The sequence below is a fragment of the Ectothiorhodospira sp. PHS-1 genome (genome assembly GCF_000225005.1).
In the GTDB taxonomy this organism is placed as follows: domain Bacteria; phylum Pseudomonadota; class Gammaproteobacteria; order Ectothiorhodospirales; family Ectothiorhodospiraceae; genus Ectothiorhodospira.
The window spans coordinates 55,508-111,040 of sequence record NZ_AGBG01000006.1; the positions used below are offsets into that span (position 1 = coordinate 55,508).

General features: G+C 64.7%; 57 protein-coding genes and 2 tRNA genes (1 of these 59 running past the window's edge). 34 read left to right on the top strand and 25 right to left on the bottom strand.

Going from position 1 to position 55,533, the window contains the following annotated elements; all coding sequences use genetic code 11:
- Positions 1-13: 13 nt before the first annotated feature.
- Entirely contained in the window at positions 14-2,395 is a 2,382-nt protein-coding gene (ppsA, locus tag ECTPHS_RS03965) for a phosphoenolpyruvate synthase (protein WP_008931396.1), read from the bottom strand.
- A 133-nt stretch (positions 2,396-2,528) separates the two neighbouring features.
- Between ppsA and ECTPHS_RS03970 the strand changes: the two genes are divergently transcribed.
- The 5 genes from ECTPHS_RS03970 (at position 2,529) to fnr (ending at position 7,686) form a co-directional block, all read left to right on the top strand.
- Entirely contained in the window at positions 2,529-3,491 is a 963-nt protein-coding gene (locus ECTPHS_RS03970) for a LysR family transcriptional regulator (protein WP_008931397.1), read from the top strand.
- A gap of 36 nt (positions 3,492-3,527) precedes the next feature.
- On the top strand, positions 3,528-4,142 hold the full coding sequence (locus ECTPHS_RS03975) for a RimK/LysX family protein (protein WP_008931398.1): 615 nt from the start codon (positions 3,528-3,530) through the stop codon (positions 4,140-4,142).
- 36 nt (positions 4,143-4,178) lie between these two features.
- Complete coding sequence (locus tag ECTPHS_RS03980; protein WP_040405104.1) at positions 4,179-5,708, top strand: inactive transglutaminase family protein; 1,530 nt, start codon at positions 4,179-4,181, stop codon at positions 5,706-5,708.
- Entirely contained in the window at positions 5,705-6,688 is a 984-nt protein-coding gene (locus tag ECTPHS_RS03985; protein WP_008931400.1) for an alpha-L-glutamate ligase-like protein, read from the top strand. Before ECTPHS_RS03980 ends, ECTPHS_RS03985 begins: the two co-directional genes overlap by 4 nt.
- 230 nt (positions 6,689-6,918) lie before the next feature.
- Positions 6,919-7,686 (top strand): fumarate/nitrate reduction transcriptional regulator Fnr, encoded by a 768-nt coding sequence (fnr, locus tag ECTPHS_RS03990; protein WP_008931401.1) that lies wholly within the window; start codon positions 6,919-6,921, stop codon positions 7,684-7,686.
- 9 nt (positions 7,687-7,695) lie between these two features.
- Here the strand turns inward: fnr and ECTPHS_RS03995 are convergent, their stop codons facing one another.
- The 4 genes from ECTPHS_RS03995 to ispB all read right to left on the bottom strand — a co-directional run bounded on the left by ECTPHS_RS03995 (position 7,696) and on the right by ispB (position 10,151).
- Positions 7,696-8,181, bottom strand: a complete 486-nt coding sequence (locus tag ECTPHS_RS03995; protein WP_008931402.1) for a hypothetical protein — start codon at positions 8,179-8,181, stop codon at positions 7,696-7,698.
- A 9-nt stretch (positions 8,182-8,190) separates the two neighbouring features.
- Positions 8,191-8,931: an outer membrane protein assembly factor BamD gene (bamD, locus tag ECTPHS_RS04000; RefSeq protein WP_008931403.1), complete on the bottom strand. Its 741-nt coding sequence runs from the start codon at positions 8,929-8,931 to the stop codon at positions 8,191-8,193.
- Positions 8,932-9,022: 91 nt separating this feature from the next.
- Positions 9,023-9,099, bottom strand: a tRNA-Pro gene (locus ECTPHS_RS04005).
- A gap of 83 nt (positions 9,100-9,182) precedes the next feature.
- Complete coding sequence (ispB, locus tag ECTPHS_RS04010) at positions 9,183-10,151, bottom strand: octaprenyl diphosphate synthase (protein ID WP_008931404.1); 969 nt, start codon at positions 10,149-10,151, stop codon at positions 9,183-9,185.
- A gap of 167 nt (positions 10,152-10,318) precedes the next feature.
- Between ispB and rplU the strand changes: the two genes are divergently transcribed.
- The 4 genes from rplU (at position 10,319) to proB (ending at position 13,199) form a co-directional block, all read left to right on the top strand.
- A complete protein-coding gene (gene rplU / locus ECTPHS_RS04015) occupies positions 10,319-10,630 on the top strand; it encodes a 50S ribosomal protein L21 (protein WP_008931405.1) in 312 nt (103 codons plus the stop codon).
- 17 nt (positions 10,631-10,647) lie between these two features.
- Positions 10,648-10,905: a 50S ribosomal protein L27 gene (rpmA, locus tag ECTPHS_RS04020; RefSeq protein WP_008931406.1), complete on the top strand. Its 258-nt coding sequence runs from the start codon at positions 10,648-10,650 to the stop codon at positions 10,903-10,905.
- Between the two features lie 160 nt (positions 10,906-11,065).
- The gene (gene cgtA / locus ECTPHS_RS04025) at positions 11,066-12,100 is read left to right on the top strand and encodes an Obg family GTPase CgtA (RefSeq protein WP_008931407.1); all 1,035 of its coding nucleotides are present in this window, start codon (positions 11,066-11,068) and stop codon (positions 12,098-12,100) included.
- Positions 12,072-13,199, top strand: coding sequence for a glutamate 5-kinase (gene proB, locus ECTPHS_RS04030; protein WP_008931408.1), 1,128 nt, complete (start codon positions 12,072-12,074; stop codon positions 13,197-13,199). The genes cgtA and proB overlap by 29 nt, the downstream gene beginning before the upstream one ends.
- 100 nt (positions 13,200-13,299) lie before the next feature.
- On the opposite strand, the gene rpsT is transcribed toward proB, so the two are convergent.
- Positions 13,300-13,560, bottom strand: a complete 261-nt coding sequence (rpsT, locus tag ECTPHS_RS04035; protein WP_008931409.1) for a 30S ribosomal protein S20 — start codon at positions 13,558-13,560, stop codon at positions 13,300-13,302.
- Positions 13,561-13,786: 226 nt separating this feature from the next.
- On the opposite strand from rpsT, the gene ECTPHS_RS04040 reads away from it, so the two are divergent.
- From ECTPHS_RS04040 to ispH, 7 genes are all read left to right on the top strand, one after another.
- On the top strand, positions 13,787-14,317 hold the full coding sequence (locus ECTPHS_RS04040) for a DsrE family protein (RefSeq protein WP_008931410.1): 531 nt from the start codon (positions 13,787-13,789) through the stop codon (positions 14,315-14,317).
- Positions 14,318-14,417: 100 nt separating this feature from the next.
- Positions 14,418-15,971, top strand: coding sequence for a murein biosynthesis integral membrane protein MurJ (murJ, locus tag ECTPHS_RS04045; RefSeq protein WP_008931411.1), 1,554 nt, complete (start codon positions 14,418-14,420; stop codon positions 15,969-15,971).
- 64 nt (positions 15,972-16,035) lie between these two features.
- Complete coding sequence (gene ribF / locus ECTPHS_RS04050) at positions 16,036-16,992, top strand: bifunctional riboflavin kinase/FAD synthetase (protein WP_008931412.1); 957 nt, start codon at positions 16,036-16,038, stop codon at positions 16,990-16,992.
- 12 nt (positions 16,993-17,004) lie between these two features.
- A complete protein-coding gene (gene ileS, locus ECTPHS_RS04055) occupies positions 17,005-19,827 on the top strand; it encodes an isoleucine--tRNA ligase (protein ID WP_008931413.1) in 2,823 nt (940 codons plus the stop codon).
- A 21-nt stretch (positions 19,828-19,848) separates the two neighbouring features.
- Positions 19,849-20,376, top strand: a complete 528-nt coding sequence (lspA, locus tag ECTPHS_RS04060; protein WP_371200066.1) for a signal peptidase II — start codon at positions 19,849-19,851, stop codon at positions 20,374-20,376.
- Positions 20,373-20,807 carry a peptidylprolyl isomerase gene (locus tag ECTPHS_RS04065; protein WP_008931415.1) on the top strand — a complete coding sequence of 145 codons (435 nt, stop codon included), beginning with the start codon at positions 20,373-20,375 and terminating at the stop codon, positions 20,805-20,807. The genes lspA and ECTPHS_RS04065 overlap by 4 nt, the downstream gene beginning before the upstream one ends.
- 90 nt (positions 20,808-20,897) lie before the next feature.
- Positions 20,898-21,842, top strand: a complete 945-nt coding sequence (ispH, locus tag ECTPHS_RS04070; RefSeq protein WP_008931416.1) for a 4-hydroxy-3-methylbut-2-enyl diphosphate reductase — start codon at positions 20,898-20,900, stop codon at positions 21,840-21,842.
- A gap of 79 nt (positions 21,843-21,921) precedes the next feature.
- On the opposite strand, the gene ECTPHS_RS04075 is transcribed toward ispH, so the two are convergent.
- The 3 genes from ECTPHS_RS04075 to ECTPHS_RS04085 all read right to left on the bottom strand — a co-directional run bounded on the left by ECTPHS_RS04075 (position 21,922) and on the right by ECTPHS_RS04085 (position 24,314).
- Complete coding sequence (locus tag ECTPHS_RS04075; protein WP_008931417.1) at positions 21,922-23,175, bottom strand: ammonium transporter; 1,254 nt, start codon at positions 23,173-23,175, stop codon at positions 21,922-21,924.
- A gap of 36 nt (positions 23,176-23,211) precedes the next feature.
- Positions 23,212-23,550 carry a P-II family nitrogen regulator gene (glnK, locus tag ECTPHS_RS04080; RefSeq protein ID WP_008931418.1) on the bottom strand — a complete coding sequence of 113 codons (339 nt, stop codon included), beginning with the start codon at positions 23,548-23,550 and terminating at the stop codon, positions 23,212-23,214.
- Between the two features lie 71 nt (positions 23,551-23,621).
- Positions 23,622-24,314: a TorF family putative porin gene (locus tag ECTPHS_RS04085; RefSeq protein ID WP_008931419.1), complete on the bottom strand. Its 693-nt coding sequence runs from the start codon at positions 24,312-24,314 to the stop codon at positions 23,622-23,624.
- Positions 24,315-24,578: 264 nt separating this feature from the next.
- Between ECTPHS_RS04085 and ECTPHS_RS04090 the strand changes: the two genes are divergently transcribed.
- Positions 24,579-24,863, top strand: coding sequence for an accessory factor UbiK family protein (locus tag ECTPHS_RS04090; protein ID WP_008931420.1), 285 nt, complete (start codon positions 24,579-24,581; stop codon positions 24,861-24,863).
- Between the two features lie 60 nt (positions 24,864-24,923).
- Here ECTPHS_RS04090 and ECTPHS_RS04095 read toward each other — a convergent pair whose 3' ends face one another.
- The 4 genes from ECTPHS_RS04095 to ECTPHS_RS04110 form a co-directional block, all read right to left on the bottom strand.
- Positions 24,924-25,526, bottom strand: coding sequence for a cytochrome b/b6 domain-containing protein (locus ECTPHS_RS04095; RefSeq protein WP_008931421.1), 603 nt, complete (start codon positions 25,524-25,526; stop codon positions 24,924-24,926).
- Positions 25,523-27,112, bottom strand: coding sequence for a tetrathionate reductase family octaheme c-type cytochrome (locus ECTPHS_RS04100; protein ID WP_008931422.1), 1,590 nt, complete (start codon positions 27,110-27,112; stop codon positions 25,523-25,525). Before ECTPHS_RS04100 ends, ECTPHS_RS04095 begins: the two co-directional genes overlap by 4 nt.
- A 137-nt stretch (positions 27,113-27,249) precedes the next feature.
- The gene (locus ECTPHS_RS04105; protein WP_008931423.1) at positions 27,250-28,323 is read right to left on the bottom strand and encodes a glycosyltransferase family 2 protein; all 1,074 of its coding nucleotides are present in this window, start codon (positions 28,321-28,323) and stop codon (positions 27,250-27,252) included.
- 6 nt (positions 28,324-28,329) lie between these two features.
- On the bottom strand, positions 28,330-29,247 hold the full coding sequence (locus tag ECTPHS_RS04110; RefSeq protein WP_008931424.1) for a lysylphosphatidylglycerol synthase transmembrane domain-containing protein: 918 nt from the start codon (positions 29,245-29,247) through the stop codon (positions 28,330-28,332).
- 111 nt (positions 29,248-29,358) lie between these two features.
- Here ECTPHS_RS04110 and ECTPHS_RS04115 point away from each other — a divergent pair, with 111 nt between their 5' ends.
- Together ECTPHS_RS04115 and ECTPHS_RS04120 are read left to right on the top strand one after the other, a co-directional pair.
- A complete protein-coding gene (locus ECTPHS_RS04115) occupies positions 29,359-30,939 on the top strand; it encodes a glycosyltransferase family 39 protein (protein ID WP_008931425.1) in 1,581 nt (526 codons plus the stop codon).
- Positions 30,940-31,005: 66 nt separating this feature from the next.
- A complete protein-coding gene (locus ECTPHS_RS04120) occupies positions 31,006-32,526 on the top strand; it encodes a YifB family Mg chelatase-like AAA ATPase (protein ID WP_040405110.1) in 1,521 nt (506 codons plus the stop codon).
- A 25-nt stretch (positions 32,527-32,551) separates the two neighbouring features.
- On the opposite strand, the gene typA is transcribed toward ECTPHS_RS04120, so the two are convergent.
- Positions 32,552-34,372, bottom strand: coding sequence for a translational GTPase TypA (typA, locus tag ECTPHS_RS04125; RefSeq protein WP_008931427.1), 1,821 nt, complete (start codon positions 34,370-34,372; stop codon positions 32,552-32,554).
- A gap of 174 nt (positions 34,373-34,546) precedes the next feature.
- Here typA and ECTPHS_RS04130 point away from each other — a divergent pair, with 174 nt between their 5' ends.
- The gene (locus tag ECTPHS_RS04130) at positions 34,547-34,906 is read left to right on the top strand and encodes a cupin domain-containing protein (protein WP_008931428.1); all 360 of its coding nucleotides are present in this window, start codon (positions 34,547-34,549) and stop codon (positions 34,904-34,906) included.
- On the opposite strand, the gene ECTPHS_RS04135 is transcribed toward ECTPHS_RS04130, so the two are convergent.
- Positions 34,907-35,152 (bottom strand): YcgL domain-containing protein, encoded by a 246-nt coding sequence (locus ECTPHS_RS04135; protein WP_040405112.1) that lies wholly within the window; start codon positions 35,150-35,152, stop codon positions 34,907-34,909.
- Between the two features lie 143 nt (positions 35,153-35,295).
- A complete protein-coding gene (locus tag ECTPHS_RS04140) occupies positions 35,296-36,036 on the bottom strand; it encodes a hypothetical protein (protein WP_008931430.1) in 741 nt (246 codons plus the stop codon).
- 130 nt (positions 36,037-36,166) lie between these two features.
- Here ECTPHS_RS04140 and ECTPHS_RS04145 point away from each other — a divergent pair, with 130 nt between their 5' ends.
- Positions 36,167-36,685 (top strand): GspH/FimT family pseudopilin, encoded by a 519-nt coding sequence (locus ECTPHS_RS04145; RefSeq protein WP_008931431.1) that lies wholly within the window; start codon positions 36,167-36,169, stop codon positions 36,683-36,685.
- Positions 36,686-36,743: 58 nt separating this feature from the next.
- On the opposite strand, the gene ECTPHS_RS04150 is transcribed toward ECTPHS_RS04145, so the two are convergent.
- On the bottom strand, positions 36,744-37,073 hold the full coding sequence (locus ECTPHS_RS04150; RefSeq protein ID WP_008931432.1) for a high-potential iron-sulfur protein: 330 nt from the start codon (positions 37,071-37,073) through the stop codon (positions 36,744-36,746).
- A gap of 270 nt (positions 37,074-37,343) precedes the next feature.
- Here ECTPHS_RS04150 and ECTPHS_RS04155 point away from each other — a divergent pair, with 270 nt between their 5' ends.
- The 3 genes from ECTPHS_RS04155 (at position 37,344) to speA (ending at position 40,758) form a co-directional block, all read left to right on the top strand.
- A complete protein-coding gene (locus tag ECTPHS_RS04155; RefSeq protein WP_008931433.1) occupies positions 37,344-37,943 on the top strand; it encodes an ATP-binding cassette domain-containing protein in 600 nt (199 codons plus the stop codon).
- A complete protein-coding gene (gene fetB, locus ECTPHS_RS04160; RefSeq protein WP_008931434.1) occupies positions 37,940-38,737 on the top strand; it encodes an iron export ABC transporter permease subunit FetB in 798 nt (265 codons plus the stop codon). The genes ECTPHS_RS04155 and fetB overlap by 4 nt, the downstream gene beginning before the upstream one ends.
- Before the next feature lie 140 nt (positions 38,738-38,877).
- Positions 38,878-40,758: a biosynthetic arginine decarboxylase gene (gene speA / locus ECTPHS_RS04165; RefSeq protein WP_008931435.1), complete on the top strand. Its 1,881-nt coding sequence runs from the start codon at positions 38,878-38,880 to the stop codon at positions 40,756-40,758.
- A gap of 21 nt (positions 40,759-40,779) precedes the next feature.
- Here speA and ECTPHS_RS04170 read toward each other — a convergent pair whose 3' ends face one another.
- Entirely contained in the window at positions 40,780-41,544 is a 765-nt protein-coding gene (locus ECTPHS_RS04170) for an SDR family NAD(P)-dependent oxidoreductase (RefSeq protein ID WP_008931436.1), read from the bottom strand.
- 131 nt (positions 41,545-41,675) lie between these two features.
- On the opposite strand from ECTPHS_RS04170, the gene ECTPHS_RS04175 reads away from it, so the two are divergent.
- From ECTPHS_RS04175 to ECTPHS_RS04195, 5 genes are all read left to right on the top strand, one after another.
- Positions 41,676-41,751, top strand: a tRNA-Thr gene (locus ECTPHS_RS04175).
- 106 nt (positions 41,752-41,857) lie between these two features.
- Positions 41,858-42,364, top strand: coding sequence for a glutathione peroxidase (locus ECTPHS_RS04180; protein ID WP_008931437.1), 507 nt, complete (start codon positions 41,858-41,860; stop codon positions 42,362-42,364).
- 89 nt (positions 42,365-42,453) lie between these two features.
- Positions 42,454-43,572, top strand: coding sequence for a TRAP transporter substrate-binding protein (locus ECTPHS_RS04185; RefSeq protein ID WP_008931438.1), 1,119 nt, complete (start codon positions 42,454-42,456; stop codon positions 43,570-43,572).
- 69 nt (positions 43,573-43,641) lie between these two features.
- A complete protein-coding gene (locus tag ECTPHS_RS04190) occupies positions 43,642-44,193 on the top strand; it encodes a TRAP transporter small permease subunit (RefSeq protein ID WP_008931439.1) in 552 nt (183 codons plus the stop codon).
- The gene (locus ECTPHS_RS04195) at positions 44,183-45,508 is read left to right on the top strand and encodes a TRAP transporter large permease subunit (RefSeq protein ID WP_008931440.1); all 1,326 of its coding nucleotides are present in this window, start codon (positions 44,183-44,185) and stop codon (positions 45,506-45,508) included. The genes ECTPHS_RS04190 and ECTPHS_RS04195 overlap by 11 nt, the downstream gene beginning before the upstream one ends.
- A gap of 19 nt (positions 45,509-45,527) precedes the next feature.
- Here the strand turns inward: ECTPHS_RS04195 and ECTPHS_RS04200 are convergent, their stop codons facing one another.
- A complete protein-coding gene (locus ECTPHS_RS04200; protein WP_008931441.1) occupies positions 45,528-46,295 on the bottom strand; it encodes a sulfite exporter TauE/SafE family protein in 768 nt (255 codons plus the stop codon).
- Between the two features lie 82 nt (positions 46,296-46,377).
- Here ECTPHS_RS04200 and ECTPHS_RS14760 point away from each other — a divergent pair, with 82 nt between their 5' ends.
- From ECTPHS_RS14760 to ECTPHS_RS04210, 3 genes are all read left to right on the top strand, one after another.
- Positions 46,378-46,521, top strand: a complete 144-nt coding sequence (locus tag ECTPHS_RS14760) for a hypothetical protein (RefSeq protein WP_008931442.1) — start codon at positions 46,378-46,380, stop codon at positions 46,519-46,521.
- Positions 46,522-46,916: 395 nt separating this feature from the next.
- Positions 46,917-47,552 carry a thiol:disulfide interchange protein DsbA/DsbL gene (locus ECTPHS_RS04205; RefSeq protein ID WP_008931443.1) on the top strand — a complete coding sequence of 212 codons (636 nt, stop codon included), beginning with the start codon at positions 46,917-46,919 and terminating at the stop codon, positions 47,550-47,552.
- Positions 47,553-47,659: 107 nt separating this feature from the next.
- Entirely contained in the window at positions 47,660-47,977 is a 318-nt protein-coding gene (locus tag ECTPHS_RS04210; protein WP_008931444.1) for a hypothetical protein, read from the top strand.
- A gap of 77 nt (positions 47,978-48,054) precedes the next feature.
- Here the strand turns inward: ECTPHS_RS04210 and spoT are convergent, their stop codons facing one another.
- From spoT to ECTPHS_RS04240, 6 genes are all read right to left on the bottom strand, one after another.
- Positions 48,055-50,238, bottom strand: coding sequence for a bifunctional GTP diphosphokinase/guanosine-3',5'-bis pyrophosphate 3'-pyrophosphohydrolase (gene spoT / locus ECTPHS_RS04215; protein ID WP_040405072.1), 2,184 nt, complete (start codon positions 50,236-50,238; stop codon positions 48,055-48,057).
- A 57-nt stretch (positions 50,239-50,295) separates the two neighbouring features.
- On the bottom strand, positions 50,296-50,556 hold the full coding sequence (gene rpoZ, locus ECTPHS_RS04220) for a DNA-directed RNA polymerase subunit omega (protein ID WP_008931446.1): 261 nt from the start codon (positions 50,554-50,556) through the stop codon (positions 50,296-50,298).
- A gap of 43 nt (positions 50,557-50,599) precedes the next feature.
- Complete coding sequence (gene gmk / locus ECTPHS_RS04225; RefSeq protein WP_008931447.1) at positions 50,600-51,232, bottom strand: guanylate kinase; 633 nt, start codon at positions 51,230-51,232, stop codon at positions 50,600-50,602.
- 79 nt (positions 51,233-51,311) lie between these two features.
- Entirely contained in the window at positions 51,312-52,364 is a 1,053-nt protein-coding gene (locus tag ECTPHS_RS04230) for a thioredoxin fold domain-containing protein (RefSeq protein ID WP_008931448.1), read from the bottom strand.
- Positions 52,365-52,448: 84 nt separating this feature from the next.
- The gene (locus ECTPHS_RS04235; protein ID WP_008931449.1) at positions 52,449-53,459 is read right to left on the bottom strand and encodes a class 1 fructose-bisphosphatase; all 1,011 of its coding nucleotides are present in this window, start codon (positions 53,457-53,459) and stop codon (positions 52,449-52,451) included.
- Positions 53,460-53,592: 133 nt separating this feature from the next.
- Positions 53,593-54,036, bottom strand: a complete 444-nt coding sequence (locus tag ECTPHS_RS04240; protein ID WP_008931450.1) for a DUF4399 domain-containing protein — start codon at positions 54,034-54,036, stop codon at positions 53,593-53,595.
- Between the two features lie 189 nt (positions 54,037-54,225).
- Here ECTPHS_RS04240 and ECTPHS_RS04245 point away from each other — a divergent pair, with 189 nt between their 5' ends.
- Together ECTPHS_RS04245 and sohB are read left to right on the top strand one after the other, a co-directional pair.
- Positions 54,226-55,236, top strand: coding sequence for an alpha/beta fold hydrolase (locus ECTPHS_RS04245; protein ID WP_008931451.1), 1,011 nt, complete (start codon positions 54,226-54,228; stop codon positions 55,234-55,236).
- A gap of 16 nt (positions 55,237-55,252) precedes the next feature.
- Positions 55,253-55,533 carry the start of a protease SohB gene (gene sohB, locus ECTPHS_RS04250; RefSeq protein ID WP_008931452.1) on the top strand. It continues 733 nt past the right edge of the window, so the window shows 281 of its 1,014 coding nt (coding positions 1-281); its start codon is at positions 55,253-55,255; the stop codon falls past the right edge of the window.

Genomic DNA, 55,533 nt, shown 5'->3' on the forward strand with positions numbered 1-55,533 from the left:
TGATCAGCCGCCCCTAGGCGTCCTGACGACCTTTGGCATCCCCGGCCAGACGCAGCCAGGTTTCCACCACGGTGTCCGGGTTCAGGGAGATGGACTCGATCCCCTGCGCCATCAGCCACTCGGCCAGATCCGGGTAGTCGGACGGTCCCTGACCGCAGATACCCACGTACTTGCCGGCCTTGCGGGCCGCCTGGATGGCCAGGGACAGCAGCTTCTTCACCGCCGGATCCCGCTCGTCGAAGGTGGCCGCCACCAGGCCGGAATCCCGGTCCAGCCCCAGGGTCAGCTGGGTCAGGTCGTTGGAGCCGATGGAGAAACCGTCGAAGAACTGGAGGAACTCGTCGGCCATCACCGCATTGGAGGGGATCTCGCACATCATGTAGATCTTCAGGCCATTTTCACCCCGCTTCAGGCCCATCTCGGCCAGCAGGTTGATCACGCCCTCGGCCTCGGCCAGGGTCCGCACAAAGGGCACCATGACCACCACGTTGGTCAGGCCCATCTCGTCACGCACCCGACGCACGGCACGGCATTCCAGTTCGAAGCAATCGCGGAAATCGTCGGACAGATAACGGGAGGTGCCCCGGTAGCCGATCATGGGGTTCTCTTCGTCCGGCTCGTAGCGCTCGCCCGCCAGCAGGTTGGCGTACTCGTTGGACTTGAAGTCGGACAGGCGCACGATCACCGGCTCGGGATGGAAGGCGGCCCCCAGGGTGGCGATGCCTTCCGCCAGCTTGTCCACGTAGAAGCTGACCGGGTCCGGATAGCCGGCAAAGCGCCGGGCCACTTCATCCTTCAAGTCCGCCGGCAGGGTGTCGAAGTTGAGCAGCGCCTTGGGGTGCACGCCGATCATGCTGTTGATGATGAACTCCAGACGGGCCAGACCCACCCCGGCGTTGGGGATGTTGCGGAAGTGGAAGGCGCGACCGGGGTTGCCCACGTTCATCATCACCTTCACCGGCACCTCGGGCATGGAGTCGGTACGGGTACGCAGCACCTCGAACTCCAGCTCACCCTTGTAGATGCGGCCTTCGTCGCCTTCGGCACAGCACACGGTCACGGCATCGCCTTCCTTGAGGCGGGCCGAACCATCGCCGCAGCCCACCACTGCCGGGATGCCCAGTTCACGGGCGATGATGGCGGCATGGCAGGTGCGGCCACCGCGGTCGGTGACGATGGCGGCGGCCCGCTTCATCACCGGCTCCCAGTCGGGGTCGGTCATGTCGGTCACCAGCACGTCGCCGGGCTGCACCCGGTCCATCTCGTCCAGGTTCATCACCACGCGCACCTTGCCGGCGCCGATCTTCTGGCCGATGGCACGGCCGCGCACCAGCACTTCGGTACGGGGGGAGCGGATGCGATAGCGCTCGATCACCTGACCGTCGGCCCGGCTCTCCACGGTCTCGGGACGGGCCTGCACGATGTAGAGCTGGCCATCCACACCGTCCAGGGCCCACTCGATGTCCATGGGACGGCCGTAGTGCTGCTCGATGATCATGGCCTGACGGCCCAGTTCTTCCAGCTGGACGTCGGTGATACAAAAACGCAGGCGGTCATCTTCGCTGACCTGCACGGTGCGGGTGGACTGACCGTTCTCGCCGAAAATCATCTTGATGGCCTTGCTGCCCAGGTGGCGGCGCAGCACGGCGGGGCGGCCAGCGTCCAGGGCCGGCTTGTAGAGATGGAATTCATCGGGGTTGACGGAGCCCTGCACCACGGTCTCGCCCAGGCCCCAGGAGGCGGTGACGAAGACCACGTCACGGAAACCGGACTCGGTGTCCAGGGTGAACATCACGCCGCTGGCGCCGATGTCCGAACGGACCATGCGCTGGATGCCGGCGGACAGGGCCACCTCGGCGTGATCAAAGCCTTGGTGAACCCGATAGGAAATGGCGCGGTCGTTGTAAAGGGAGGCAAACACCTCATGGATGGCCTTGAGGACGCCGTCCAGGCCGCTGACGTTGAGGAAGGTTTCCTGCTGCCCCGCAAAGGAGGCATCCGGCAGATCTTCCGCGGTGGCGGAGGAACGCACGGCGACGGTGAACTCGCCCTCGGTCTCGGCCACCATCTTGTTCCAGGCCTCGGTGATGGCCTCGTTCAAGGCCGGCGGGAACGGGGTTTCCACCACCCAGCCGCGGATCCGGGCACCGGCTTCCCGCAGGGCGCTGATGTTGTCCACGTCCAGATCGGCCAGCAGGCCGTTGATGCGATCCGCCAGGCCCTCATGCTGGAGAAACTCGCGGAAGGCGTGGGCGGTGGTGGCAAAACCACCCGGGACGCGAACCCCGGCTTCGGACAGGCCATGAATCATTTCGCCCAGCGAGGCATTCTTGCCGCCCACGCGGGGGACATCGTTCATTCCCAGGTCCTGAAACCAGATAACGTACTTATCCATACTCCTGCCCTATGCATACGTGAAACGGTAATTGTAGCCGGGACCATGGCCTCAAGACGAGTATTCAGCGAAGCTATCAGCCCCAAAAAGACACTTTTGACCTTTAATACCAACAATCGACCGGGGAAGATTCATGGGGTCCGTCCCGAATCTCTATTACAAGCAGAATCGCCTCAAACAGCTCAGGGCCTTCTGCCGTGCCGCCCGCCTGGGCAGCATTTCCATGGCGGCGGAGTCCCTCTTTCTAAGTCAGCCCGCCGTCTCCCTGCAGATCCAGGCCCTGGAACGGGAGTTCGAGACCGTGCTGTTCGAGCGGCGAGGCCCCCAGATCCGGCTGACCCCCGAGGGCGAAACCCTCTACAAGCTGGCCGACCCCCTGGTGGAAGGCATCGACAGGCTGCATGAAACCTTCGCTGCCAGCTTTGGCCGCCTGGAGTCGGGAGAGCTGAATGTGGCGGCCGGGGAATCCACCATCCTCTACGTGCTGCCGGAACCCCTGCGCCGTTTCGCAGAGGTCTATCCGCACATCCGCATCAAGCTGCATAATGTGACGGGTCGTGACGGTCTGGCCATGCTGCACCGGGACGAGGTGGACTTCGCCGTGGGCTCCATGCTGGAGGTTCCGGAGGACATCACCTACCAGCCCATCGTGACTTACCACCCCAGGCTCATCACCCCGAAGAACCATCCTCTGGCATCCCTGGGTGAGCGGATCGAGCTGGAGGACATCAGCCCCTATGGACTCATCCTGCCGCCCCGCCATCTATCCACCTGGCGTATCGTGGACCTGGTGTTCCGGCAGCACAACGTGGACTACCACGTCTCCCTGGAGGCCGGCGGCTGGGAGGTGATCAAGAAGTATGTGGAACTGGGTCTGGGCATTTCCATCGTCACCGATGTCTGCCTGACGGGCAAGGAACAGCTGGCGGCCATACCGCTGGACCGCTTCTTCCCGGCCCGCAGCTATGGGGTCGTGCAGCGGATCGGTCGGCACCTGTCCCCCCAGGCCAAGCGCTTCATCACCATGATGGAAGCCGCCTATGCCGGCCCGAAAATGGGGTCCTCGTCACCGTCCGGGCGGGGGGAGAGCGTTTAAAATTGTGAACCATTACCGAAATTACCGGAGGCATTCATGCATTACCCCCTGCTCCCCGCACTTGCCGCCCTGCTCCTGTTCCTGATACCGGTACAGGCCCCGGCCGACGCAGAGCAGGTTCACCCGACACAACAGCAGATCATGGGCTGGGTGGAGCGGGTGGAGATTTTCCCCGAGGGTATCCAGCTCAAGGCCAAGATGGACACCGGCGCCACCACGTCCTCGCTCAACGCCCTCAACAAGAAGATCTTCGAACGGGACGGTCAGGAGTGGATCGCCTTCGACATCATCGACCCGGAAAACGAGCAAAACACCGTTCGCATCGAGCGGGAGATCAGCCGCTACGTGCGCATCATCCGCCACGACGGCAATCATCAGCGCCGTCCCGTGGTCCGCATCGGCCTGTGCATGGGCGAAGTCTACCGCGAGGCGGAGATGAGCCTGATCGATCGCACCCAGCTCACCTACCAGGCCCTGGTGGGCCGCAACCACATGCGGGGAGTCATCCTGGTGGATTCCTCCCGTACCCGCACCCAGCCGCCGGCCTGCGTGCCACCAGACTTGCCGACCACGGACGAACCATCTGACGAACACACCCCAGACATGGATATGGACATCGAGCAGGATGAAGAAGACCCTGAAGACCGCTGATCACAACACCACTGATCACAACAAGGACCGCCCATGTTGAAGCGTTTCCACCTCCCCCTGGTGATATTGGTGCTCTGCAGCGCCAGCCTGGGCATGTTTTTCCACAAGGTCTACAACCTCGGCTTCCCCCTGCTTCCGGCGCAGACCGCCGATAACTGGATCGTGGAGGCGCGCGTGAGCTTCGAGCCCACCGGCGGGGCCGTGACCGCCCGGGTCTTCATCCCCAACGAGCCCAAGCGTTTCGCCCTGCTGGACGAGAACTTCATCTCCCGGGGCTACGGCCTCACCACGGATCTCTCCGGCGAGAACCGGGAAGCCATCTGGACCACCCGCCAGCCCAGCGGTCGCCAAACCCTGTACTATCGCACCACGGTGTCCCAGCTGGAACGGGAGCGCCGGATGGAAGCGCCCTACCCCGGCCCGGTCAGCATGCCCAATCTGGAAGAACCCTATCGCTCCGCCGCCGACGCCGTGGTACAGAGGGTGAGGGAACGCTCCGCCGACATCACCAGCTTTGCCACGGTGCTGATCCGGGACATGAACAACACCCCGGACGAGAACATGGCCCTGTTCGTCTCTCGCACCGATACGGATCGGGACAAGGTCCGGACCGCCATCCAGCTGCTGGCCGGCGCCCGCATTCCCGCCCGCATGGTGCACGGCATTCCCCTCACCGACCGGACCCGCGACCTCCAGCCCCAGGTCTGGCTGGAAGTCCACAATACCCGGCAGTGGGTGGCCATCAACCCCAATACCGGTGCCGTGGGTTACCCCCCCAACTTCCTGGTCTGGTGGTACGGGGATCAGGATCCGGTCCGCCTGCAGCGGGCCCGCAACCCCCAGATCAGCTTCGCGGTGACGCAGAACTTCCAGGATGCCGTGGACGTGGCTCAGCAACGGGCCCAGATGATGGACTCACGGGTGGTGGACTTCTCCCTGTTCGGCCTGCCGATCCAGACCCAGAACATGTACCGGGTGCTGCTGCTGGTGCCCGTCGGGGCCATGCTCATCGTCCTGCTGCGCAACATCGTCGGCGTCCAGACCTTCGGCACCTTCATGCCCATCCTCATCGCCCTCTCCTTCCGGGAAACGCAGCTGCTGGGAGGGGTGATCCTGTTCACCCTCATCGTCTCCCTGGGACTGGCCATCCGCTTCTACCTGGAACGGCTCAAGCTGCTTCTGGTACCACGCCTGGCGGCGGTGGTGATCGTGGTCATCATGCTCATGCTCGCCCTCAGCATCCTCAGCCATAACCTGGGCATCGAGCACGGCCTGTCCATCGCTCTGTTCCCCATGGTCATCCTGGCCATGACCATCGAGCGCATGTCACTGGTGTGGGAAGAACACGGCCCCTCGGATGCCATCCGGCAGGGCATCGGCAGCCTGGCGGTGGCGGTGGCAGGCTACCTGCTGATGATCAACCCCTACATCGATCATCTGTTCTTCGTCTTCCCCGAACTGCTGCTGATCGTGCTGGCCGTGACCCTGCTGCTGGGCCGCTACACCGGCTACCGGCTCTCGGAACTGCTGCGCTTCCGGGCCCTGTCCGGCAGGGGTAACCCATGAAGTGGTTCATCAGCCCGAAGGAACTGCGACGGCGTGGGGTCGTCGGCATGAACCAGCGCAACGCCTGGTTCATTGCTGAACTCAATCCCCGCCGCAACTACCCCCTGGTGGACGACAAGCTCCTCACCAAGAAGCTGGCACTGGACGCGGGCATCGCGGTGCCCGAACTCTACGGCGTGATCGAGACCAACCACGACATCCGCAATCTGGCCAGGATCGTGGGCAAACATGACGACTTCGTCATCAAGCCGGCCCATGGCTCCGGCGGCAACGGCATCATGGTGATCGTTGGCCGCATGCGGGGGCATTTCCGCAAGGCCAGCGGCCAGATCGTGGATCAGGCCAGCATGGCTCACCATGTCTCCAACATCCTCAGCGGCATGCACAGTCTGGGGGGGCAGCCGGACAAGGCGATGATCGAGTATCGGGTGCACTTCCACCCCATGTTCGAGGAAGTCAGCTTCCAGGGCGTGCCCGACATCCGCACCGTGGTCTACAAGGGCTACCCGGTGATGGCCATGGTACGACTGCCCACCCGGGACTCGGACGGCAAGGCCAATTTGCACCAGGGCGCCGTGGGAGCCGGTATCGACATGGGTAGCGGGCGCACTGAACATGGGGTCTGGCACAACCAGATCATCGACCTGCACCCGGACACCGGCGCCCCCATCGGCGGACTGGAAATTCCGGACTGGGATCGCCTGTTGGAGCTGGCCGCCGGATGCTTCGAACTGACGGGTCTGGGCTATCTGGGCGTGGACCTGGTGCTGGATCGGGATCGCGGCCCGCTGATGCTGGAACTCAACGCCCGCCCCGGCCTGGCGGTCCAGCTGGCCAACGGCATCGGCCTGGGCCACCGCATTGCCATGATCGATGCCGCCATCGGCAGGGACGGTAAGCCGACCGCCTCGCCGGCGGAGCGGGCGGCCTTTGCCCAGGCCCGCTTCAGCGCCGAAGCCGCCCGACACTTCACCCCCTGAGTCGGCCTAAAATTCACCGTGGCCCAAGACCGAAGCCGCCGGGCAGGCTATCATGTGCCCACCCCGCCATCTGCGTGCCATCGGCGATCGCGGGCAGGGTCCGGTCTGGCGAGGCACGTGTGCGACGTCAGGAAGGCTTGTACCTGATAGCAACGCTCAAGTATGTTTAGGTCGTGTCCACCTGGCGGGGACCCTCCCTGCCGTTTCCGCGGCCGTTCTAAGGTGAATCCATGTCCTCGACCAACGTGATGAACATCAAGGAACTCAAGCAGGCGTGCAAGGCCTGCAGCCTGCGCGACCTGTGCCTGCCCCTGGGTGTCTCCGTGGAAGATCTGTCCATGCTGGAAGGCATCATCAGTCGCAAGCGCCCGGTGCAGCGGCGAGACGTGATCTATCAGGCCGGAGATCCACTGACCTGCCTCTATGCGGTGCGAACCGGCTCGGTCAAGACCTTCGTGCTGACCAACGACGGCGAAGAGCAGGTCACCGGCTTCCACCTGCCCGGGGAACTGCTGGGCCTGGATGCCATCAATGACGGGGTTCATCCCTGCACGGCCCTGGCACTGGAGACGGCCAGTGTCTGCGAGATTCCCTTCGACCGACTGGAAGAACTGGCCGGGCGCACCCCCGGTCTGCAGCATCAGCTGCTGCGCATCATGAGCCGGGAAATCCAGACCGACGAACACCTGATGACCCTGCTGGGACACCGCACCTCCGATGCCCGGCTGGCGGCCTTCCTGCTGAACCTGTCACGGCGCTTCGGCATGCGGGGCTTCTCCCGCCATGAATTCAACCTCACCATGTCCCGCTGCGAGATCGGCAACTACCTGGGCCTGGCGGTGGAAACCGTGAGTCGCATGCTCAGCCGGTTCCAGGAGCAGGGGCTGATCCAGGTACAGCGCAAGTTCATCACCATCCTCGATGCCGACGGCCTGCGGGAGATCGCCGGCATCCATGGCCATGATGCCCGTCACCAGGAACAGGCGTCAGGTCACTGAACCGATGGCTCAGTCCAGGCTGGAAGCCAGCACCTGCCAGGCGATGTTGCCGAAGGCCACTTCATACTCCAGCAACATGCGCCCCCGGATGTGGCCGTCCTCAAAGGCGGCCAGCACCCAGCGGTCACTGAGCACATGGATTTCCTCCGGCACGAAGTGTATGCTCCCCCCGAGCACGCCCCCGTGACCGATCAGCTCGGGCTGGGCGGCCAGATCCGCCACCAGCTGCACCCGGGGATCATTCAGACCCAGGCGTTGCAACCGCCTGACCTCGCCTTGCGTCAGCCCCACGGGCGCGGATTCAAGCACCTGCCCGGCGGTCAGGGAGGCCAGACGCATCTGCAGCGCCAGCACCTCCTGATTGGCGGCCGACACATCCCGTTCCAGGCCGAAGCCCCGGTAGATGTGGATCATGGCAACGATGAGCAGGAACAGCATGAAGCCGAACCAGACCAGACGTTCGGCATGGGGCAGGAAGCGAGAGGACGTTGTCATGGAATTTCCCTATGGAGTCAACGAGTCGGGAAAGCGGATCTCCAGCTGACGCCTGGCGCGGCCGGCCGCATCGGATTGACCCAGGGCTTCATGGGCCTCCACCATCACGGCCAGGGCACCGGCCAGGGCCTGCGTACCACCGAAATGCTCGCGCACATACTCCGCCCGCGCCAGGGCCTGGCGGGGATTTCCCTGGGCCAGCTGTGATCGGGCCTGGCGGGTCTCCGCTGCCGCCATGCCCTCGCGCAGGGCCATCAGATAGGCGGCCACTTCGTCACGGTAACGGGAATCAGGGAAACGCTGCACCAGCTCCCGGAACAGGATGAAGGACTCCCGCGCCAACGCAATGTCCTGTCGGGGTTCCGGCGGCATCCCACCCTCCGCGTGCAGCGCCTTCCAGCTGCCGTAACGGGCCATGGCCCGCAGATAGAACCCGTAATCCAGATCCGGGTGGGCGGGGAACGCCTGAATGAAACGATGGCTTTGTTCGTAGGCCGGATCCGGCATATCGGATACCAGGCACAGGAACGCGGTCTCCAGACGGGCATCCGCCGGTGGCGGCTCGGCATCTACCCATGCCGCCAGGGCATCGGCCGCCGCCATGCAATCCAGGTCCATCAGCGCCTGACTCAGGGCCGCCCGGGGCTGGGGTGAGGGGTCAAGGGGAACCGTGGCGCAGCCCGTCAGCCATAGGGTCGCCAACACCAGGGAAGACAGCACGTGTCGGTGAAGGGAGAATGCCGGATGCATGGAAGGAAACAGGGATCGTGGAACACGATGCCACATTAACATGCATATGCAAAAAAGCCCCGACACTTTCGTGTCGGGGCTTTTTCGATACTGGTCGGAGTGAAAGGATTCGAACCTTCGACCCCCGCCTCCCGAAGACGGTGCTCTACCAGGCTGAGCTACACTCCGTAAACTGACTCTCGGGCCGTTGGCCCCGGGAAGCTGCGTATTCTGCTACGAGATGCGTAAAAAGTCCAACATCTCATTCAATGCTAGAACACCCGCCCCACGGAAAAATGGGCCAGGGCCGCCATGGCATCCCGGTGGGGACTGGGGGGCAGCACCGACAAGCTCTCCACCGCCCGCTGGGCCTCGGCCTCGGCCACCTGGCGGGTGTAGTCGATGGAGCCAGTGGACTGGATGACTTTCAGCACCCGGTCCGCATGCTCCCGCCCGCCCTGCTCGATGGCCTCGCGGATCACCGCGGCATCCTCGGCATTGCCCACTCGCATGGCATGGATCAGGGGCAGGGTGGGCTTGCCCTCAGCCAGGTCGTCCCCCATGTTCTTGCCCATCTCCTCACTGCTGCTGCTGTAATCCATCACGTCATCGATGAGCTGGAAGGCGGTACCCAGATGCATGCCGTAGGCCGCCAGGGACGCTTCCGCCGGATCCGGCAGTTCCGCCAGCACCGGCCCCAGACGACTGGCGGCATCGAACAGCTTGGCCGTCTTGGACTGGATCACGTGCATGTAGCGTTCTTCCGTGGTGTCCGCGTCGTGGCAGTTGATGAGCTGCATCACCTCTCCCTCGGCGATGGTGCTGGTGGTGTGGGAGAGAATCTGCATGGCGCGCATGTTGCCGATGGCCACCAGACGCTCGAAGGAACGGGAATAGAGATAATCCCCCACCAGGACGCTGGCCTCATTGCCGAACAGGGCGTTGGCCGTCTCGCGTCCCCGGCGCAGTTCCGAGGCGTCCACCACGTCGTCATGGAGCAGCGTGGCGGTGTGAATGAACTCGATCACCGCCGCCAACTCGATGTGATGTCGGCCCTGGTAGCCACAGACACCGGCGGAAAGCAGCACCATCATGGGCCGCAGCCGCTTGCCGCCGCCACTGATGATGTAGTGGCCCAGTTGGTTGATGAGCACCACCGGAGAGGACAGCAGCTCCAGGATGCAGGCATCCACCGCCTTCATGTCATCGGCGATCAGGTCGCGAATCTGGTTGAGGTCCATGGGGGGTAATCGTTCGCTCGGGCAGGAAACCTCGGGCATGCTAGGAAGCGAGCTGTTCAGTGTCAAGGCGTGTCCTGAGGTTTTGGTGTTTTCAGTATTTGACCACTGCTTGCGGTCAAGGTAAACTTCCGCGTCTTTGGATTCGACCCTTTCTGGAGATCAACAAGATGTACGCGGTTATCGCTACCGGTGGCAAGCAGTACCGGGTTGCCCAAGGTGACGTGATCCGGGTCGAGAAGCTCGACGCGGAATCCGGCGCCTCAGTGGAATTCGACAACGTCCTGCTGGTCGGCAGCGGCGAAGACGTCAAGGTTGGCGCACCCTTCGTGGAAGGCGGCAAGGTGACCGCGTCCGTCAAGTCCCATGGACGTGCCGACAAGGTGGAAATCATCAAGTTCCGTCGTCGCAAGCACTCCCGCAAGCAGATGGGACATCGCCAGCATTTCACCGAGGTGGAGATCACTTCCATCTCCGGTTGATGAAGAGGTAACTTGAAATGGCACACAAGAAGGCAGGCGGCAGTACTCGTAACGGTCGCGACTCAGAAAGCAAACGCCTTGGCGTCAAGCGCTTCGGCGGTCAGATCGTGCTCGCGGGCAACATCCTGGTCCGTCAGCGCGGCACCCAGTTCCACCCCGGCGTGAACGTGGGCTGCGGCAAGGATCACACCCTGTTCGCCAAGGCGGACGGCAAGGTGGTGTTCGAGACCAAGGGCCCCAAGAGCCGCAAGTTCGTGAGCGTGGTACCGGCCTGACCGGTCACCCGCAGGGTCGAGACATACCCTCGAAAAGCCCCGGTTTCCGGGGCTTTTTTCGTACCGGACCCCGACCTGACGGCCTGACAGGGCCGGCCGATGGGACTATCATCCCGACTCAAGTATCGCGCCTTACCCACCCAACCCAACCGGTCATGCCATGAAATTCGTCGACGAAGCCACCATCAAGGTCAAAGCCGGTGACGGCGGTAACGGCTGCGTCAGCTTTCGCCGTGAAAAATACGTGCCCTTCGGCGGCCCCGACGGCGGCGACGGCGGCGACGGCGGTTCCGTCTACCTGGTGGCCAGCCACGACCTGAACACATTGGCGGACTTTCGCTTCCAGCGCTTTTATGAAGCCCAGCGGGGCGAGAACGGCCGCAGCCGCAACATGACCGGCCAGTCCGGTGCCGACCTGGACGTACCCGTCCCCGTGGGCACCCTGTGCTACGATGCGGAAACCGATGAACTCATCGGTGATCTGGTGGAGCATGGCCAGCGCCTGCTGGTGGCCCAGGGCGGCTTTCACGGCCTGGGGAACACTCGTTACAAGAGCTCGGTGAACCGCGCCCCACGCCAGTCCAAGCCCGGCACTCCCGGAGAGTTGCGCCAGCTGCGCCTGGAGCTGAAGGTACTGGCGGACGTGGGCCTGCTGGGCCTGCCCAACGCCGGCAAGTCCACCCTGATATCCCAGGTCTCCGGCGCCCACCCCAAGGTGGCCGATTACCCCTTCACCACCCTGCACCCCAACCTGGGCGTGGTGCGGGTGGGCCCCCTGCAGAGCTTCGTCATGGCCGACATCCCCGGCCTGATCGAAGGCGCCGCGGACGGGGCCGGCCTGGGCATCCAGTTCCTCAAGCACCTGTCCCGCAATCGGCTGTTGCTGCACCTGGTGGATATCGACCCACCGAACCCGGACGATACCCCGGAGCGGGCCGTCCGGATCATCGAGCACGAGATGCAGCAGTACGACCCGGAATTGCTGGAACGCCCCCGCTGGCTGGTGATCAACAAGGTCGACCTGATCCCCGCCGAAGCGCGGGAGGCACGCTGCCGGGCACTGGTGGAAACCCTGGAGTGGACCGGCCCGGTATTCACCCTCTCCGCAGCCACCGGAGAGGGCACCGAAGCCCTGATTCAACATGTCATGAGATACCTGGAAGAACATGGCACCGACACGTCAACAGCTGGGTAAGGCCCGCCGCTGGGTCGTCAAGATCGGCTCGGCCCTGATCACCGATGAAGGCCGCGGCCTGGATCTGCCGGCCCTGGAAGACTGGGCCGAACAGGTGGCTCGACTGACCCAGGCCGGCCATGAAGTGGTGCTGGTCTCATCCGGCGCCGTGGCCGAAGGGATGAGCCGCCTGGGGTGGATCGAGCGCCCCCACGCCCTGCATGAACTGCAGGCCGCCGCCGCCGTGGGCCAGATGGGCCTGGTGCAGGCCTACGAAAGCCGCTTCCAGCGCCACGGCCTGCATGCCGCCCAGGTGCTGCTCACCCACGAAGATCTGGCAGATCGGCGCCGCTACCTCAATGCCCGCAGCACCCTGCGCACCCTGCTGCGCCTGGGGGCCATTCCGGTGGTGAATGAAAACGACACCGTGGCCACGGAAGAAATCCGCTTCGGTGACAACGACACTCTGGCGGCCCTGGTCTGCAATCTGGTGGAAGCCTCGCTGCTGGTGATCCTCACCGATCAGCAGGGCCTGTATGACCGTGATCCCCGCACCCGGCCCGACGCCCAGCTGGTTTCCGAGGGACTGGCTTCGGACCCGGAACTGCTCAAGCTGGTGGCCCCTACCTTCGGTCGCCTGGGCCGGGGCGGAATGGCCACCAAGCTCACCGCCGCCTCCCGCGCCGCCCGCTCCGGCACCCACACCCTGATCACCTCCGGCCGCAACCCGGCGGTGCTGGAGCGGATCGCCGCCGGCGAGGCGCTGGGCACCCTGCTGCGTCCGGACCGGGAGCCCATGGCGGCCCGCAAGCAGTGGATTGCAGGGCAACTGGTGTCCAAGGGTGAGCTGATCCTGGATGCCGGGGCCGCCCGGGTGATCCGCGAAGCCGGTCGCAGCCTGCTGCCGGTGGGCGTGACCCATGTGAAGGGTCGCTTCTCCCGGGGAGACGTGGTGACCTGCCTGGACCCGGATGGGCGGGCGGTGGCACGCGGGCTGGTGAACTATGCCGCGGACGAGGCGCGCCGGATCATGCGCCGCAAGGCGGAAGAGATCGAGTCCATCCTGGGCTATGTGGATGAGCCGGAGCTGATCCACCGGGACAACCTGGTCCTGGTTTAGGACGGGCCGGAGGAAGAAGAGACAAAGAAAAAGCCCGGCTGATGCCGGGCTTTTTCCGAGAGATCCATCGTGACGGCCGGTAGAAACCGGCCCGCCGGCATCACATCTGGCGGATGCGGGCGTTCAGGCGGCTCTTGTGACGCGCAGCCTTGTTGGCATGAATGATACCCTTGGTGACGGTCTTGTCGATCACCGGCACGGCGGCCTGGTAGGCGGATGCCGCACCATCCTTGTCGCCGGCACGCACGGCCTTCAGCACCTTCTTGACGGCGGTGCGGAAGCGCGAACGCGTAGCCATGTTGCGCTGGCGATTGGTCTCGGCCTGGCGGGCACGCTTGCGAGCGGAGGCGATGTTAGCCAAGGTGAATCTCCTGAAAAATCGGGTCAGTTCCGGAAAAGGACGGAAGTTTGCATGGAATGCAAGGGGATGTCAACCGCGAGCCATGCTGGGCGGGGTTATCACGGCAGCGTAACGCAATCACGGCCGGCATGGCTATCGTCCCGATGCCCGCAAGCCGACATGACCCGAACCTGAACCAAGGACAACAACACCCATGGAAGGTCATCACCACCAGAGGAGCACATATATGTCATGCACCCTGTCATCCCCGGCCACCCGGCGCCGGCGCGCCATCCCGGCCTGGCTGCTGCTCGGCCTGCTGGTCATTCCCCTGGCATTACCGACCTGGCAGGCCCGGGCGGCGGAGCCGGAGGCCCGCGTGGTCTATCACGCGGACTTTGCCGATCCGCGCCGCTTCAGCGCCATGCTCACCAGCATCAACAACATGGCGGTACATTATGAAAATCAGCTGACCGATCATGACATCCGTATCGTCTTCGTCGCCCACGGCATCCGCTTCCTCACCGACGATCCCATGACCGATACCCCGTTTGCCGAGGACGAGGCCCTGGCCGCCCAACGGGAGAACCTGAAGGGACGGCTGGGCAGCCTGGTGGCGGTGCATGGGGTCAAACTGGAGCTGTGCGACATCACCCGATCCTCGGTGAACCTGGATCGTGACGCGCTCCATGAAGGCATCACCCTGGTGCCTTCCGGCGTGGTGCGCATCGTCGAACTGCAGAACCGCGAGGGATTTGCCTACCTCAAGATCGAATGACCGGCTGACCGGGTGTGCCCCGCGTCCCGCGGGCGCACCCGACACACCGAACCCGCGATCCTGTATCGTATCGCCCCGGTCCCAGCCACCCTCCACCCCGATGAGCCGACTCCTCAAATCCACCGCCGTGGTCAGCGGCATGACCCTGATCTCCCGCCTGTTCGGCTATCTGCGGGACATGGTGCTGGCGGTGAATTTCGGCGCCAGCGGCGCCACCGATGCCTTCTTCGTCGCCTTTCGCATCCCTAATTTCCTGCGCCGCCTGTTCGCGGAAGGGGCGTTTTCCCAGGCCTTCGTGCCGGTGTTCGCCGAATACCGGGAAAAGCGCGGGGCCAAGGAACTCAAGGATCTGCTCGATCATGTCAGTGGCGCCCTCACCCTGGTGCTGTTCCTGGTCACCCTGCTGGGCGTGCTGGCGGCACCCTTGCTGATCAGCCTATTCGCCCCGGGGTTTCACGGCGAAGACGGACGCCATGCCCTGGCCTCGGAGATGCTGCGCATCACCTTCCCCTACCTGCTGTTCATTTCCCTCACCGCCATGGCCGGCGGCATTCTGAACAGCGTGGGTCGCTTTGCCGTGCCCGCCTTCACTCCCGTGTTCCTGAACCTCTCCCTCATCGCCGCCGCCATCTGGGGCGCCCCCCTGTTCGCGGAACCGGTGGTCGCCCTGGCCTGGGGTGTATTCATCGCCGGCGCGGTACAGCTGGCCTTCCAGATCCCGTTCCTGATGCGCGTGGGCCTGCTGCCCCGCCCTCGCCTGAAACGGGCCCATGACGGGGTCCGGCGCATCGGCCGGCTCATGTTGCCGGCTATCTTCGGTACTTCGGTGGTGCAGATCAACCTGCTGGTGGACACCCTGATCGCCTCCTTCCTGGCGGCCGGTTCCATCACCTGGCTGTATTTCTCGGACCGGTTCGTGGAGCTGCCCCTGGCTCTGTTCGGCATCGCCATCGCCACGGTGATCCTGCCCCGCCTGTCCCGGGAGCATGCCGGCGAGGACCCCATGGCCTTCAGCCGCACCCTGGACTGGGCACTGCGGCTGTCACTGCTCATCGCCATCCCCTGCGCCCTGGGCCTGATCCTGCTGGCGGCACCGATCCTGTCCAGCCTGATCCAGTACCAGGAATTCCTGGAGAGCGACACCCGCATGGCGGCCATGTCCCTGATGGCCTACGCCGCGGGCCTGCCGGCCTTCATCCTCATCAAGATCCTGGCCCCGGGCTATTTTTCCCGGCAGGACACGAAGACACCGGTGAAGGTGGGCATCATTGCCATGGTGGCCAACATGGTGCTGAACCTGGTCATCGTGGTGCCCTGGGTCTGGATGGACTGGCCGGGTCCCCATGCCGGCCTGGCCCTGGCCACCGCCCTGTCCGCTTACCTGAACGCCGCCCTGCTCTATCGGGGCCTGCGGCGGGACCAGGTGCTGCACATCCTGCCGGGCTGGACGGGGCTGTGGTGGCGGTTGCTCCTGGCGACGGGTCTGATGACGGGGCTGCTGCTGATGTTCACCCCGGAGTTGTCCCAGTGGAGTGCCTGGATCGCCCGGGAACGGGTGCTGATGCTGCTGGGCCTGATCGGCCTGGGTGCGGCCACCTATGGCGCGGCACTGCTCGCCATGGGGGTCCGACCCAGGGCCTTCCTGCTGAAATGACCGCGCAAGCCTGTCAAAGCCCGGCCGCTCCTGAGTATACTCAGCACTTTTGCGACCAACTCCCATGGAACTGATTCGCGGTGCCCACAATCTGAGGCCCCGCCACCGGGGCTCGGTAGTCACCATCGGCAATTTCGACGGCGTCCACCTGGGGCACCAGGCCGTGCTCGGGCAACTGGCCGAGAAGGGGGCGGAACTGGGCCTGCCCACCACGGTGGTGAGCTTTGAACCCCTGCCCCGGGAATATTTCACGGGCGGCAGCGCGCCGCCCCGGCTGCAGCGTTTTCGGGACAAGCTCCTGGCCATGCGGCGCTTCTCCGTGGACCGCCTGCTGTGTCTGCGCTTCAATGCCGCCCTGGCGCAGATGTCCCCGGAGGATTTCATCCGCATCCTGCTGGTGGAAAAACTGGGGGTGCGCTACCTGGTGGTGGGAGACGATTTCCGCTTCGGCAGGCAGCGCGGCGGAGATTTCCAGACCCTGAAGGATGCCGGCAGGGTCCATGGCTTCGAGGTGGCCCACATGCACACCTTTCACATCGACGGCGAACGGGTCAGCAGCACCCGCATCCGGCGGGCGCTGGAACTGGGCCGGATGGCGGAGGCGGAAAAACTGCTGGGACGCCCCTACCGCATCAACGGCCGGGTGATCCACGGCGACAAGCGAGGCAGGCCCCTGGGCTTTCCCACCGCCAACCTGCGTCTGGGACCAAGCCCCATGGCGGTACGTGGGGTCTACGCGGTCGAGGTCTTCGGCCTGCCGGGGGAACCCCTGCAGGGGGTGGCCAACGCGGGCACCCGCCCCACCCTGGGCGGGGTACAGAACCGGCTGGAGGTCCATCTGTTCGATTTCGACGGGGATCTCTACGGCCGTCACCTGCACGTGGATCTGCTGCACCGCCTGCGGGACGAACAACGCTTTCCTTCACTGGATGCCCTGCGCGCGCAGATCACCCTGGACGCGGCACGGGCCCGGCAATTCTTCGCGGCCCCCACATCACCGGCGCCACGCGGGACCGACTGAGGTAATACGACATTGGCTGACTACAAAGACACCCTGAACCTGCCGCAGACCGACTTCCCCATGCGGGGCAACCTGGCCCAGCGGGAACCCAAGATGCTGGCCGACTGGCAGCAGCAGGATCTGTACCGGCAGATCCGCCGGGTCAGCGAGGGCCGTCCCCGCTTTGTCCTGGCGGACGGCCCGCCCTACGCCAACGGCGACATCCACATCGGCCACGCGGTCAACAAGATCCTCAAGGACATCATCGTCAAGAGCCGCACCCTGGCGGGTTTCGATGCCCCCTACGTCCCCGGCTGGGACTGCCACGGCCTGCCCATCGAACTGCAGGTGGAACGCAAGCTGGGCAAGACCGCCCGCGGCACCGATGCCGCCGGCTTCCGTCAGGCCTGCCGCGCCTATGCCCATGAGCAGGTGGATCGCCAGCGGGAGGACTTCAAGCGCCTGGGTGTGCTGGGCGACTGGGACAACCCCTATCTGACCATGGACTATCCGGTGGAAGCGGACATCATCCGTGCCCTGGGGACGATCATCGAGCGGGGGCACCTGCTCAAGGGCGACAAGCCGGTGCACTGGTGCGTGGACTGCGGCTCCGCCCTGGCCGAGGCGGAAGTGGAATACGAGGATAAGACCTCCCCCGCCATCGACGTGCGGTTCCGTACCCTGGACGACGAGGACGTCCTGCGGCGCCTCACCGTGCTGGATGACGCCGCCACCGGTCCGGTCTCGGTGGTGATCTGGACCACCACCCCCTGGACCCTGCCCGCCAACCAGGCGGTGGCCCTGCACCCGGAACTGGAATACGCCCTGGTGGCGGTCAACGGCGAGCGCCTGCTGCTGGCCCGGGATCTGGTGGAAACCGCCATGGGGCGCTACGGTTTCGAGGACTGGCGCATCGTCGGCCATGCCCGGGGCGCCCTGTTCGAGGGAATGCTGCTGCAACACCCCTTCTATGACCGCCAGGTACCCGTGATCCTGGGCGATCACGTCACCCTGGAAGCGGGGACCGGCGCCGTTCACACCGCCCCCGGCCATGGTCAGGACGACTACGTGGTGGGCAGTCGCTACAACCTGCCGGTGGATAACCCGGTGGGCGGCGACGGTCGCTTCCTGCCCACCACCGAGCTGTTCGCCGGTCAATCCGTGAACGAGGCCAACGGCCACATCCTCCAGCTGCTGCAAGACCGGGGCATGCTGGTGAAGATGGAGAAGATCCGCCACAGCTACCCCCATTGCTGGCGCCACAAGACCCCCATCATCTTCCGCGCCACCCCCCAGTGGTTCATCAGCATGGACAAGGCGGAGCTGCGGGAAACCGCCCTGACCGCCATCGACAAGGTGCGCTGGGTGCCCGACTGGGGCCGCGCCCGCATCGAGGGCATGGTGGCCAACCGCCCCGACTGGTGCATCTCCCGTCAGCGCAACTGGGGCGTGCCCATCCCCCTGTTCGTCAACAAGGAAACCGGCGCCCTGCACCCGGATACCCCTGCCCTGATCGAGGCCGTGGCCCAGCGGGTGGAACAGGCCGGCATCGAGGCCTGGTTCAGTCTGGACCCGCGAGAGCTGCTGGGTGAGGACGCGGACCGCTTCGACAAGCTCGGTGACACCCTGGACGTGTGGTTCGACTCCGGCGTCACCCACGCCACCGTCACCGAGCGCCGGGCCGGGCTGGGACTGCCGGCGGACCTCTACCTGGAAGGTTCCGACCAGCACCGGGGCTGGTTCCAGTCCTCCCTGCTCACCGCCGTGGCCATGCGGGGCGAAGCCCCCTACAAGGCGGTGCTGACCCATGGTTTCACGGTGGACGCCCAGGGGCAGAAGATGTCCAAGTCCAAGGGCAACGTGGTGGCCCCGCAGAAGGTGATGGACACCCTGGGGGCCGACATCCTGCGCCTGTGGGTGGCGGCCACCGACTACAGCGGCGAGATGGCGGTGTCCGACGAGATCCTCAAGCGGACCGCCGACGCCTACCGGCGCATGCGCAATACCGCCCGCTTCCTGCTGGCCAACCTCAACGGCTTCGATCCGGCCCGGGATCTGCTGCCGCCGGAACAGATGCTGCCGCTGGATCGTTGGGCGGTGGACCAGGCCCTCAAGGTGCAGCAGCATGTGACCCAGGCCTACGAGCGTTACCAGTTCCACCAGATCTACCAGCGGGTCCACAATTTCTGCTCGGTGGAGATGGGCAGCTTCTACCTGGACGTGATCAAGGACCGCCAGTACACCACTCAGGCAGACAGTCGCGCCCGCCGTTCGGCCCAGACCGCCATGTACCACGTGGTGGAGGCCATGACCCGCTGGCTGGCACCCATCCTGAGCTTCACCGCCGAGGAGATCTGGCAGCACATCCCCGGGGAGCGTCCGGCCTCGGTGCTGCTCACCACCTGGTATGAACACCTCTCCCCGCTGCCGGAGGACGGCCCCCTGAGCGCCGCCGACTGGCACCGGGTGCTGGAAGTGCGTCAGCTCGTCAGCCGGGAACTGGAGAAGCTGCGGGCCGACGGTGGCATCGGTGCCTCCCTGGACGCCGAGGTGGATCTGTACTGTGACGGTGCCCTGGGGGAGATCCTGTCCCGCCTGGGTGATGAACTTCGGTTCGTGCTGATCACCTCCTATACCCGGGTGCGGGATCGCAGCCAGGCCCCGGCGGATGCCGTGACCACCCCCCTCCCGGAGGGAGACGACCTGGCCATCCGGGTATCCCGGTGCGAACATCCCAAGTGCCCCCGCTGCTGGCATCACCGGGCGGATGTGGGAGCCGATGCCGGGCATCCCGAACTGTGCGGACGCTGCGTGGAGAATGTCGCGGGCGCAGGGGAACAACGGGCCTTTGCCTGATCGATACATTGCCCTCACCCGATCCCCTCTCCCGCCCGGGGGGAGGGGCGCCAACAGAGAACGAAAAACATGATCAAATGGCTATGGCTGTCTTTTGCCGTGATCGTTCTGGACCAGATCACCAAGCGGATCGCGGAGTACCAGCTGGTTCAGTTCGCACCCATGGAAATCCTGCCGTTTTTGAACTTCACCCTGGTCTACAACCAGGGGGCGGCTTTTAGCTTCCTCAGTGACGCCGGCGGCTGGCAGCGATGGTTCTTCACCGTGCTTGCCATCGGCGTGAGCATGATCCTGGTGTGGTGGATGGCCAAGCTCCAGCGGGAAGAAGCCGGTACCGCCGCGGGCCTGGCCCTGATCGTCGGCGGCGCCATCGGCAATGTCATCGACCGGATCTGGCACGGCCACGTGATCGACTTCATCGACATGCACTATGCCGGCTACCACTGGCCCGTGTTCAACATCGCCGACAGCGCCATCACCGTGGGTGCCGTCTGGCTGATTGCCGCCAACCTGCTGCAGGGGGTCAAGCCTCCGCCCAAGGCCTCATGATCCGCCCCGGCAGCCGGGTCCGCATGCATGTCCGCCTGTGTCTGGACGACGGCACCGTGGCGGACGATACCCGCGCCGACGGGGATGAACCGGTCACCTTCACCGTGGGCGCGGGCGAACTGCTGCCGAGCCTGGAGACCGTGGTCATGGGTCTGGCCACCGGTGACCGCCACACGGTCACCCTGCCCCCGGAGCAGGCCTACGGCTTTGCCTCGCCCCGGGCGGTGCAGACCCTGCCCCACGATGACTTCCCCCCGGACCTGGCCCTGGCGGAAGGGCTGATCGTGGGTTTTGACACCCCCACCGGGGAGCAGATCCCCGGACTGATCCGCCGGATCGGGGAAGACGGCGTCACGGTGGACTTCAATCACCCACTGGCGGGACAGGCCGTGACGGTGACGGTGGAGATCCTGGCCGTGGACCCGCCATAGCCATTTCCCCGGGGGAAAAGGGGCCATTCGAAGCCCATGGGGCAATGTTGTACACTCATCCCCCTGCCAACACACCCACCGGGTCTGACCATGCATATCCTCCTCGCCAATCCCCGCGGATTCTGCGCCGGCGTCGACCGGGCCATCGAGATCGTCGAACGGGCCCTGGATCTGTTCGGCACCCCCATCTACGTTCGTCACGAAGTGGTCCATAACCGCTACGTGGTCAATGAACTACGGGAAAAGGGCGCCATCTTCGTCGAGGAACTGGATCAGGTCCCGGATGGAGCCACGGTCATCTTCAGCGCCCACGGCGTACCCCGCACCGTGCGCGACGAGGCCCGTCGCCGGGGCCTGCGGGTCTTCGACGCCACCTGCCCGCTGGTGACCAAGGTCCACATGCAGGTGGCCCGTCATGCCGCCCGGGGCGAGGAAGTGGTCCTTATCGGCCATGCCGGTCATCCCGAGGTGGACGGCACCCTGGGCCAGTATGACCGCAGCCAGGGCGGCGAGATCTATCTGGTGGAAAACGTCGAGGCCGCCTCCCGGCTGGACGTGAAACACCCCGAAACCCTGGCCTACGTGACCCAGACCACCCTGTCCATGGACGACACCCAGGGCATCGTGGACGCCTTGCGGGCGCGCTTTCCCCACATCCAGGGCCAGCGCCGGGACGACATCTGCTACGCCACTCAGAACCGGCAGGACGCCATCAAGGCCCTGGCCGCCGAATGCGACCTGATCCTGGTGGTGGGCTCCCCCAACAGTTCCAACTCCAACCGGCTGCGGGAGATCGCCGAAAAGCTGGGGGTGGAGGCCTACCTGATCGACGGCGCCGAGGACATCCAGCCCCAGTGGCTGGAAGGCCGTCGGCGGATCGGCGTCAGCGCCGGCGCCTCCGCGCCGGAGCTACTGGTGCAGCAGGTGCTGGATCACCTGCGGCCCCTGGGCGTGGAGACCATCGTGGAACACGAGGGACGCCCGGAAAAGGTGACCTTCTCCCTGCCCAGGGAACTGCGGCTCAAGGAGGGCTGATGCCCCGGCCCGGCACCATGAAAAAAAGCGGGCGCCGATGGCGCCCGCAGTCATCCAACCCACACTCCAGAGAAGAGGTTTACTTGCGTCCGGCGGTGAACTCCGGATAGGCCTCCAGACCGCACTCGGCGATGTCCACGCCCTTCAGTTCGTCTTCCTCGCTCACCCGGATACCCATGGTGTACTTGAGGATCAACCAGAAGAGGATACTCATGGTGAAGACGAAGGCGAAGATGGACAGGATGCCCACCAGCTGGGCCACGAAGCTGGCATCCGGGTTGGACAGCAGCACCGCGAACACACCCCAGATACCCGCCGTACCGTGGGCGGAGATGGCGCCGGCCGGATCGTCGATCCGGATCTTATCCAGCAGGACGATGGAGAACACCACCAGCACGCCACCGATGAAGCCGATGGTGGTGGCCAGCAGCGGATGGGGCATCAACGGTTCCGCCGTGATGGCCACCAGGCCGGCCAGGGCGCCGTTCAGGCCCATGGTGAGGTCGGTCTTGCCGAACAGCAGACGGGAGGTGATCAGGGCTGCCACCACGCCGCCGGCGGCGGACAGGTTGGTGTTGGTGAAGACGCGAGCCACGGCGTTGGCGGATTCCACGTCGGACACCTTCAGCTCCGAGCCGCCGTTGAAACCGAACCAGCCCAGCCAGAGGATGAAGATACCCAGGGTGGCCAGGGGCATGTTGGCACCCGGCAGGGCGTTGATCTGCCCCTTGGGACCGTACTTGCCCTTACGCGCGCCGAGGAGCAGCACACCGGCCAGGGCCGCCACTGCACCGGTCATGTGCACGATGCCGGAACCGGCGTAGTCCAGGTAACCCAGTTCGTCCAGGAAGCCACCGCCCCAGCTCCAGAAACCCTGGAAGGGATAGATGAAGCCGGTGAGGACCACGGCGAAGATGAGGAATGCCCAGAGCTTCATGCGCTCGGCCACGGCACCGGAGACGATGGACATGGCGGTGGCGACGAAGACCACCTGGAAGAAGAAGTCCGACAGGTTGGAGTAGTAGATCTCCCCGTCGCTCAGCAGCACCTCTTCGACGGAGTTGTCCACGCTGCTCAGGATCGGCATGAAGCTCGGGATGAGGGAATTGAAGCCGTCCCCGTACATGATGTTGTAGCCGATCAGCATGTACATGATACAGGCGATGGAGTACAGCGCGATGTTCTTGGTGAGAATCTCCACGGTGCTCTTGGAGCGGACCAGGCCCGCCTCCAGCATCGTGAACCCTGCGGCCATCCACATGACCAGCGCGCCGGATACGAGGAAATAGAACGTATCCAGGGCGTATGCGATTTCTATGACTTGGCTTTCCACGGTATGTCCCCCGCCGACATTGATCGGCTTATGGTTTTACAGTGCGTCGGAACCGGTCTCTCCGGTACGGATGCGGATGGCCTGCTCCAGCGGGAAGACGAAGATCTTGCCGTCCCCGATCTTGCCCGTGTTGGCCGACTTGCTGATGGCCTCGATGACCTGGTCCACCAGGGCATTGTCCACGGCCACTTCCAGCTTGACCTTGGGCAGGAAGTCCACCACGTACTCGGCCCCCCGATACAGTTCCGTATGACCCTTCTGACGCCCGAAGCCCTTGACCTCCGTGACGGTGATGCCCTGCACCCCGATCTCGGAAAGCGCCTCGCGCACGTCGTCCAGCTTGAACGGCTTGATGATGGCAGTGACTAGTTTCATGTCGGGTGCTCCCGGGAAACGGCCCGCGTCCGGCGGACCGTGTCCTGATGTGATTGAGAGGTTCCTGGTTCTCAGAAGCTCATGACGAAGGAGACGTTGAAGCGCGGATCGTCATCCTCGTCGGTATCGTTCTGGGTGTAGGCGAAGGTGAAGTCACCCATGGAGGTGGCCTTGGTGAGGTAGAGGGACCACCAGGTGTAGTCTTCCCCATCGCTATAATCCCAGTCCACGTAACCGATGGTGGCGCCCAGGGCAATGTCCGGGGTTGCATCGAAGCTGTAACCGATCTCGTAAGCGAGAGAGCTTTCCACATCACTGTCGTCGGCATTGGTCACATAGTTGATCATGCCGTACAGCCCCATGAAGTCCAGGGCGCCGTAGATTTCACCAAAATTGGCATCGTCGGCGCTTTCGGCACCCGGATAGGCGTAGTAGATATAACCCACATCAAAGCCCACACCGGAAGCGCCCACTTCGCCGGTGACACCAAAATAGACGTCCACTTCATAGCCGCCCCGGTCCTCGGAGCCATCCAGGCTGGAAGTCCAGGTGCCGATGTAGAAGCCACCCTCATGTTCAAAATCAATACCACCCTGAACAGCGGCCCGGTCATCACTTTCGCTCACGCCCCGGAACAGGTAGTTGCTGGTGAAGCCGATATTGGCGCTAAGCTCCGCGGAAGCCGTGGACGTCACCAGCCCACCGGCCAGCAGGGCGGCGGTCACGGCGCTGGTGATGGCGGCCTTCTTGAACGTGCTGTGCATGTGTCGATCTCCTGAGCAAGGGTTTTTGCTGTGGTTGAAAAACTGCTTCAACGGAGCATTAGCAGGGAGCATGCCAGTTTTTTTTATCAGCCATTTCAATGGATTGGCCACATACCGCAGAAAACAGTCCCGGCAGGCGCGCCGTTTTGGGCAAATGCACCCCATGAGCGCACCAAAATGGGGCGCCCACCCAGCACTCGCCCATCCCCTACCGGGACGACTAGAATAGGGTTCAATACACAAAAGACCACGGAGGAAACGGCCATGATCGACAGCAAGAGCCTGGATGAGATGGCACGCAAGCTGAGCAGCATGATGCCCGAGTCGGTGCAGCACGTTCAGGCGGATATCGAGAAGAACCTAAAGGCGAGCCTGTCCGGTGCCCTGCAGCGGATGGATCTGGTGACCCGGGAGGAATTCGAGGTGCAGGCCGCCCTGCTGGAGCGCACCCGCGAGCGCCTCTCCGCCATGGAGGCCAGGGTCAAGGCCCTGGAGAAGGAATTCCTGGTCCCCCGCACCCGGGGGGACGACACCGTGGGCGAGGTGTAGCGGCGGCGTTTTCCCCTCCCCCCAACCCCTCTCCCCCAGGGGGAGAGGGGAACCCACCACTCATTTACGCTCCTCCTGATACCCGGTCACCATGGACTTGAGATAGGCATACCAGGGATGACCGGTGGTGGAGGCCATGTAGATGTGGCCGATCAGGAACACCATCAGGGCGAAGGTGGCCGCCACGTGGGCGTAGGCCACCCAGGCCAGGGGCAACAGATCGCCCATGAAGGTTCCCTTCCAGGCGGCATAGGTCAGCAGCAGCAGACCGGATACCCACAACGCCGGTGCAATCGCCGCCTTGAAACCGAAATAGGCCAGTCGCTGCAGCGGATTATGCTTGCTGGACGGTGACGTCACGAAGGGCTTGGCTTCGCCGGAGAAGATCCCGTGGGCGTAGTACAGCATCACCGCCGGCAAGCCCCGGTGGGTGGGCACATACTGGCGCCACTCCCCCGTCACCACATGCCAGAAGATGGCAAAGGCCCACAGACCGATCAGACTCAGGGCCATGACGATATGGACCTTGAGGGCCGTGTCATAGGCCATCAGGCCATGACTGCCGTGCAGTGCCAGCCCGGTGAACAACAGGCCGAAGATCAGGATCGTCTGCGCCCAGTGCCAGAAACGCTCGAACAGCGTGAAGATGCGTACCTTGCTCATGCAGCCCCCCTCATCCGGCGACGGTGGATCAGATAGCGTCCCAGGCCGTGAGCCACCACCGACAGCAGGGTCAGCCATACCGCGAGCCAGCCGAAGGGCTCCCAGGGATGCCGGTCACGGCCGGGGATATAGACCCCCGGCAGATCCGCCAGCCGACCGTCCACGCTGTGGCAGGATTCACAACTCAGGGCATCTTCCCTGGGCGCCACCATGTGATTGACCGGCCAGTACATGCGGGTGTCCACAAATCCGTACTCGCCGCTGAAACCGGCCTCGGTCTGGCCCGTGCGGCGGGCGGTGGCCATGCCCGATGCCAACGCCGCATCCCAGTCGTAACCCCGCCAGAAGGCGTTTTCGTCCCGTCCGAACAGGTGCGCCACCAACAGGGTGTTGTAGTGGGTATCGTAGGGTTGACGCCCCGCCATGATCTTGAAAGGCCAGATTCGGGCGCCGGGCTGCCCCGGTTCCCCCAGGGGCCGGTTCACGGGCACCGGCACGGCGGGATCAATGGGATCCCCCAACAGGGTGTAGTGCATGTTGCCATCGAACCAGCGGTACTCCGGCACCAGATTTTCCTCCCACTGGAAGGCGCCCTTCATGCCGTCATAGACCACCAGACCGTCTTCCATTTCCACCACGGGGCGCCCCTGTTCGTCCCGGCGCCCGGCCACGGACCAGTCCCAGAAGGTCTTGGTGGGCAATCCCCCGCGGGCAATGGTGGGGACGTGGCAGGTCTGGCAGGCAATGAATTCGGCATGCTGGTTGAGCTTGTTGTGGATGCCGGTGTCATGGGGCGCGGCGCCGTGGCAGGACTGACAGGCCGGTCGATCGCTCTCCCGCCCCGGCACCGCAACACCCGCCTCAGGGGCGGCCTTGAGCTGGTAGCGGCTGCCCTGCTGGATATGACCGGTGAATTCATGGCAGGTGGCACAGGAAAAATTCAGGCCGTCGGGATCCATGTGCACATCCACATGGCGAGGTGGCGCCAGCAGGGAGCTGTCCAGATCGCCGTGCTTGACCGCGTCGCCCCCGCCCCCTTCAAAGTGGCAGGTGCCACAGGTTTCCCGGCTGGATCGACCCACATGGCGGGCCACATGGGCCAGATCCGGGGCCTTGAACATCCGGCCGCGGAACGGGGTGTCCTGGTAAGGCGGATGCCCCGCCCCGGTGGGAAATTTCACATAGGTGCCCGTGGTGTCGTGACAGACCAGGCAGTCCACACGGTCCTGGGCGGTGAAGTCGAAATGCTCGTCCTCCCAACCGTAGCCCACGTGGCAACTGCTGCAGCGCTCATGACTGCCGGCAATGCCCAGGCACAGATTGTTCAGAGCAAACCGCTTGCCCAGGGTCTGGCCGGTTTCCGGCTGCTCGAAGCGCCAGGTCCAGTGGATGCTGCGGTGAACCTGCAGCGCGGCTTCCGTGTGGCATTCCAGACAGGCCCGGGTGACTTCCGGGCCACTCTGGAACGGACCGGCCAGTTGCTCGAACTTGCGGTGATCCGCCGTGGAGGACAAGGATGTCTCCGCGGGCAGGGCGGGGATCTCGTCGGCCGGTATCTGCAAGGGGAGCAGTACCAGCGAAAGCATGAGAAGACCTGAGCGTATCGACACGTGTCACTCCGGGACGTGAATGGAAAACCGGAGATCATTAGCAGGCACTAATAATCTAAAGTGAGTGTGACACAACCTCCACGCCTGCGTCCTTGATAATCATCAGGACGCCCTCAGCCGGGCCGGCGCCAGTCATCACCGGCGGCATCCTCGCGGTTGCGTTCACGCACCACATAGGAGCGGATCCGCCCCGACTCGAAATAGGTCCGCGCCATCAGTTCGCTCAGCACCCCGGTGGTGAGCAGCTGCACCGAGACCAGCACGCACATCACCCCCACGAACAACAGCGGCCGGGTGCCGATATCCGCCTGCAACAGCACCTTGATCAGCAGCAGATAGCCCAGAATGGCCGAGCCCAGGGCACCAAAGAACAGGCCGATGGAACCGAAGAAGTGCCCAGGGCGCGCCTTGTAGCGCATGAAGAAGTACACCGACAAAAGGTCCAGAATCACCCGGAAGGTGCGGGAGATCCCGTACTTGGAGTCGCCATGGGCACGGGGGTGGTGGGTCACCACGTGCTCGCGGATGCGCCGCGGCGAGGTCTGGGTGGCGAACCAGGCGGGGATGAAGCGATGCATCTCGCCGTAGAGACGGACCCCCTTGAGAACCTGGGCCCGGAACACCTTGAGGCTGCAACCGTAGTCGTGCAGGTTCACCTTGGTGGTCCAGCGGATCAGCCTGTTGGCGATGCGGGACGGTACCTTGCGTTTCCACAGATCGTCATGGCGGTCCTTGCGCCAGCCCGCCACCATGTCCAGATCCTCGTCCAGCAGTCGGCGCACCATGACGGGGATATCCGCCGGATCGTTCTGCAGGTCGCCATCCAGGGTGGCGATGACGCTGCCGCGGGCATGGTCGATCCCCGCCTGCATGGCCGCGGTCTGGCCGAAATTGCGCTGCAACGTGAGTACCCGCACATGGCGCCCATACTGTTCCCGGGCCGCCAGCATGCGGTCCGGCGTGGCGTCGGCACTGCCGTCATCCACCAGCACCACCTCCCAGGGCATGGGCAAATCACCCAGGGCCTCATGGATACGGGCCACCAGAGGGGCCACGTTGTCCTCCTCGTTGTACATGGGAATGACCAGGGACAGGCTCAGGGCCTCCTCGGTGCGGTAGACGGCGTAGCCCTGATCATCGGTGACGGCCTGGGCCGCCACGGCATCGCCTTCGGGTTTGACGGACATGATTCTCTATTTCTCTTCGTTGGCCGCCGGCAGCCAGGGCAACAACAGCCCGCCGGCAAGCGTGGATCCAAGCAGGAAAAGATGCAGGTTGACGGCACCCACCAGGGCCTGTTCCGCCGACACGCCGAAAGGCAGCAGGGCCGCCATCACACCGGCTTCATAGGTACCGGCCCCGCCGACCCCGTGTACCGGCAGGACACTGGTCAGATCACCGGCAATGACCGCCAGCCACAGGGCGGCGGCGGGGGCCTCCAGGAACAGGGCCAGCACCCAGACAAAGACGGCCAGTTTGACGCTCCAGTTCAGCGCCGTCCAGGCCCAGGCACGCCAGAAGTCCCGGGGAGAGGACGGCAAGGCCTCCAGGGCCCGCAGGACCCAGTCCCCCCATCGCCCCCGGACACGCGGCACCAGCCAGTGTCGCAGCAGGGGCGAGACGCGGCGCACCAGCGGCAGGCCCGACAACCACAGCACCGTGGCCGCCAGGGCCGCCGGCCATCCCACCAGCCAGGTACCGACCGCCGCCAGGCCGAAGGCGGCGAGCACATGCAGGTCCATGAGGCGAAACCAGAGCAGCACCGGCACGGAATGCACCGCCGGTACCTGGAAGTAGCGTGCCATCAACACCGGAAAGCTCAACTCGCCGGTACGCATGGGCAGCAGATTGTTGAGCAGATTGTGAATCAGCGTCAGGCGCAGACAGGCCGGGAAACGGCCCCGCATCGCCGACCGGTAAAAGTCATAGACCCGCCAGGCACGCAGGGCATAGGTGAGCAGGGTGAGCAGACCGGCCACCAGCAAGGCCATCGGCGACAGATCCCGCCAGGGCGCCAGGATGCCCCCCCAACCGTAGAAGACTTCCACCAACCCGACAAAGACCAGGAAGATGGCGATGGAAACGAGGGTTCTGGCGCGAGGCCTCAACATCCGGAAATATCCCAACACACCCGCCACCCATCGACAAAGCAAAACCCTGCCGCCGACACCACGACCGGGTTACACTGCGCACATTCCATCCAAGCCCCGCAAGCCGACATCGTGCCACGCATCCATACCTATTACCCGACGGACCTGCAGGAACTGTCACCCCGCATCCTCTGGGCCTTCCTGACGGCGGCCCTGTTCACGGCCTTCTTCTACAACCTGCACGGCGTGCCGCTATTCGACCTGGACGAAGGGGCGTTCAGTGAAGCGACCCGGGACATGCTGGCCCGGGGTGACTTCATCGCCACTTACCTCTATGGCGAGCCGCGGTATGATAAGCCTATCCTGATTTACTGGCTACAGGCCCTGAGCGTGAGCGCCTTCGGGCTCAACGAACTGGCCCTGCGACTGCCCTCGGCCCTCGCCGCCACCGGCTGGATGCTGCTGATATTCGCCTTCGTGCAGCGGGTCTGTGACCGTCATACCGCCCTGGCGGCCGCCATCATCGGCGCCACGTCCCTGGGGGTGATCATCATCGGCAAGGCGGCCATCGCCGATGCCGCCCTGCATCTGTTCATCGTCGGCGCCATGTTCGCCATCTACCTGCATTTCAAGGAAGGCGGGGTTCGCTGGGTCTATCTGGCATTCCTGTGCATGGGCCTGGGCTTTCTGACCAAGGGACCGGTGGCGGTGGTGATCCCGCTGGCGGTCAGCCTGATCTTCTATGGTCTCAAGGGCGAGTGGCGGTCCTGGCTGCGAGCGGCCTTCAATCCCCTGGGGATCATGCTGTTCCTGCTCATCGTGCTGCCCTGGTATCTGGCCATCACCTGGCGGGAAGGGCCGGGGTTCCTGATGGGCTTTTTCCTGGAGCACAACCTGGGCCGTTTCCAGGCCCCCATGCATGGCCATGCCGGTCCCTTCTACTTTTATTTGCCGGTGCTGCTGGTGGCCCTGCTGCCCTATACCACGGTGCTGATCCGGACCCTGTGGGAAGTGAGGGAGAGCTTCCGCGAGGACCTGCACGGGTATCTGCTGACCTGGTTCCTGTTCGTGCTGGTGCTGTTCTCGGCGGCCGGCACCAAACTGCCCCATTACATCTTCTACGGCATCACCCCTCTGTTCATCCTGATGGCCCTGCACCTGGACCGGGTCCGCAGCCGGTTCTGGCTGTTCCTGCCCCCGGCCCTGCTGTTTGCCGGGCTGCTGGCCTTGCCCCATCTGGTGGACCTGATCAAGCCCCATCTGGACGACCCCTTCATTCTCGCCCTGCTGACGGACCACCATGTGCATTTCGGCCCCCTCTGGCATGCCTTCTTCGTCATCGCCCTGGCTGCCTGCCTGTTCTTCATGCTGGATCGACGCATCCAGCGCGGCTATCGCCTGTTCCTGATCGGCCTGACCCTGAACGTGGGCGTGGCCGGGCTCCTGCTGCCAGCGGTGGCCGGTGTACAGCAGTCCCCCATCCGCGATGCCGGCCTGGCGGCCAGGGATCTGCCGGAAACGGTGGTGATGTGGCGCCTGAACAACCCCAGTTTCAGCATCTATGCCAACCGGGGCGTGGAGCGGCGCATGCCGGAGCCGGGAGAAGTGGCGGTCACCAAGGAGGACTCCCTGGCGCGCCTGGAGCACCACCACTATGAAGTGCTGCATGCGCGCAACGGGGTGATCCTGGTACGGATACTCGAAGCCCCATAGAGGTGCCGGGGATGCCGACTTTGGGTTATAGTCCGACGATCAAGGACGAGCCCCATGGAAGGACCCATGCACCTTGCCGTCATCCGCAGCCGAGCCCAGTTGGGCATCCAGGCGCCCTCGGTACACATTGAAGTCCATCTGGCCAACGGCCTGCCCAGCTTTGCGATGGTGGGCCTGCCGGAAGTGGCCGTGAAGGAAAGCCGCGACCGGGTCCGGGCCGCCATCCAGACCAGCGGCTTCGAATTCCCCGCCCGCCGCATCACCGTCAACCTGGCACCGGCGGACCTGCCCAAGGAGGGCGGTCGCTTCGACCTGGGGATCGCCCTGGGCATTCTGGCGGCCTCCGGACAGGTCCCTCTCAAGGCCTGCAACGGTTTGGAATTCCTGGGAGAACTGGGCCTGACCGGTGAACTGCGCCCGGTGCGCGGCGTACTGCCCGCGGCCATGGCGGCGGCGCGGGCGCAGCGAACCCTGGTGCTGTCACGGGGCGATGCGGACGAGGCGGTGCTGGTGGACGGTGTGGTCGTGATACCGGCGGACCATCTGCTGGAAGTCTGTGCCCACCTGCGCGACGAAGCGCCCCTCTCCCCCCATACGCGGATCCCCTCGACCACGGATGACCCGGCCACGCAACCGGATCTGACGGATGTGCGCGGCCAGCCCCAGGCCCGCCGTGCCCTGGAGGCCGCCGCCACCGGCGGCCATCACCTGCTGATGATAGGGCCACCCGGCACCGGCAAGACCATGCTGGCCAGCCGCCTACCGGGGCTGCTGCCGCCCATGAGCGAAACCGAAGCCCTGGAAACCGCGGCCCTGCATGCCATCAGTCACCACGGCATCGACCCCGCCCGATGGCGTATCCGTCCCTTCCGCACCCCCCATCACACCTGTTCGGGGATTGCGCTGGTGGGTGGCGGCTCACGCCCCAAACCCGGAGAGATCTCCCTCGCCCACAACGGCATTCTGTTCCTGGACGAACTGGCGGAGTTCGACCGCAAGGCTTTGGACGTGCTGCGTGAACCCCTGGAGACCGGCCGCATTTCCATCTCCCGCGCCGCCCGGCAGGCGGAGTTTCCGGCCCGCTTCCAGCTGGTGGCGGCGATGAATCCCTGCCCCCAGGGCTATGACTGCGACCTGGGACCCCACTGCCGCTGCACCCCGGAACAGCGTCGGCGACACCGGGGGCGCATCTCGGCCCCGCTGCTGGACCGGATCGACCTGTCCATCGAGGTGCCCCGGCTGCCGCGGGATGTGCTGATGGATCCGGGACCGCCCCCGGAATCCACCGAGCAGGTCAGGTCGAGGGTGGCCGCTTGCCGGGACCGGCAGATGGCACGACAGGGAAAACTGAACGCGGCCCTGTCCGGGCGGGAGACGGAAGGCGTCTGCGCGCTGGCCCCGGCCCACCAACAGTTGCTGGAAACGGCCATGGACCGTTTCAGGCTCTCGGCTCGGGCCTATCACCGCATCCTGCGGGTCGCCCGTACCCTGGCGGACATGGATGGGGCGCCCCGGATCGAGGCGCCCCACCTGATGGAAGCCCTGAGCTACCGGGCCATGGACCGCTGGCGGGCCAGCGAGGCCTGAGCATTCACGGCCGGGGCCGGGCGACTCAGCCGCCGCTGGCCCGGGAGGCGCGCTTGCGCTCGTGCTCCAGCAACAGCTTCTTGCGCACCCGGATCGCCTTGGGGGTGACTTCCACCAGCTCATCGTCCTCGATGAATTCCAGGGCCTGCTCCAGGGACAGGCGCAGGGGCGGGGTCAGGATGATGTTCTCATCGGAACCGGCGGCGCGGATGTTGGTGAGCTGCTTGGCCTTGAGGGGGTTCACCACCAGGTCGTTGTCCCGGGTGTGGATGCCGATGACCATGCCCTCATAGACCTCTTCACCGGGGCCGATGAACATGCGGCCACGCTCCTGAAGGTTGAACAGGGCGAAGCCCAGGGCCTTGCCGTTGCCGTTGGCGATCAGTACCCCGTTGTTGCGGGGGGCCACCGCGCCGGCGCGGAACTCGCCGTAACTGTCGAACACATGATGCAGGATGCCGGTGCCGGAGGTGGCGGTCAGGAATTCGGTCTGGAAACCGATCAGGCCACGGGAAGGCACCCGGTAGTCCAGACGCACCCGGCCCTTGCCGTCGGGAATCATGTCCAGCAGTTCGCCGCGGCGGCTGCCCAGCTTTTCCATGATGCCGCCCTGGTGCTGCTCTTCCACGTCCACCGTCACCATCTCATAGGGCTCCTCCTTGACCCCGTCGCGGGTGCGCACGATGACTTCCGGGCGGGACACGCCCAGTTCGTAGCCCTCGCGGCGCATGTTCTCGATCAGGATGGACAGGTGCAACTCACCCCGGCCGGACACCCGGAACTTGTCCGGATCGTCGGTTTCTTCCACCCGCAGGGCCACATTGTGCTTGAGCTCCTCCATCAGACGCTCGCGCAGGTTGCGGGAGGTGACGTACTTGCCGTCACGTCCGGCGAAGGGCGAGGTGTTGACCTGGAAGGTCATGCTCACGGTGGGCTCGTCCACCGTCAGGGCCTTGAGGGGTTCCACCGCGGCCGGGTCGCAAATGGTATCGGAGATATAGAGTTCATCCATGCCGGTGAAGGCGATGATGTCACCGGCACGGGCCTCGGGGACTTCCATGCGATCCAGCCCCCGGAAGCCCAGGATCTGGAGCACGCGCCCGTTACGCACGTTGCTTTCCCGGTCCATGACCTTGACGGCGGTATTGGTCCTGATCTTGCCGCGGGTGATGCGACCGATCCCGATCAGGCCCTGATAGGAGTTGTAATCCAGTGAGGACACCTGCATCTGGAACGGACCTTCCGGGTCCACGGTGGGAGGCGGCACCTTGTCGACAACGGTCTGGAACAAAGGATCCATGTTGCCGTCGGTCACACCCGGCTCCAGGCCGGCGAAACCCTTGAGGGCGGAGCAATACACCACGGGGAAGTCGAGTTGTTCCTCGCTGGCGCCCAGGCGGTCGAAGAGATCGAAAATCTGATCCACCACCCAGTCGGGACGGGCGCCGGGGCGGTCGATCTTGTTCACCACCACGATCGGGCGAAAGCCCATGGCGAAGGCCTTGGCGGTGACGAATCGGGTCTGGGGCATGGGGCCGTCGACCGCATCCACCAGCAACAGCACGGAATCCACCATGGACAGCACCCGCTCCACCTCACCACCGAAATCAGCGTGGCCGGGGGTATCCACCACGTTGATCCGGTAGCCGTTCCACTCCAGGGCGGTGTTTTTGGCCAGGATGGTGATACCCCGCTCCTTCTCCAGCGCGTTGGAGTCCATCATCCGCTCCACCACCTGTGCCCGGGCGTCCAGGGTCCCCGAATGCTGCAGCAGCTTGTCCACGAGAGTGGTCTTGCCATGGTCCACGTGGGCGATGATGGCGATGTTGCGAAGCTTGTCGGTCATGGGGAAAACGGCCTGCCGCCGGGGGATTGTTGGGCAAAGGGGGCGAGGATTATACAGCCCGATGGGTTGCGCGGATACGGCAAGACCATGGATTATCCGCGCGAAAACGGGTATTCCATGGGGAAATTGGGCATCATGAGGCCCTGCAACCCCCTGTGAACAGGAGGCCTTCCCATGAAGACCCGTTATCAGGACATTGCCCCCTATCAGACGCTGGACGGATCGGAAATCCGTGAACTCATGCATCCCCGCCTGAATGGGGAAGGTGCGCTGAGCCTGGCGGAAGCCCTGGTCCAGCCCGGCGCCTGTACCCGCCTGCACCGCCACATGCAGACCGAGGAACACTATCACTTCACCCAGGGCGAAGGAATGATGTATCTGGGAGATCAGGCCTTCCCGGTCAATGCGGGAGATACGGTCAGGATACCGCCCGGGGCCGCCCACAAGGTCCGGAATACCGGTGATGTGCCCCTGCGCATCCTGTGTGCCTGCGCGCCCCCCTATCGCCATGAGGACACGCAGGTTCTGGACTGATCAGGCCGGCGTCTCGTTCTCCGCCGGCATCTGCAGATGAAACCCCCGGCTTCTGAGGTTTTCCATTACCTGGGCGGCATCCTCCCGGGCCAGCCTGCGCTCGGGGGTCAGCTCGAATTCCAGGGCAAACACCGGCGCGCCGAACACCCTCATCAGGGCCTCCGGCAGGGATGAAAAATCATCCTTGGCGGGCAGGTAGAGATAGGTATCCTGCTTGCGGCTACTGCGATAGACGTAGCATGGCATGCCTTGGGTGTCGTGACTCAAACCATCTTCTCCTTCGCTCAAGCATCAATACGTCGGCAATCATACGTTGGCAATCCCGCAACCGCCCGTCATTCCCCCCGCATCTGACCCGGCACAAATTCCCCGCAAACCACGACAAGGACTCAATCCGCCTCGAAGACCACGTCAGGCTCATCGGACGGGGGCTGCACTTCAGCCGGCGGCGGTAACCGGGGCGCGGCGCCCACCCGGTCCCAGACCTCCATGCGCTGGATATCCCGGCGCCGGTACTCGAAGGCCACGTGCCCGCCCATGACGACCTGCTGCAGGTAGAGACTGGTGGGGGTGGTCGCAATCAGATTGCCCTCCCGAACCATCCCGTCACCCAGCACCAGTCGCATGCGCGCGCCCTCAAGTCGGGACAGCTCAGCCGGCAGGGCCGTGCGATAGGCCCTGGGCGCGGGATCGGCCTCCAGCCGGAAACTGGAAGCCGGCGGCAGGGGTTGGACCGGTGCAAAGGGGTCGTACTCGGCAATCTCCAGCGGTTGTCCGATGTCTTCCTCGATCCGACGGATCAGGGCCTGATTGGGTAACTCCACATCCCAGGGGCGGGTGACGGGCATCTGGATTTCCACCCCCACGCCGAACCGATCCAGGGTTTGCTCCACGGTCCGATCCGCACCACCGTACAGGGCTCCACCGAGTACCAGCAGCCCCATCACCGACACCAGAAAGCCGGTCCGGGCCCGACGCCAGTGCAACAACACGAAGGCCAGCGAGACAATAGGGACAAGATTGATCACGCCCCAGATGAATTCCCGGCGAAATCCGGCCCGGACCACCAGCAGGTAACCCAGGAGCACCAGTGCCGACCCTGCCAGCAGGGCGCCGTCCAGTACGGTCATGCGCAGACCCTCGAACCGCCACTTAATCGCAGGATTATAACAGCGCCCATAACGGCCATCGTCGCTTGTCCCTACCACCCGCCCGGGTTAAGCTGCCGATCAGCGGTCAGAACCTCAAGGAGAGAGGCACATGTCCAGGGAATACGGCCTGACACTCACCGAACTGCTCATCACGCTCGCCGTTGCCGCGGTGCTTGCCACCCTTGCCATCCCCGGTTTTGCGGGCATGGTGCGGGAGCAGCAGTTGATCACCACCACCAACACCTTCATCAGTGCCCTCCACACGGCCCGCTGGGAAGCCGTGAAGCGGGGTCACCACGCCCTGCTCTGCCCGTCCACGGACGGCCTGCAATGTACCGACACCACCTATACGGAAGGCTGGATCGTCGGCGTGGTGGAACACCCGGTCACCGGATCGGTGATTCAACCCAACACGGTCATTCGTCATTTCGGCCCCGTGCCCGCGTCGGTGACCATCCACACCAACGGCACGATGGGGGAGTACATCGCCTATCGCAACGATGGTCAGACCCGTCGTCTGAACGGCGCGCTGCAGATGGGGTCGGTGTGGCTATGCCATGGGGAGACGGGGCGGCGAATCGTCATCAGCCGAACCGGACGGGCGAGAGTGGAAATCACGTCCTGCTGACGGAAGCAGGCTTGCCGGAACCGCCCGGACCTTCGGCCGGGCGGTTCCTGTCGGGGATTTAACGGGCCACCCAGGCGGTGCACCAGCCGTTGGCGGACACCAGTTTGCCGGGGAACACGGAGCAAGGACCCCAGTCCTGGGCGCTGGCATCACTGTACAACAGGCAGTTCAGGCAGGTCTGCCCTTCCTCATAGGCGGGATGGCCAGCCGCAGCGGAGGCATCATGCACGTAGTTCAGGGCCTGAGCAGCGGGATCATCCTCGCTCAGGCGCTCCATGGCCTTGGCCGTCGTGGTCCAGCCCAGGCCTGCCACCGGCACGGCCAGCAGGCCATAACTGCCGAACTTCAGAAAACGGCGCCGACTCAGGGTATTATCGCGATCGTTCATCGTCTCTTCTCCTGTGTGTTCGTCGTGTCAGTCTCGCAGCATGCCCCTGGCATTCGAGTCCTGCGCCGGTCCCTGATATTCTGTCGTCCCACCTTGGCAGCGCAGGCTTACCACCTACATAAGCTGGGGGCACCGGACTCACCCTAGCGAACCCCGACCATGGGCGCAAGTCTCCCGGAGATCACCTTCACGACCGTTATAATGAATCGATTTCGCCCCCCGGAACCTCACCCCTCCCCTACCCTTACGGAAGATTCATCGGACAGGCCCTTGCTGCTCCAGATCCAACAGCTTCAGACCCCCCAGGTCGGCCCCCTGGACCTCGCCCTTGGCGCCGGAGAACTGGCCCAGGTGGCCGGTCCGTCCGGTGCCGGCAAGTCCCTGCTGCTGCGCGCCATCGCCGATCTGGACCGCAATGAAGGCCTGATCCGACTGGAAGGACAGCCCCGACAGGCCCTGAGCGGGTCCGACTGGCGACGCCGGGTGGGCTACCTGCCGGCGGACCCGGCCTGGTGGGCGGACACGGTGGGGGAACATCTGCAACCGGGTGGTGAACACTGGCTGGAAGCCCTGGGTTTTGGCCCGGATGTGCGCACCTGGACCGTGGACCGGCTCTCCAGCGGAGAACGGCAACGCCTGGCGCTGGTGCGGGTACTGCAGAACCGGCCCCGGGTCCTGCTACTGGACGAACCCACCGCCAATCTGGACCCGGACAACACCCTGATCATGGAAGGCCTGATCCGGGATTATCTGCGCGACAGCGATGCCGCCGCCCTGTGGGTCAGCCATGACGCGGAGCAGCGCAACCGCCTGGGTGGCCGCCTCTTTCTGATGGAAAGCGGTCGACTGTTGGAGCAGTCAAACGGATGAACGTCATCGCCCTGTCACCCCTGGACCTTACCCTGGCGGCCCTGCTGGTGATTGCCCTGGCGGCGCTGACCAGCCGGGTGGGCATGGGGCTGTCGAAGAGCCTGCTGATCTCGGCCGCCCGCACGGTGGTGCAACTGCTGCTGATCGGCCTGGTGCTCAAGACCCTGTTCGAGCATGCCGCCCTGCACTGGGTGGCCATCATGGCACTGGTGATGCTGCTGGTGGCGGGCCGGGAAGTGGTGGCCCGACAGGGGCGACGATTCACCGGCTGGTGGGCCTACGGCATCGGCACCCTGGCCATGTTCGTGTCCGCCTTCACCGCCACGGTGTTTGCGTTGACCGTCATCATCGGCCCGGCACCCTGGTGGGAGCCCCAGTACGCCATCCCCCTGCTGGGCATGCTGCTGGGCAACACCATGACCGGGATCGCCCTGGGCCTGGACCGTCTCACCCAGTCCGCCTGGCAACAGCGCCGGGTGATCGAGGGCCGCCTGATCCTGGGGCAGACCTGGACCGAGGCGATCCGGGACATTCGCCTGGATGCCGCCCGTAGCGGCCTGATGCCCATCATCAATGCGATGGCGGCGGCGGGCATCGTCAGCCTGCCCGGCATGATGACCGGTCAGATCCTGGCGGGCACACCGCCCATGGAAGCGGTGAAATACCAGATTCTGGTGATGTTTCTCATCACCGCGGGCACCGGATTCGGTACCCTGGGGGCCATCTGGCTGGGTTCCCGGCGCCTGTTCGACGAGCGGGAACGACTGCGGCTGGACCGCCTGAAGGCCGGATGAACCGCATCAGGCCACCGGCGGTCGAAAGCCCGTTGCAGGCTCCCCGGGGTCACGGCATAGGGAGTATCATACGCCCGCTTTACCGGGTCGGCGTCCCAGTGACACCGACCCTCCATTCGCGCTGATCGACAAGGCCCATCATGACAGATTGGACGACGGATAACGCCCGCCAGACCTACAATATCCCCCACTGGAACGGCGACTACTTTCACATCAATGAGCAGGGCCGCGTGATCGTCCGGCCGCCCGCCCATGCCCGGCATCCGGGCGTGGACCTGTTCGAACTGGTGAACCATGTATCCGGCCTGAACATCGACGTGCCGGTGCTGGTGCGCTTTCCGGACATCCTCTGCGACCGCGTGAAGCGACTCACCGAGGCCTTCGATCAGGCCATCGAGGACAACGAGTTCCCCGGCCGCTACACCGCCGTCTATCCCATCAAGGTGAATCAGCAACGCAGCGTGGTGGAGCGCATCCTCACTTGTGGCGGCGAGCGGGTGGGCCTGGAGGCAGGCAGCAAACCGGAACTGATGGCGGTGCTGGCCCTGGCCCGCCCCGGCGGGGTGATCGTCTGCAACGGCTACAAGGACCGGGAATACCTGCGTCTGGCCATGATCGGCCAGCTGCTGGGACACCGGGTCTACATCGTTATCGAAAAACCCTCGGAACTGAACGGCGTCATCGAGGCCGCCCGCGACCTGGGGGTCCGCCCCTCCCTGGGCATGCGGGTGCGGCTGGCCTCCATGGGCAAGGGCAAGTGGCAGAACACCGGTGGCGAAAAGGCCAAGTTCGGCCTCTCCGCCGCCCAGGCCCTGAAGCTGCTGGACCAGCTGCGGGACCACGACATGCTAGACTGCATGCAGCTGCTGCATTTCCACATGGGTTCCCAGATCGCCAACATCCGCGACATCCAGTCAGGCATGTACGAAGCCTCCCGCTTCTTTGCCGAACTGCATCGTCTGGGCGCCCCCATCCAGGTGGTGGACGCCGGCGGCGGCCTGGGGGTGGACTACGAGGGCACCCGCTCCCGCAACCTGTGTTCCATCAATTACAGCCTGCAGGACTATGCCGACAGCCTGGTGCGCATCCTGGCCAACACCTGCCGGGAATACGACCTGCCGCCAACGGAGATCTTCACCGAGTCCGGTCGTGCCATGACCGCCCATCACGCGGTGCTGATCACCAATGTGATCGACACCGAGCGTGCGCCGGTGGCCGCCGACATCCAGCCCCCCGACGAGGAGGCCCCGGCGGTGCTGCTGGACATGTGGAGCCTGTTCGAACGCACTGCCGAGAGCGCCCCCACCGAAGTCTTCCACACCATGGTGGACTGGCTGCGGGAAGTGCAGTCCATGTTCACCCACGGCCTGCTGGACCTGGAGCACCGGGCCTTGGCGGAGCAGATCTACTTCGCCACCTGCCGACGCCTGCTGACCCGGCATGCCCAGCGCCTGCCCCGGGATATCGCCGACGAACTCACGGAAAAGCTCTCGGACAAGTATTTCTGCAACTTCTCCGTGTTTCAGTCCATCCCGGACGTCTGGGCCATTGACCAGATCTTCCCCATCATGCCCCTGCACCGGCTGGACGAGCGCCCCACCCGCCTGGGGGTACTGCAGGACCTCACCTGCGACTCCGACGGCCACGTGGACCGCTACGTGGACGGCGAGACCATCGTCCCCAGTCTGCCCCTGCACGAATTCCGCCCCGGGGAACAATATCTGCTGGGGATCTTCATGGTCGGGGCCTACCAGGAGATCCTGGGGGACCTGCACAACCTGTTCGGCGACACCGACGCCATCAACGTGGTACTGACCCGGGACGGCGGCTACGAAGTGGTGGAACCGGAACAGGGGGACACGGTGGAGGAGCTGCTGCGCTATGTGCACTTCGACACCGAGCTGTTGGCAGGCGCCTATCGCACCAAGGTGGCGGCCGCGGGCCTGGACGAAGCCACGCAGCGGCAGATCCTCAAGGAACTGGACAACGGCCTGTCCGGGTACACCTACCTGGAAGACTGATCCGGCGCGGGACACCCCCCGTCAGTGGGCGGTCATGCCCCCGTCCACCAGATAATGGGCGCCGGTGATGCCACTGCCGGCGTCGGACAGAAGCAGCGCGGCCACGGCGGCGATCTCCTCGTTGGTGGCATAGCGCCCCAAGGGGATGCGGGTGACGAAGTCGTGCTTGACATCGTCGCCGTGTCCCGGGTTTGCCTGCTCCTCGATGGAGCGCATCATCCGGTTGTCCACCGGACCGGGGTTGACCGTGTTCACCCGGATGCCCTCCGACCCCAGTTCCACGGCGGCGCAGCGCATCATCCCCATCACCGCGTGCTTGCTGCTGACATAGGGTGCCAACCCGGCCGCACCCCGCACTCCGGCCACGCTGGCGGTGATCAGGATGGCGCCCCCTCCGGCCCGACGCAGCGCCGGTACCGCCGCCTGCAGGCCATGACGCACCCCGTGCAGATTGACCGCGAAGACCCGCTCCCAATCCTCATCGGTGGTGGATGCCAGCGGCCCCACACGGCCCTCGATGCCGGCATTGAGGAACACGCCGTGCACCGCTCCGAAACGCTGTTCCGCCGCCTGGATCATGGCCTGGTTCTCCTCCCGCCGACTAACATCCACGGCCATCCCCGCCGCCCGCTCTCCCAGCGCCGCGGCCAGCGCCTCCACCCCATCCGCCTCCCGGTCCGTCAGCAGCAGCCTGGCCCCCTGGGCGTACAGCAGACGGGCGGTGGCCTCGCCGATGCCCCCCGCCGCGCCGGTGATGACGATAACCTTGTCATTGAACTGGCTCATGGTGATGCCTCCTCCGTTGAACGGTCTGTGTTGAGTCCTGACGCCTCATGCACTAAACTTAGCAGCCTTTCCGCGCACCTGCCGCGCCCTTCCTGCGGTCTGTGCAAGGATCCAACCGGTTTTCGGTGCCCGCCGGCATAGCTCAGTTGGTAGAGCAGCGCATTCGTAATGCGAAGGTCGTAGGTTCGACTCCTATTGCCGGCACCATTTGCAGTGATGAAAAGCCCGGCAATGCCGGGTTTTTTTTCGCTTCGTGACCAGGATATGCTGCGGGAAACCCATGCCTTTCCCCCTCTCTCACGGAGCGTTCCCCATGGCCACCGCACCCGGCACTGTCCATACCTTCGAGGCCAACGACATCCAGGGCCGGACCCGCGCCCTGTCGGAATTCCAAGGCCGCGTCCTGCTGATCGTCAACGTCGCCAGCCACTGTGGATTCACCAAACAGTACAACGGCCTGCAGGCCCTGCAGGATCGTTTCCATGACCGGGGATTCGACGTACTGGGCTTTCCCTGCAATCAGTTCGGCAACCAGGAACCGGGCAACGAGGCCCTGATCGCCGACTTCTGCACCACCCGCTTCCAGGTGAGCTTTCCCATGTTCGCCAAGGTGGAGGTCAACGGCGCCGGCGCCCACCCCCTGTTCCGTCACCTCAAGGCCGCCGCGCCAGGTCTGCTGGGTTCCCAGGGCATCAAGTGGAATTTCACCAAGTTTCTGGTGAACCGCCACGGCCGAACCGTCCGGCGCTATGCCCCCAATGTGCCGCCGGAAGCCATCGCGGGGGACATCGAGCGACTGCTCGAAGCGCCACCGACCTAGTCGGCCCGAGGTTGTCACGCGCAACCGGTTTGGTTCATATTCCAGAAAACAACATCACAATGAACCCACCACCGAGGAGCATCAAGGCCATGTCCATCAAGCGTCGTGATTTTCTCAAGGCCGGCACCGCCGTGGCCACCGGAGCCGCCATCATCGGGGCACCGGCCATCGTCAAGGCCCAGGAGCGTTTCAACTGGCGCATGACCACCACCTGGCCCGCCGGCCTGCCCTTCTTCCAGACCGGCCCCGGCAGCGCCACCGACTTCGCCCGACGGGTGGAGGAGATGTCCAATGGCCGTATCCGCATCCGGGTCTATTCCGCCAATGAACTGGTGCCCGCCTTCGAGGGCTTCGATGCCGCTTCCTCCGGCCGCCAGGTCCAGCTCAATCACGGCTGCGCCTATTACTGGGCCGGCAAATCCTTCGCCGCCCAGTATTTCACCACCGTCCCCTTCGGCATGACCTTCCAGGGTCACAACGCCTGGCTCAACGAGGGGGGCGGCTATGAACTGTACGAGGAAGTCTACAAGCCCTTTGACCTGGTCCCCCTGGTGGTGGGCTGTACCGGGGTGCAGCCGGTGGGCTGGTTCCGGCGCCCGGTCGAGGGTCTGCGGGATTTTCGCGGCCTGAACATCCGCATGCCGGGACTGGCCGGAGACATCTACAACGCCATCGGCGCCAATGCCCGCCTGCTGCCGGGCGGTGAGCTGTTTGCCGCCCTGGAGCGGGGCGCCATCGACGCGGCGGAGTGGGTGGGTCCCTACTCCGATCGTGAACTGGGGCTGCACCGGGCCGCCAAGTTCTACTATTCCTCCGGCTGGCACGAACCGGCCACCAGCACCGAGGTGGTGGTCAACCGCCGTGCCTGGGAGTCCCTGCCCAAGGACCTGCAGGCCATCATGCGCAATGCCGCCGCGGCCTGCAACATCACCTCCCACACCTGGCTGGAGGCCAGAAACGCCGATGCCCTGGACGACCTGGTGACCAATCACGGGGTGCAGTTCGGACCGCTGCCCGACGACGTGATTCAGGCCTTGCTGGAGGCCACCCGGGACATCCTCGGCGACCGGGCAGCCAGGGATCCCCTGGTGCGCAAGGTGCACGAGAGCTATTTCCGCTTCAAGGCCCGCCATGACCGCTGGCAGCAGAACTCGGAAACGGCCTTCCAGACCCAAATCCGGGACCTGGGAGGAAAGATCCTGGCCTGAGCCTGCTCCGGAGCCCCACCCACGGGGTGGGGCTCCTCCGACCCACTGACGGGATCATCGGAGATCGTCATGTCCCGCCTCCTCCTTCGCTTCGAGCATGTGCTGTACCGGATCACCAGTCTGGCCGGTGGAATCTCGGCCATCGCCATGGCTGCCATGATCCTGCTGATCTTCGGCAACATGACCGCCCGCTACGCCCTCGGCACCGGCGCCGTATGGCTGCAGGAACTGGAGTGGTATCTGCTCTCCCTGAGCGTGATGACCGGCATTGCCTATGCCATGCGTTCCGATGAACACGTTCGGGTGGACGTCTTTTCCCATCGTCTGAGCCGCGTGGGCAAGCTGTGGCTCAACGGCATCACCATGGTGCTGGTGGCCATCCCCATCGCGGCCCTGGTCCTGTTCTACACCTGGCCCTTCGTCAGCATCTCCTATGTACGCGGCGAGGGCTCGCCCAACGCCGGCGGCATGCCCTGGCTGTTCCTGCCCAAGGCCATGATCCTGCTGGGCTTTGCCCTCATTATCAGCGAAGCCCTGCGGCAGACCCTGAGCATCGGCCGCCGCCTGCTGTTCCATTACCGTCGCCCCGGGTCCCGCCGGAGGATTGCCCATGCCCCTTGAGTACATCGCGCTGATGATGGTGGGCGCCTTTTTCATCCTGGTGCTCACGGGGATGCCGGTGGCCTTCGCCATTGCCGCCGTGGGGTTCGTGTTCGGCTTCATCGGGTTCGAGGGCTGGCTATTCGAGCTGCTGCCCTCACGGATCTTCGGCACCATCACCAACTACACCCTGCTGGCCATCCCGCTGTTCGTGTTCATGGGGGTGATGCTGGACAAGACCCGGGTGGCGGAACGCATGCTGGAAGTGATCGGCCATGCCAGCGGCGCCCTGCCCGGCGGCATGGCCCTGGCGGTGATCCTGGTGGGCGTGCTCATGGGCGCGGCCACGGGCATCGTCGGGGCGGCCATCGTTACCCTCACCCTCATGGCCCTGCCCACCCTGATCCGACGGGGCTACAAGCCGTCGGTGGCCTGCGGCACCATCTGTGCCTCGGGCACCCTGGGGCAGATCATCCCTCCCAGCCTGGTACTGCTGGTGCTGGCGGATACCATGAACCTGTCCGTGGGCAGCCTGTTCGCCGCCGCCCTGGTGCCGGGCCTGCTGCTGGCCGGACTCTACGTGCTCTACCTCCTGTTCCTGGCCTGGTACAACGCGGCGGACGTACCGGCCATTGACGCCGCGGAACGGGCCACCATGAGCAAGGCCCAGCTCTGGAAGGATCTTTTCACCTCGGTACTGCCGCCCCTGGCCCTGGTGGGGGCGGTGCTGGGGGCCATCATCGGCGGCATCGCCGCCCCCACCGAAGCCGCCGCCGTGGGAGCCGTGGGCGCGGTGGTGGTGGCGGCGCTGATGCGGCGCCTGAGCCTGCCGGTGTTCAATGAGGCACTGATCATCACGGTGCGCATCACCGCCATGGTGTTCTTCGTGCTGATTGCCTCCCAGGTGTTCGCCCTGGCGTTCCGGGGGCTGGACGGGGAGTTCCTGGTGGAGGCCATGTTCGACTGGGTGCCCGGCGGCCCCTACGGCACCCTGCTTTTCATGATGCTGCTGATCTTCCTGCTGGGATTCTTCCTGGAGTGGATCCAGATCACCTACATCGCCGTTCCCCTGTTCATGCCCTTCCTGGCCGGCTATCCGGAATTCTCCATGGTGTGGATTGCCATCCTCATCGCCATGAACCTGCAGACCTCGTTCCTGACACCGCCCTTCGGGTGGTCGCTGATCTTCATGAAGGGGGTGGCGCCCAGGGGGATACGAACCGCGGACATCTACCGGGGGGCGATCCCCTTCGTGATCATCCAGCTGCTGGCCCTGGGGCTGCTGATCCTGTTCCCGGGAATCGTGCTGTGGCTGCCGGGGGCAATCGGGTGGTAGGCCGCGGTTTGACGTCGAATCAATGTAAGAAGAACAGCACCGTGGTCACCGCGCCGACCACCACGATGCCGTTGCGCAGGAGTGCCGGCGGCAGTACCCGGCCGATGCGGGCACCGGCCAGGCCACCCAGGACCGCCGCCAGGGCCATGGGGGGGATCTCGGGCCAGGAGATGGCGCCGCCCCAGGCATAGATGACCACCGCCATCAAGGTGAGCACGGCGGAGAGCAGGTTCTTCAGCCCGTTGGCCACGTTCAGGTCATTGACCCCCAGCAGGCGGAACATGGCCAGCATGACAATGCCCATGCCGCCGTTGAAATAGCCGCCGTAGCCGCACACGCCCAGCACGCCGAGTCGCCCCCAGAAGCCGCCGGTGCCGTGGCTGCGTCGCGCCAGGTACTGGTTCAGACGCGGCCCGAAGGCAAACAGCAGGGTGGCAAAGAGCAACAGCCAGGGCACGATCACCCGGAAGGCCTCGTTGGAAGTCGCCAGCAGCAGCAAGGCCCCCACCGCGCCCCCGGCCGTACCGATGAGCACCACCCCCAGCACGGTCATTCCCCGGGGCGCCCGGATCAGATCCCGGTAGGCCCAGGCGCTGGCCAGATAACCGGGCAATAGTGCCGCCGTGCCGGTGGCGTTGGCGGCCACCGGGGGCACGCCGGTAAAGACCAGGGCCGGCAGGGTGAGAAAACTCCCCCCTCCCGCCAGGGCGTTGATGATGCCGGCCACAAAGGCGGCGATCACGATCAGGGCAAGATCAAGCAGTTCCAGTGTCACGGGAATGGACATCCTTCAGGGGGCGACGGCGACCGGGAGGGAACAACGCCCGGCAAGATGCGCTCCAATGATAACAAGCCCGGAGGACCTTCCCATGGACATCCCCCTGTTGATCATCGGCGCCCTGCTGCTGGGCACATTGACGGCCTGGTACGTGGGGATGTTCCCCTACCCGGTCGGCTGGCTGCTGCTGAGCGTGTTCTTCATCGCACGCTTGATCCAGATCAGCCAGGGCTGAACCCGGTAAACGGGCAAATCTTCCGCAAAGCCTTTATAATCATCCACAATCACCCGCACGGCCTTTCGTCTGTCAAGCAGGCCATACTGCCGGTCAGGCCTTGAAAGACCACGGACAAGGCACCATGAATCATCAGACCGTCGAGTCCCGGATCCGACGGTGATGCGGCCCTGCCTTCCCGGACGGAAAGTGCTGTATTGCTGCCCGGGCGGCGTTAGGCGGATCATGACGTCCGCATACCGGTGACACCGGCACCCCAACAGAATCTCCCAGTCGGACCCGGCCCTGTCCGGGACAGCGGGGTGTCAGCCCAGCCGATGGGCACCGTTCGTCCACATCATGAATGGCGACACGATGAACCCTTGTACCACCCAACCAGCCCCTGGAGCGATGCCATGTCCCTGAGCCGACGCCGTTTCAACCAATTGCTTGCCGGTGGCCTGGGGGTCGCCCTGGCGCCCAACGTCCTGGCGGGACTGGTGGAAGGACAGGACTGGCGCGCCATCGCCCGGCCCCAGTCGGAAGCCCCCGAAGGCAAGATCGAGCTGGCCAAGTTCTTTTCCTACGGCTGCCCCTTCTGCGGCCAGCTGGCCCGGGTGATGAAGCCCTGGCTGATGGAACTGCCCGACGACGTGGTGTTCCGACGCATTCCCATCTCCTTCAACCGTGCCGCCTGGGCCAATCTGGCCCGCCTGGCGCTGGCCCTGGAGGAAACCGGTCTGGCCGCTGAACTGGATCAGGCGGTATTCGACGCCGTCGGCGTGGACCGGGAACCCCTGTTCACTGAAACCGCCATTCTGGACTGGCTGGCGGACAGGGACGTGGATACCGAGGCATTCCGCCAGGTGTTCAATGCCTCCCATATTCGTGCCCAGGTGGCCCGCAATGATCGCCTGCAGGCCCGCTTCGGCATCAACAGCGTCCCCACTCTGGTGGTCGACGGCCGTTTCGTCGTGGTTGGCGAACAGGCCCGCAGCTTCGACGACATCCTTGAGATTGCCGGGGAACTCATTGACAAGGCCCGGGCCTGACCCGGGCCGCTCTTCCTCTGATGAACAGGAGTCATGACCATGACAGATGCCCTGTCCCAGTCTTTTCCCGCAGCGCCCCAGGCGCCCAACCCCATGATGTCCTAGCCATGAACGATACTTCCCAAGCGATTTCCCCCCGTCGACGCCTGCAGACCCTGCTGGCAATCCCCGACAACCAGCGCACCGAGGAACAATGGGACGAGATCATCGAACTGGAGATCTCCCTGGCGCCCGTCAACCAGATCTCCGGCGGTGAGAAGCAGGCTGCCGAAACACGCGGCGGCGGCAGCAGTCAGCGCCAGGCCCGCGGGGCCAGACAGCCAAGATCAGGAAGCAGCGGGAATGGCCCCCGCACCAAGAAGACCTTCAAGAAGCCGGCAAGCGCCTCCAAGGCCCCGGCCCGGGGTGCCATCAGCAGCGAATGACGACCGGGTGACGGCCGGCGGGGCCAGGATCACCTTCCCCGCGGCCCCGACCCCCCGCCCTCATCTCGCCCGGCTCGTCAGCCTCTGGCGCGAGCGATGCGCAGAACCTCGGGGATACGCCTCAGGCGACGCATGATATCCGCCAGATGCTTGCGGCTGCGGACACTCAGGGTGAAGGTGATCGTGGTGGCGTGGCCATCCCGCTCGTCGAAGGAGACGTGCTCGATATTGGAGCCCATGTCCGCGATCCCCGCCGCCAAGCTGGCCAGCACGCCCCGCTTGTTGGCGGTCTGGATACGCACGGTGGCAGCATATTCCTGGGTGCTGTCCGGCGCCCACTCCACCGTGATCCACTTGTCCGGCTTGTCCCGGTAGTCGGCCACGTTGCGGCAGTGTTCCCGGTGGACCACCAGGCCGCGCCCGGTGCTCATGACCCCGACGATGGGATCGCCGGGGATGGGATTGCAACACTTGGCAAAGGACAGCACCATGCCTTCGGTGCCCTTCACGGCCAGGGGCCGCCCCATGCCCGCCGGAGTGGTTTCCATGGCCGAGGCATCGGCATCCTCCGTCACGGACAGGCGCCTGGCCACCAGGGCCGCCATGCGGTTGCCCAGCCCCACGTCCGCCAGCAAAGCCTTGACATCCGGTAGCTGCAGCTCTTCCAGCAACGCGCGCAGACGCTCCTCGGGCACCTGCTCCAGTGAGAGTTCATAGACCGACAGGGCCTTTTCCAGCAGCCGGCGGCCAAGGCTGACCGCCTCGTCCTGCTGCAGGTTCTTGAGGTAATGCCGGATGGCTGTGCGGGCCTTGCCGGTGACCACGAAGTTCAGCCAGGCAGGATTGGGGCGAGCACCGGGAGCGGTGATGATCTGTACCGTGCGACCACTCTCCAGCGGGGTGGAAAGCGGTGCCAGGCGACGGTCGATCTTGGCCGCCACGCAGGTGTTGCCCACGTCGGAATGTACGGCGTAGGCAAAATCCACCACGGTGGCGCCCCGGGGCAGTTCCATGATGTCTCCCTGCGGGGTGAAGATGTAGACCTCCTCGGGGAACAGGTCCACCTTGACGTTTTCCAGGAACTCCATGGAGTTGCCGGCGGCCTGCTGGATCTCCAGCACCCCCTTGAGCCACTCCCGAGCCCGGTCCTGGGCGGTGGCGGAGTGCCGATCCCCGGCCTTGTAGAGCCAGTGGGCGGCGATGCCGGTCTCCGCCACCCGGTCCATCTCCTCGGTGCGGATCTGCACCTCGATGGGGATGCCGTGAGGCCCGAACAACACCGTGTGCAGGCTCTGATAACCGTTGGCCTTGGGAATGGCGATGTAGTCCTTGAAGCGCCCCGGTACCGGCTTGTAGAGGTTGTGCGCCACCCCCAGGGCCCGGTAACAGGTATCCACGTCGGCGACGATGATGCGGATGGCGAAGACGTCATAGACCTCCGAGAAGGACAGACGCTTCTGCTTCATCTTGCGGTAGATGCTGTAGAGGTTCTTTTCCCGGCCGACGATGCGGGCCTCAATCCCCACTTCCTCCATGCGACCGCAGATGGCGGTCTCGATCTTCTGCATCACCTCCTTGCGATGGCCCCGGGATTTCTTGACCGCGGCATCCAGCACCTTGTGGCGCATGGGATAGTGGGCGGCAAAACCGAGCAGTTCCAGTTCCCGGCGGATGGCATTCATGCCCAGACGCTGGGCAATGGGGGCATAGATATCCAGAGTCTCCCGGGCCACCCGCCGGCTCTTGTCCGGCCTCAGTGCGCCCAGGGTGCGCATGTTGTGCAGACGGTCGGCCAGCTTCACCAGGATCACCCGCAGGTCGCGGGTGATCGCCAGCATCATCTTGCGGAAATTCTCGGCCTGGGCCTCGGCCTTGGAGCGGAACTTGAGGTGGGTGAGCTTGGAAACGCCGTCCACCAGTTCGGCCACGTCCTCGCCGAACTCCTCGATGATGCGTTCCTTGCTGATGTGGGTATCCTCCATGACGTCATGGAGGATGGCGGCGATGATGCTCTTGTAGTCTATCCGCATCTCGGCCATGGTCTTGGCCACGGCCAGGGGATGGAAGATGTAGGGCTCGCCGCTCTGACGGGTCTGGCCTTCGTGGGCCTCCGCTCCGAACAGATAGGCCCGATAGACTTCCTTGATCTGCTCCGGCTCCAGATAGCATTCCAGATACGCGCACAGGTCGCCGGCCATGAATCGGGTGGAATCCAACGGCTGCGGGCTGGGTATCGTGGGGGTGGGGGCGCTCTCGACCATGGCGGCTGTCACGCGGAGTGGCCCTGTTGCGGTTCCCGGAGCAATCCGCAGACGGGGCTAGATCTCCGAGTTGACCTCCTCGTCACTGACCTTGGACTGTGCGGCGTGGTCACGGGCGGCCACTTCGTCCAGGACTTCCGGCCCCACCAGACCGGCGGCGATCTCCCGCAGGGCGACCACGGTGGGCTTGTCGTTTTCCCAGTCCACCTGGGGGTTGGTGCCTCCGGCAAGCTGACGGGCGCGCTTGGCGGCCACCAGTACCAGATGGAAACGGTTTTCCACGTTGTCGAGACAGTCTTCTACGGTCACTCGTGCCATGGCCGGCAGTACTCCTGAAAAAACGGCGGGAAAACGTTCAATATTAGGGGTTCGGGCACCGGGATGCCAGCAATTCGCTCAGCAACGCCCGTTTGCTGTGGTGCTGGGGCCACATGCGCAGCCGATTGGCGGTAAAGATGGCCTTCAGGTCCGCCAGGGCATCCTCGAAGCAGTCGTTGACCACCAGGTAGTCGTATTCCACATAGTGAGTCATTTCTTTGACCGCGTCCTGCATGCGCCGTTCGATCACCGCGGCGCTGTCCTTGCCCCGGGCCTGGAGCCGGGCACGCAGGGTGTCCCGGGAGGGCGGAATGATGAAAATGGACTGACAGTCGGGCATCAACTGGCGCACCTGCTGGGCACCCTGCCAGTCGATCTCCAGGATCACGTCCCGACCCTGATCCAGTTCCGCCTCCACCGCGGCCCGGGACGTGCCGTAATAATGGTCAAAGACCCGGGCATGCTCCAGAAAGGCCTTGTCCTCGATCATGCCCAGGAACTGCTCCGCATTGACGAAGTGATAGTGGGTACCGTCCACCTCCCCCTGCCGGGGCGGACGGGTGGTGTGGGAGACGGACACCACCAGATCCGGACGGGCCTCCAGCAAGGCAGCCACCAGGCTGGTCTTGCCGGCCCCGGAGGGTGCGGACACGATGAAGAGGGTTCCCTTGACCAAGATGCAGACTCCCGGCTTGACGACTGGATGACCCGCTAGGGTAACTCAAGGCGGGGGACCGATGCAGCCCGGACAGGGATCAGTCCATCAGATCCACCTCGATCCCCTGCTCATAGAGGGACTGGGCGCGCCGGTCCAGGTAGCGCTGCAACTCCGGCTCGTCCCGGTAGGCGCCGGTGAGCACATACTCCATCAGGGATTGCACATGGAAGGTCCGCAGATAGCCTTCGGCCCGGATCACCTCGCCGTCCTCGGGGGTGTAGAAAGCCAGCGTGGGGGTGTAGAGCACACCGCTGTCCCGTGCCCAGGCCGCCGCGCTGGTCTGCTCGCCCTCGGGGGTGATGACCCTGTCACGGCCGGCGACATCGATCTGCGCCACCTGGAACCGGGCCAGCAGCGCCTCGCTGTCGGGGCGGGCCAGGATATCCAGGTGCAGTTCATCGCAGGCGGAGCACTGGGCCTGCTCGAACAACACCAGCAGGGGCCGGCCATCCTCTCTCAGGGCCGAGGCCAGGTCATGGGGCGGCTGCAGCCAGCCGTCGCGGGCATGCAGCACCCCCGTGGCGGGCTCCGGCGACAGTTGTTCGAAATACGCCTGGAAGCTGATGTCGTTTTCCCGCCGCTCCCCGATCCAGGACAGCGCCGCGCGGAATCGATGGGGCTCGAAATAGCCGTTGATCCGCCCGACCACCTGGAACTCCTCGTTGAACATCAGCAGGGTGGGGGTGAACTGGACATTCAGATCCCGGGCAAAATCCTTCTCCGTGGTGTCGTGCCCGGCCATGTCGGTGACTTCCCGATCCCCCCACATGTTGATGGCAATGACGTTGAAATGCCGCCGGGTCAGGTCGGCGATGTCGCGCTGGCCGAAATTGTCCCGCACCAGCTTTTCGCAGTAGGGACAACCGTCCTGATAGAAATACAGCATGAGTCGCCGACCGGCATCCGTGGCCTCCTGAACGTCTTCCCGAATATCCAGAAAGGACTCATGGAACCAGGGCGGCGGTTCAACCCAGCCCGGGTTGACCATGCCCGGCTCCAGACGGGCTTCCTGGGCCGGTGCGACGCTCCAGGCGGACAGCGCGACCAGCACCACCACCGGGATGAGCGTGAACGATCGAACAGGGTTCATGGCAACCTCCTGGCCCGCCTGGGGCCGCTGCGGTGGATGTTCCCCAAAACGGCGGGACCCGGCAAAGGCCGGGTCCTGATGACATCATTCGTGGTGATAGGCGGTCACCCGCTCCACCTCGTGGCGCGACCCCAGCACCACCGGCACCCGCTGGTGGATGTCCTCGGGGTTCAGGGACATGATGCGCTCCCGTCCCGTGGTGGCGGCGCCTCCGGCCTGCTCGATGATGAAGCCCATGGGATTGGCCTCATACATCAGTCGCAACTTGCCGCCCTGGCCCTTGGCCTGGATCTTGGTGTCCATGGGGTACATGAAGATACCGCCCCGGGTGAGGATGCGATGCACCTCGGCCACCATGGAGGCGATCCAGCGCATGTTGAAGTCCTTGCCGCGGGGACCGTCCTTGCCTTCCAGGCACTCGCTGATGTAGCGCTTCACCGGCGCCTCCCAGAACCGCATGTTGGAGGTGTTGATGGCAAATTCCTGGGTATCCGCCGGGATCTGCACGTTGGAGTGGGTGAGCAGGAATTCACCGAAATCCCGGTCCAGGGTGAACATGTTGGTACCCCGCCCCGTGGTCAGCACCATCATGGTGGAAGGGCCGTAGAGACAGTAACCAGCGGCCACCTGCTCGGTGCCGGGCTTGAGGAAGTCCTCCTTGGAAGGATTCTTCACCCCCGGCGGGGCCTTGAGGATGGAGAAGATGGTCCCCACCGAGACATTGACGTCGATATTGGAGGAACCGTCCAGGGGATCGAACAGTACCAGGTACTTGCCCCTGGGGGCGCTCTCCGGCAGGTGATGGACGTCATCCATCTCCTCCGAGGCCAGGCCGGCCACATGGCCGTTGTGGGCCAGGGCCTCGATGAAGATCTCGTTGGAGATGATGTCCAGCTTCTTCTGTTGCTCCCCCTGGACGTTCTCGGACCCGGCGGTGCCCAGCACCCCCACCAGATCCCCCTTGTTGACGAGATCGGAGATCTTCTTGCAGGCCACCGCGATGTCGTTCAGAAGGCCGGTGAACTCGCCGGTGGCCCCCTCGAACTGGCGCTGGGTCTCGATGATGAAATTGGTCAGCGTGGTACCGATATACATGGATGGTGTTCCCTTGGTGGTGTTGAAACCGTCCGGCGCGGCACTGTTATTGTGATGTTCCCCTATCGGGGAGCCGCGCCTTTGTGGCGGTTATACTATCAGAACCATCCGGCAGAACCATCCGGGTTTACGCCTATTCCACGGTCACCGTGATCTGCTCGGACACCACCGGCGGATCAAAACTGGCATGGCGATAGTCCATGAACAGCAACTGCAGGGTATGCCGACCCGGCGGCAAGCTCACCTCGGCCTCGGTCTGCCCGCCGCCGAAATGCAGGGTGTGGTCGGTGAACGGCAGCGGCATGTCCAGATTCACTGCGTCCAGATCCTTGTTGACCAGCAGATGGTGATGGCCGGTGTTGGGACGATCCACACCGGCGGGCGCCACGCCGGCCCCCTTGAGCCCCATGCGCACGGTAAAGGGCGAAGTGACCGCATCACCGTCGGTCGGGCTGATGAAGTAGACCGAGGCCCCCTCGGGCGGGGCGATGCGCCCCAGGTCCGCCTGTGCCGTACCCAATGTCAGCAGCGCCGGTATTGACAGGATGATCAGGATGTTCAGGACTTGACGATGCATGGGAAACCCTCCCGGGATTGATGAGCCATCAAAAGTTGACCACGACGCCAGGATTATAGCCCTTCTCCTGATTTTGGCCGACGTCGCTTGAGAAACCCCCGGCACCCATGGATACTCCCAGGCTTCAAGAAGATCATTGATGAGGGGATCCCCCCTCGGTCAGCCAACGCATCCGCAGGAGTTGCCGCCATGTCCAGGACGATCACGTCACAGCCCTCGATCCAGTTTGCCCAGGCCGTCACGGGCGCTGCCGACAAGACCGGCACCCAGGCCCCACCGTCCCCACTGCCGTCGGCCCTGAGCGGCGAGCGGCGCACCCTGGACAGCAAGGCGGGCCAGCTCTGTTATTACCAGGGTGGCCCGGCCCAATCCGAGGCACAGCACACCGTACCCCTGCTGCTCATTCACAGCGTGAATGCCGCCGGGTCCGCCTACGAGATGAAACCCCTCTATGACCACTACAGCCGCCTGCGGCCCGTCTTTGCCCTGGATCTGCCCGGCTTCGGCGGCTCGGACCGCAGCGACCGGCCCTACACGCCCCGCCTCATGACCGATGCCGTTCATGCCATGGTGCAGGAGATCCGCCGGCTGATGGGCGACGGCCCCATCGATGCCATCGCCCTGTCCCTGGGCTCTGAGTTCCTGGCCCGGGCCGCCGCCGAATCCGCCGACGATTTTCGTACCGTAGCCCTGGTCAGCCCCACCGGCTTCCGGGGTACCGGCCGCCTGGACGGCCCACCGGAAAGCACCCGGGGCATGCCCTGGCTGCACACCCTGCTCACCCGGGGTCCCTGGAACCAGGGCCTGTTCAACGCCCTGACCAAGCGCAGCGTGATCCGCTACTTCCTCAACAAAGCCTGGGGTTCCCGTCGCATCGACCTGGGCCTGCTGGAGTACAGCGTGGCCACCACCCGCCAGCCCGGCGCCCAGCATGCGCCCTATCATTTCCTGGCGGGCAACCTGTTCAGCAAGGACATCACCCGGGTCTACGAATCCCTGACCCTGCCGGTGTTCATGTGTCACGGCGAGCGGGGCGACTTCGTGGATTATCGCGGCAAGGCTGCGGTGGAACGCCTGCCCAACTGGCAGGTGGAAGAACTGCCGACCGGCGCCCTGCCCTTCTATGAACTGCCCGACGAGTTCACTCAGAAGTATGATGCCTTCGTGGAAAAGACCCTGGGCACCACGGGCGAAGCCTGATCGGGACTGAGCACCGATGGAATTCCTGTACGAGTACGGCCTGTTCCTGGCCAAGGCGGTCACCTTCGTGGTGGCCGCCCTGATCCTGCTGGGCAGCATCACCGCCGCCGCCGGCGGATCCCGGGAACGGGGCCAGGAACACCTGAACGTCCGGCATCTCAACCAGCGCTACCGGGACATGGAAAAGACCCTGGGCGAGCATCTCAAGACGCCCCGCAGCCTGGGTCAGCGCCTGCGGCGACTGGGCCGGAAACAGGATGACAAGAAGCCCTCCCCGCCGCCGGACCCGGATCGCAG

Excerpts from the sequence above, each read along its gene's own strand:
- ppsA (WP_008931396.1), bottom strand. The coding sequence starts at position 2,395 with ATGGATAAGTACGTTATCTGGTTTCAGGACCTGGGAATGAACGATGTC.
- ECTPHS_RS03970 (WP_008931397.1), top strand. The coding sequence starts at position 2,529 with ATGGGGTCCGTCCCGAATCTCTATTACAAGCAGAATCGCCTCAAACAG.
- ECTPHS_RS03975 (WP_008931398.1), top strand. The coding sequence starts at position 3,528 with ATGCATTACCCCCTGCTCCCCGCACTTGCCGCCCTGCTCCTGTTCCTG.
- ECTPHS_RS03985 (WP_008931400.1), top strand. The coding sequence starts at position 5,705 with ATGAAGTGGTTCATCAGCCCGAAGGAACTGCGACGGCGTGGGGTCGTC.
- fnr (WP_008931401.1), top strand. The coding sequence starts at position 6,919 with ATGTCCTCGACCAACGTGATGAACATCAAGGAACTCAAGCAGGCGTGC.
- ECTPHS_RS03995 (WP_008931402.1), bottom strand. The coding sequence starts at position 8,181 with ATGACAACGTCCTCTCGCTTCCTGCCCCATGCCGAACGTCTGGTCTGG.
- bamD (WP_008931403.1), bottom strand. The coding sequence starts at position 8,931 with ATGCATCCGGCATTCTCCCTTCACCGACACGTGCTGTCTTCCCTGGTG.
- ispB (WP_008931404.1), bottom strand. The coding sequence starts at position 10,151 with ATGGACCTCAACCAGATTCGCGACCTGATCGCCGATGACATGAAGGCG.
- rplU (WP_008931405.1), top strand. The coding sequence starts at position 10,319 with ATGTACGCGGTTATCGCTACCGGTGGCAAGCAGTACCGGGTTGCCCAA.
- rpmA (WP_008931406.1), top strand. The coding sequence starts at position 10,648 with ATGGCACACAAGAAGGCAGGCGGCAGTACTCGTAACGGTCGCGACTCA.
- cgtA (WP_008931407.1), top strand. The coding sequence starts at position 11,066 with ATGAAATTCGTCGACGAAGCCACCATCAAGGTCAAAGCCGGTGACGGC.
- proB (WP_008931408.1), top strand. The coding sequence starts at position 12,072 with ATGGCACCGACACGTCAACAGCTGGGTAAGGCCCGCCGCTGGGTCGTC.
- ECTPHS_RS04040 (WP_008931410.1), top strand. The coding sequence starts at position 13,787 with ATGTCATGCACCCTGTCATCCCCGGCCACCCGGCGCCGGCGCGCCATC.
- murJ (WP_008931411.1), top strand. The coding sequence starts at position 14,418 with ATGAGCCGACTCCTCAAATCCACCGCCGTGGTCAGCGGCATGACCCTG.
- ribF (WP_008931412.1), top strand. The coding sequence starts at position 16,036 with ATGGAACTGATTCGCGGTGCCCACAATCTGAGGCCCCGCCACCGGGGC.
- ECTPHS_RS04065 (WP_008931415.1), top strand. The coding sequence starts at position 20,373 with ATGATCCGCCCCGGCAGCCGGGTCCGCATGCATGTCCGCCTGTGTCTG.
- ispH (WP_008931416.1), top strand. The coding sequence starts at position 20,898 with ATGCATATCCTCCTCGCCAATCCCCGCGGATTCTGCGCCGGCGTCGAC.
- glnK (WP_008931418.1), bottom strand. The coding sequence starts at position 23,550 with ATGAAACTAGTCACTGCCATCATCAAGCCGTTCAAGCTGGACGACGTG.
- ECTPHS_RS04085 (WP_008931419.1), bottom strand. The coding sequence starts at position 24,314 with ATGCACAGCACGTTCAAGAAGGCCGCCATCACCAGCGCCGTGACCGCC.
- ECTPHS_RS04090 (WP_008931420.1), top strand. The coding sequence starts at position 24,579 with ATGATCGACAGCAAGAGCCTGGATGAGATGGCACGCAAGCTGAGCAGC.
- ECTPHS_RS04095 (WP_008931421.1), bottom strand. The coding sequence starts at position 25,526 with ATGAGCAAGGTACGCATCTTCACGCTGTTCGAGCGTTTCTGGCACTGG.
- ECTPHS_RS04100 (WP_008931422.1), bottom strand. The coding sequence starts at position 27,112 with ATGCTTTCGCTGGTACTGCTCCCCTTGCAGATACCGGCCGACGAGATC.
- ECTPHS_RS04105 (WP_008931423.1), bottom strand. The coding sequence starts at position 28,323 with ATGTCCGTCAAACCCGAAGGCGATGCCGTGGCGGCCCAGGCCGTCACC.
- ECTPHS_RS04110 (WP_008931424.1), bottom strand. The coding sequence starts at position 29,247 with ATGTTGAGGCCTCGCGCCAGAACCCTCGTTTCCATCGCCATCTTCCTG.
- ECTPHS_RS04120 (WP_040405110.1), top strand. The coding sequence starts at position 31,006 with ATGCACCTTGCCGTCATCCGCAGCCGAGCCCAGTTGGGCATCCAGGCG.
- typA (WP_008931427.1), bottom strand. The coding sequence starts at position 34,372 with ATGACCGACAAGCTTCGCAACATCGCCATCATCGCCCACGTGGACCAT.
- ECTPHS_RS04130 (WP_008931428.1), top strand. The coding sequence starts at position 34,547 with ATGAAGACCCGTTATCAGGACATTGCCCCCTATCAGACGCTGGACGGA.
- ECTPHS_RS04135 (WP_040405112.1), bottom strand. The coding sequence starts at position 35,152 with ATGCCATGCTACGTCTATCGCAGTAGCCGCAAGCAGGATACCTATCTC.
- ECTPHS_RS04140 (WP_008931430.1), bottom strand. The coding sequence starts at position 36,036 with ATGACCGTACTGGACGGCGCCCTGCTGGCAGGGTCGGCACTGGTGCTC.
- ECTPHS_RS04145 (WP_008931431.1), top strand. The coding sequence starts at position 36,167 with ATGTCCAGGGAATACGGCCTGACACTCACCGAACTGCTCATCACGCTC.
- ECTPHS_RS04150 (WP_008931432.1), bottom strand. The coding sequence starts at position 37,073 with ATGAACGATCGCGATAATACCCTGAGTCGGCGCCGTTTTCTGAAGTTC.
- fetB (WP_008931434.1), top strand. The coding sequence starts at position 37,940 with ATGAACGTCATCGCCCTGTCACCCCTGGACCTTACCCTGGCGGCCCTG.
- speA (WP_008931435.1), top strand. The coding sequence starts at position 38,878 with ATGACAGATTGGACGACGGATAACGCCCGCCAGACCTACAATATCCCC.
- ECTPHS_RS04170 (WP_008931436.1), bottom strand. The coding sequence starts at position 41,544 with ATGAGCCAGTTCAATGACAAGGTTATCGTCATCACCGGCGCGGCGGGG.
- ECTPHS_RS04180 (WP_008931437.1), top strand. The coding sequence starts at position 41,858 with ATGGCCACCGCACCCGGCACTGTCCATACCTTCGAGGCCAACGACATC.
- ECTPHS_RS04185 (WP_008931438.1), top strand. The coding sequence starts at position 42,454 with ATGTCCATCAAGCGTCGTGATTTTCTCAAGGCCGGCACCGCCGTGGCC.
- ECTPHS_RS04190 (WP_008931439.1), top strand. The coding sequence starts at position 43,642 with ATGTCCCGCCTCCTCCTTCGCTTCGAGCATGTGCTGTACCGGATCACC.
- ECTPHS_RS04195 (WP_008931440.1), top strand. The coding sequence starts at position 44,183 with ATGCCCCTTGAGTACATCGCGCTGATGATGGTGGGCGCCTTTTTCATC.
- ECTPHS_RS04200 (WP_008931441.1), bottom strand. The coding sequence starts at position 46,295 with ATGTCCATTCCCGTGACACTGGAACTGCTTGATCTTGCCCTGATCGTG.
- ECTPHS_RS14760 (WP_008931442.1), top strand. The coding sequence starts at position 46,378 with ATGGACATCCCCCTGTTGATCATCGGCGCCCTGCTGCTGGGCACATTG.
- ECTPHS_RS04205 (WP_008931443.1), top strand. The coding sequence starts at position 46,917 with ATGTCCCTGAGCCGACGCCGTTTCAACCAATTGCTTGCCGGTGGCCTG.
- ECTPHS_RS04210 (WP_008931444.1), top strand. The coding sequence starts at position 47,660 with ATGAACGATACTTCCCAAGCGATTTCCCCCCGTCGACGCCTGCAGACC.
- spoT (WP_040405072.1), bottom strand. The coding sequence starts at position 50,238 with ATGGTCGAGAGCGCCCCCACCCCCACGATACCCAGCCCGCAGCCGTTG.
- rpoZ (WP_008931446.1), bottom strand. The coding sequence starts at position 50,556 with ATGGCACGAGTGACCGTAGAAGACTGTCTCGACAACGTGGAAAACCGT.
- ECTPHS_RS04230 (WP_008931448.1), bottom strand. The coding sequence starts at position 52,364 with ATGAACCCTGTTCGATCGTTCACGCTCATCCCGGTGGTGGTGCTGGTC.
- ECTPHS_RS04235 (WP_008931449.1), bottom strand. The coding sequence starts at position 53,459 with ATGTATATCGGTACCACGCTGACCAATTTCATCATCGAGACCCAGCGC.
- ECTPHS_RS04240 (WP_008931450.1), bottom strand. The coding sequence starts at position 54,036 with ATGCATCGTCAAGTCCTGAACATCCTGATCATCCTGTCAATACCGGCG.
- ECTPHS_RS04245 (WP_008931451.1), top strand. The coding sequence starts at position 54,226 with ATGTCCAGGACGATCACGTCACAGCCCTCGATCCAGTTTGCCCAGGCC.